43 protein-coding genes are annotated in these 44598 nt (G+C 70.4%); 27 read left to right on the top strand and 16 right to left on the bottom strand.

The window, feature by feature from the left end; all coding sequences use genetic code 11:
* Positions 1–177: 177 nt before the first annotated feature.
* Both VF584_01985 and mprF read right to left on the bottom strand, forming a co-directional pair.
* Positions 178–1373 (bottom strand): IS3 family transposase gene (locus VF584_01985; GenBank protein ID HEX8208929.1). Its coding sequence is split into 2 segments (ribosomal slippage): positions 178–1091 and positions 1091–1373, totalling 1197 coding nucleotides; the frame shifts between segments, so codons are not numbered across the junction.
* Between the two features lie 150 nt (positions 1374–1523).
* Complete coding sequence (mprF, locus tag VF584_01980) at positions 1524–4076, bottom strand: bifunctional lysylphosphatidylglycerol flippase/synthetase MprF (GenBank protein HEX8208928.1); 2553 nt, start codon at positions 4074–4076, stop codon at positions 1524–1526.
* Between the two features lie 366 nt (positions 4077–4442).
* Between mprF and VF584_01975 the strand changes: the two genes are divergently transcribed.
* The 6 genes from VF584_01975 (at position 4443) to VF584_01950 (ending at position 9538) form a co-directional block, all read left to right on the top strand.
* Positions 4443–5564, top strand: a complete 1122-nt coding sequence (locus tag VF584_01975; GenBank protein HEX8208927.1) for a S8 family serine peptidase — start codon at positions 4443–4445, stop codon at positions 5562–5564.
* A 131-nt stretch (positions 5565–5695) separates the two neighbouring features.
* Positions 5696–6280, top strand: coding sequence for a nucleotidyltransferase domain-containing protein (locus VF584_01970; GenBank protein HEX8208926.1), 585 nt, complete (start codon positions 5696–5698; stop codon positions 6278–6280).
* A complete protein-coding gene (locus tag VF584_01965) occupies positions 6261–6773 on the top strand; it encodes a hypothetical protein (protein ID HEX8208925.1) in 513 nt (170 codons plus the stop codon). The genes VF584_01970 and VF584_01965 overlap by 20 nt, the downstream gene beginning before the upstream one ends.
* A gap of 159 nt (positions 6774–6932) precedes the next feature.
* Positions 6933–7493, top strand: coding sequence for a sigma-70 family RNA polymerase sigma factor (locus VF584_01960; GenBank protein HEX8208924.1), 561 nt, complete (start codon positions 6933–6935; stop codon positions 7491–7493).
* Positions 7490–8059 (top strand): hypothetical protein, encoded by a 570-nt coding sequence (locus VF584_01955; protein ID HEX8208923.1) that lies wholly within the window; start codon positions 7490–7492, stop codon positions 8057–8059. Before VF584_01960 ends, VF584_01955 begins: the two co-directional genes overlap by 4 nt.
* A 345-nt stretch (positions 8060–8404) precedes the next feature.
* Positions 8405–9538 (top strand): PDZ domain-containing protein, encoded by a 1134-nt coding sequence (locus tag VF584_01950; GenBank protein HEX8208922.1) that lies wholly within the window; start codon positions 8405–8407, stop codon positions 9536–9538.
* Between the two features lie 257 nt (positions 9539–9795).
* Here the strand turns inward: VF584_01950 and VF584_01945 are convergent, their stop codons facing one another.
* Positions 9796–10176 (bottom strand): hypothetical protein, encoded by a 381-nt coding sequence (locus tag VF584_01945; GenBank protein ID HEX8208921.1) that lies wholly within the window; start codon positions 10174–10176, stop codon positions 9796–9798.
* Positions 10177–10333: 157 nt separating this feature from the next.
* Here VF584_01945 and VF584_01940 point away from each other — a divergent pair, with 157 nt between their 5' ends.
* From VF584_01940 to VF584_01925, 4 genes are all read left to right on the top strand, one after another.
* The gene (locus tag VF584_01940) at positions 10334–11128 is read left to right on the top strand and encodes a hypothetical protein (protein HEX8208920.1); all 795 of its coding nucleotides are present in this window, start codon (positions 10334–10336) and stop codon (positions 11126–11128) included.
* Positions 11125–14043: a glutamate-cysteine ligase family protein gene (locus VF584_01935; protein HEX8208919.1), complete on the top strand. Its 2919-nt coding sequence runs from the start codon at positions 11125–11127 to the stop codon at positions 14041–14043. Before VF584_01940 ends, VF584_01935 begins: the two co-directional genes overlap by 4 nt.
* Positions 14044–14215: 172 nt before the next feature.
* Positions 14216–14833: a Uma2 family endonuclease gene (locus tag VF584_01930; protein HEX8208918.1), complete on the top strand. Its 618-nt coding sequence runs from the start codon at positions 14216–14218 to the stop codon at positions 14831–14833.
* 83 nt (positions 14834–14916) lie between these two features.
* Complete coding sequence (locus tag VF584_01925) at positions 14917–15261, top strand: hypothetical protein (protein ID HEX8208917.1); 345 nt, start codon at positions 14917–14919, stop codon at positions 15259–15261.
* A gap of 90 nt (positions 15262–15351) precedes the next feature.
* On the opposite strand, the gene VF584_01920 is transcribed toward VF584_01925, so the two are convergent.
* The 7 genes from VF584_01920 to VF584_01890 all read right to left on the bottom strand — a co-directional run bounded on the left by VF584_01920 (position 15352) and on the right by VF584_01890 (position 20349).
* Positions 15352–15936, bottom strand: a complete 585-nt coding sequence (locus VF584_01920) for a DUF1003 domain-containing protein (GenBank protein HEX8208916.1) — start codon at positions 15934–15936, stop codon at positions 15352–15354.
* On the bottom strand, positions 15936–16832 hold the full coding sequence (locus VF584_01915; protein ID HEX8208915.1) for a cyanophycinase: 897 nt from the start codon (positions 16830–16832) through the stop codon (positions 15936–15938). The genes VF584_01920 and VF584_01915 overlap by 1 nt, the downstream gene beginning before the upstream one ends.
* 68 nt (positions 16833–16900) lie before the next feature.
* Complete coding sequence (locus VF584_01910; protein HEX8208914.1) at positions 16901–17767, bottom strand: SMP-30/gluconolactonase/LRE family protein; 867 nt, start codon at positions 17765–17767, stop codon at positions 16901–16903.
* A gap of 177 nt (positions 17768–17944) precedes the next feature.
* Positions 17945–18265, bottom strand: a complete 321-nt coding sequence (locus VF584_01905) for a hypothetical protein (GenBank protein HEX8208913.1) — start codon at positions 18263–18265, stop codon at positions 17945–17947.
* 125 nt (positions 18266–18390) lie between these two features.
* A complete protein-coding gene (locus VF584_01900; protein HEX8208912.1) occupies positions 18391–18732 on the bottom strand; it encodes a hypothetical protein in 342 nt (113 codons plus the stop codon).
* A gap of 23 nt (positions 18733–18755) precedes the next feature.
* Positions 18756–19931 (bottom strand): amidohydrolase family protein, encoded by a 1176-nt coding sequence (locus VF584_01895; GenBank protein HEX8208911.1) that lies wholly within the window; start codon positions 19929–19931, stop codon positions 18756–18758.
* Positions 19932–20037: 106 nt separating this feature from the next.
* On the bottom strand, positions 20038–20349 hold the full coding sequence (locus VF584_01890) for a hypothetical protein (GenBank protein HEX8208910.1): 312 nt from the start codon (positions 20347–20349) through the stop codon (positions 20038–20040).
* Positions 20350–20470: 121 nt separating this feature from the next.
* Between VF584_01890 and VF584_01885 the strand changes: the two genes are divergently transcribed.
* Positions 20471–21301: an SDR family NAD(P)-dependent oxidoreductase gene (locus VF584_01885; protein HEX8208909.1), complete on the top strand. Its 831-nt coding sequence runs from the start codon at positions 20471–20473 to the stop codon at positions 21299–21301.
* 393 nt (positions 21302–21694) lie between these two features.
* Here VF584_01885 and VF584_01880 read toward each other — a convergent pair whose 3' ends face one another.
* On the bottom strand, positions 21695–22084 hold the full coding sequence (locus tag VF584_01880) for a hypothetical protein (GenBank protein HEX8208908.1): 390 nt from the start codon (positions 22082–22084) through the stop codon (positions 21695–21697).
* A 321-nt stretch (positions 22085–22405) separates the two neighbouring features.
* On the opposite strand from VF584_01880, the gene VF584_01875 reads away from it, so the two are divergent.
* The 7 genes from VF584_01875 (at position 22406) to VF584_01845 (ending at position 28825) form a co-directional block, all read left to right on the top strand.
* Positions 22406–24016 carry a M14 family metallopeptidase gene (locus tag VF584_01875; protein ID HEX8208907.1) on the top strand — a complete coding sequence of 537 codons (1611 nt, stop codon included), beginning with the start codon at positions 22406–22408 and terminating at the stop codon, positions 24014–24016.
* A gap of 230 nt (positions 24017–24246) precedes the next feature.
* A complete protein-coding gene (locus VF584_01870; GenBank protein ID HEX8208906.1) occupies positions 24247–25482 on the top strand; it encodes an MFS transporter in 1236 nt (411 codons plus the stop codon).
* Between the two features lie 67 nt (positions 25483–25549).
* Positions 25550–26293 carry an aquaporin gene (locus tag VF584_01865; protein ID HEX8208905.1) on the top strand — a complete coding sequence of 248 codons (744 nt, stop codon included), beginning with the start codon at positions 25550–25552 and terminating at the stop codon, positions 26291–26293.
* Positions 26294–26550: 257 nt separating this feature from the next.
* Positions 26551–26805, top strand: a complete 255-nt coding sequence (locus VF584_01860; protein ID HEX8208904.1) for a DUF2007 domain-containing protein — start codon at positions 26551–26553, stop codon at positions 26803–26805.
* A 20-nt stretch (positions 26806–26825) separates the two neighbouring features.
* The gene (locus VF584_01855; GenBank protein ID HEX8208903.1) at positions 26826–27857 is read left to right on the top strand and encodes a PQQ-dependent sugar dehydrogenase; all 1032 of its coding nucleotides are present in this window, start codon (positions 26826–26828) and stop codon (positions 27855–27857) included.
* Between the two features lie 101 nt (positions 27858–27958).
* A complete protein-coding gene (locus VF584_01850) occupies positions 27959–28381 on the top strand; it encodes a VOC family protein (protein ID HEX8208902.1) in 423 nt (140 codons plus the stop codon).
* A gap of 72 nt (positions 28382–28453) precedes the next feature.
* Positions 28454–28825 carry a hypothetical protein gene (locus VF584_01845; protein HEX8208901.1) on the top strand — a complete coding sequence of 124 codons (372 nt, stop codon included), beginning with the start codon at positions 28454–28456 and terminating at the stop codon, positions 28823–28825.
* A gap of 425 nt (positions 28826–29250) precedes the next feature.
* On the opposite strand, the gene VF584_01840 is transcribed toward VF584_01845, so the two are convergent.
* The 4 genes from VF584_01840 to VF584_01825 all read right to left on the bottom strand — a co-directional run bounded on the left by VF584_01840 (position 29251) and on the right by VF584_01825 (position 33765).
* Positions 29251–29949, bottom strand: coding sequence for a haloacid dehalogenase-like hydrolase (locus VF584_01840; GenBank protein ID HEX8208900.1), 699 nt, complete (start codon positions 29947–29949; stop codon positions 29251–29253).
* Between the two features lie 242 nt (positions 29950–30191).
* Positions 30192–30662 (bottom strand): MarR family transcriptional regulator, encoded by a 471-nt coding sequence (locus tag VF584_01835; GenBank protein HEX8208899.1) that lies wholly within the window; start codon positions 30660–30662, stop codon positions 30192–30194.
* A gap of 54 nt (positions 30663–30716) precedes the next feature.
* Positions 30717–32633, bottom strand: coding sequence for an ATP-binding protein (locus VF584_01830; GenBank protein HEX8208898.1), 1917 nt, complete (start codon positions 32631–32633; stop codon positions 30717–30719).
* Between the two features lie 460 nt (positions 32634–33093).
* Complete coding sequence (locus tag VF584_01825; protein HEX8208897.1) at positions 33094–33765, bottom strand: DUF1707 domain-containing protein; 672 nt, start codon at positions 33763–33765, stop codon at positions 33094–33096.
* A 155-nt stretch (positions 33766–33920) separates the two neighbouring features.
* On the opposite strand from VF584_01825, the gene VF584_01820 reads away from it, so the two are divergent.
* The 8 genes from VF584_01820 to VF584_01785 all read left to right on the top strand — a co-directional run bounded on the left by VF584_01820 (position 33921) and on the right by VF584_01785 (position 41691).
* Positions 33921–34148 carry a hypothetical protein gene (locus VF584_01820; protein ID HEX8208896.1) on the top strand — a complete coding sequence of 76 codons (228 nt, stop codon included), beginning with the start codon at positions 33921–33923 and terminating at the stop codon, positions 34146–34148.
* A 93-nt stretch (positions 34149–34241) separates the two neighbouring features.
* The gene (locus VF584_01815) at positions 34242–34484 is read left to right on the top strand and encodes a hypothetical protein (protein ID HEX8208895.1); all 243 of its coding nucleotides are present in this window, start codon (positions 34242–34244) and stop codon (positions 34482–34484) included.
* A gap of 14 nt (positions 34485–34498) precedes the next feature.
* The gene (pxpB, locus tag VF584_01810) at positions 34499–35185 is read left to right on the top strand and encodes a 5-oxoprolinase subunit PxpB (GenBank protein HEX8208894.1); all 687 of its coding nucleotides are present in this window, start codon (positions 34499–34501) and stop codon (positions 35183–35185) included.
* Positions 35182–36183 carry a biotin-dependent carboxyltransferase family protein gene (locus VF584_01805; GenBank protein ID HEX8208893.1) on the top strand — a complete coding sequence of 334 codons (1002 nt, stop codon included), beginning with the start codon at positions 35182–35184 and terminating at the stop codon, positions 36181–36183. Before pxpB ends, VF584_01805 begins: the two co-directional genes overlap by 4 nt.
* A gap of 121 nt (positions 36184–36304) precedes the next feature.
* Positions 36305–37075, top strand: coding sequence for a 5-oxoprolinase subunit PxpA (locus tag VF584_01800; GenBank protein HEX8208892.1), 771 nt, complete (start codon positions 36305–36307; stop codon positions 37073–37075).
* Between the two features lie 2 nt (positions 37076–37077).
* On the top strand, positions 37078–38265 hold the full coding sequence (locus tag VF584_01795; protein ID HEX8208891.1) for an NRAMP family divalent metal transporter: 1188 nt from the start codon (positions 37078–37080) through the stop codon (positions 38263–38265).
* A gap of 1336 nt (positions 38266–39601) precedes the next feature.
* The gene (locus VF584_01790) at positions 39602–40615 is read left to right on the top strand and encodes a hypothetical protein (protein HEX8208890.1); all 1014 of its coding nucleotides are present in this window, start codon (positions 39602–39604) and stop codon (positions 40613–40615) included.
* Positions 40616–40707: 92 nt separating this feature from the next.
* Positions 40708–41691, top strand: coding sequence for a hypothetical protein (locus VF584_01785; protein HEX8208889.1), 984 nt, complete (start codon positions 40708–40710; stop codon positions 41689–41691).
* Between the two features lie 379 nt (positions 41692–42070).
* Here VF584_01785 and VF584_01780 read toward each other — a convergent pair whose 3' ends face one another.
* Positions 42071–43990 carry an ABC-F family ATP-binding cassette domain-containing protein gene (locus tag VF584_01780; GenBank protein HEX8208888.1) on the bottom strand — a complete coding sequence of 640 codons (1920 nt, stop codon included), beginning with the start codon at positions 43988–43990 and terminating at the stop codon, positions 42071–42073.
* A gap of 178 nt (positions 43991–44168) precedes the next feature.
* On the opposite strand from VF584_01780, the gene VF584_01775 reads away from it, so the two are divergent.
* Complete coding sequence (locus VF584_01775; GenBank protein HEX8208887.1) at positions 44169–44456, top strand: hypothetical protein; 288 nt, start codon at positions 44169–44171, stop codon at positions 44454–44456.
* Positions 44457–44598: the final 142 nt, after the last annotated feature.

Here is a 44598-nt window from a genome sequence, read left to right as displayed (position 1 = left end):
GTTGTCCGGACGGCTCGGTGTCTCCCGTCGCCGGTCGCCACCCGCCCGTAGCTACGGAGGTGTACCGTCAACTCCTCCGGCGGGACTTTCACCCGCAAGAACACGCCGCCTTTGCACGGCGCACCACAGAGACACAGAGGGACCCATGGAGTTCCCCCCGTTCGGTAGACAGGGGGTTTAAGCCGCCCTCGAAGTAAGGGCGAGCTGGTCCTCGTACTCGGCGGGGCTCTTGTAGCCGAGGCTCGAGTGCCGTCGCTGGCGATTGTACCAGACCTCGATGAATTCGAAAAGGTCTCTCTTCGCTTGGGTGTGGGTGTCCCAGTGCGGAATCTCGCGGAGTTCCTTCTTCAGCGTCGCGAAGAAGCTCTCAGCCACCGCGTTGTCCCAGCAGTTCCCACGTCGGCTCATGCTGGCGTCGGCCCTGTACTGGGTGAGCAACTCCTGGTACTCGGCCGAGGTGTACTGGACACCCCGGTCCGAGTGGTGGAGCAATCCAGGGGCGGGTCTCCGGCTCCACAAAGCACGCGTGAGCGCCTCGCTCGCCAGGCTCGTCTCCAGCGAATCCTGCGCGCTCCAGCCCACTACACGGCGGCTCTTCAGATCTAGCACGACCGCCAGGTAGAGCCAGCCCTCCCGCGTGGGCAGGTACGTGATGTCGCCCACCCAGACGCGATCCACTGCAGGAACGTCCTCCACGTCGAACTTCCTCTCCAACCGATTCTCGGCCACGGGACGCGTGTGCGAGGAGTCCGTTGTGATCACGAAGCGCCGCCGGGGTTGAGCCTGCAGCCCCTCCTCCCGCATGATCGCTTCGACCTGCCGTCGTCCCGTGCGTACACCCTGCGCCCGCATCTCCTCGTGGAGCCGAGGACTGCCATAGCGCTTGCGGCACTTCGTAAAGGCCGCGCGCACATGCAGGCGGAGTCGCTCCCGGGCAGTCTTCCGCTTGCCCGGCCCACGGCCCTGCGCCGCGTAGTAGCCGGAGCGTGAGACTCCCAGCACCCGGCACATCAGTGCGATCGTGAAGCTGCGCCGATGTGCCCGGATGCATGCGTACTTCACTGCGACTCCCGAGCGAAGTACGTGGCCGCTTTTTTTAGGAAGGCGACCTCCTGGCGCGATACCTCCAGCTCCCGCCTCAGGCGACGGATCTCGGCCTCCTGGCTGGGAAGCTGACCCTCTCCGGGGAACACGTCCCGCGGCGCCAGACCGGCTCGGCTCTCGCTCTGGCGCCGCCAGCTGCGTAGCATCTCCGGCCGGATGCCCAGATCCCGCGCCACCTGCGGAACCGACTTGCCGCCCACCGTAACCAGACGAACTGCCTCTAGCTTGAACTCCGGCGTGAACTGCCGCCGCTTCCGCTCCTCGCTCATGTACACCTCCTCTTTGGCCCCGGCTACTACACCGCGGGCTTAGCTCGGTGTCCACCGGCGAGGGGGAACTCCACCACAAGGAAGGGGAGGGCTTCGCTGAGATCCTCTGTGTCCTCTCTGTTCCTCCGTGTCTCTGTGTGAAACGGCAGTTCAAGGCTCGCCCCGGCGAAAGATGCCGCGATAGCCGCCGGCGATCAAGGCGGAGACGTCGGCCATGATGCGGGCCAGGGCGAGGCCGCCGGGGTACGCCAGGTAGCGCGGCTCCCACACCGGGTGGAACTTCTCCTTGTAGCTGCGCAGCCCCTGGAAGTTGTAGAACGCCTCCCCCTGCTCGAAAAGGAAGTGCCCCACGCGCGTCCACACCGGCGCCACGGCGGAGAGCTCCAGGCCAGAGAGCGGCGCCATCCCCAGGTTGAAGCGCCGGAAACCCTCCTCCTTCCCCCACGCCATCAGCTGCAGGAGGAGCACCTCCATGATGCTGCGCGGCGCATCGTCGCGGAAGCGCATCAGGTCCACGGAGAGCTCCTGGCGGTCCGAGCCCGGCCACACCGTGGCGAAGGCCATCACGCGCCCCTCCTCCTCGATCACGGCCACGGGGAAGCGCCGCACGTAATCGGGGGTGAAGAAGCCGAGCGAGAAACCCTTCTCCGCCGCGCGCTTGCGCACCAGCCACTCGCGCGACACCTCCTCCAGCTGCGGAAGGAGCGCGGGCACCTCGGGGACGGGGACGACGCGAAAGGTCATCCCGCTGCGCGCGAAGCGGTTGAGGGCCAGGCGGAAGGGCTTGCGGTCCGCGCCGTCCAGGTGGAACCCGTCCAGCTCCACGAACGCCTCCTCGCCCAGCTTCACGAAGGTGAGGCCGAAGTCCGCGTACTGGTGGAGGCGCTCCTTTCGCACCTGGTAGAACACGGGTACGCCGCCGAAGTCGTCCGTGCGGCCGAAGAACTGGCGGATCAGCTCCGTCGCCTCGCGGTGCTCGCCCACGGGGTCGCCCATCGCCACCCAGGTGCGCCCCTGCACGCCGTACATCAGGAAGGCCGAGCGGTCCTCGTTGAAGAGGAGCGACTTGTCGCGCAGGTACACCAGGTACGGAACGGTGGACGGCTGCCGCGCGATCGCCGCGGCGGCCGCCACCAGCTCATCCTCGGTGGGCGGGTGGATCTCCGGCGGCGCCGGGCGCAGGAGGCGGAAGACGCCGAAGGCCATGATCGCCACCGTCGCGCCAACGGAGGCGCGGAGGGCGCGCGGGGCGTCCTGGTTGGCCGCGAAGCGCCACCACAGCTCGCTGGAGTACTCCACGTGCGAGAAGGCGAAGAAGGCGAGCCAGACCGAGGCACCCACCACCGCCACCATCGCCAGGATCCACCCCGGATTGAAGCGCGCGTCAAAGAACTCCGCCTTGCGGTCGAAGGCCGGGCGGCTGAGGATGAGCCCCACCAGCACGAACGCCAGCAGCGACGCCTCCTCGTAGTCGCCGCCCTTGAGGATGGAGGCCGCGATCCCCGCCGCCAGCCCCGCCGCGGCCAGGTAGTACGCCAGGTCCAGCCGCCGCGCCACCCCGTTGGAGACGATCAGCAGCCCCACTCCCACCACGCTCCCCAGGAAGTAGCTGGCCTCCACCACCGCCAGCGGCAGCACCCGAGTGAGGGCGTACACGCGCCCCTCCTCCCCAGGCGTGGCGCCGGAAAAGAGGAGCACGCCCCCGCCCACGAAGGTGAACGCCGCCAGCACCTTGGGCGCCAGCTGGAGCGACAGCGCTCCAAAGGTGCTCGTCCAGCGCACGAAGTAGTGCCGCCGCTGGCGCACCTCGTCCGCCACCAGGATCATCAGCGCCACGCCCAGCGGCCCCACGTAGTACACCAGCCGGTACAGCACCAGCGACGAGAGGAGCTGCTCCGGCGTGAGGTAGCCGCCCAGCAGGACGGCCATCGTCCCTTCGAACACACCCGCGCCGCCGGGCACGTGGCTGAGCAACCCGATCATCTGCGCCGTCAGGAAGGCGCTCATGAACTCGGCGAAGGAGAGCTGCGAGTGGGGGATCAGAACGTAAAAGATCCCGGCCGCCAGCGCCCAGTCGATGGTGGAGAGGACGAACTGCAGCGCCACGATCAGCGGCGGCGGAAGCTCGAACCGCCAGCGCATGAACTGGATCGGGCGGCGCCAGACGGCGGAGGCGGTGAAGTACAGGACCGCCGAGGCCAGGAGGCCCCACCCCAGCACCCGCGCCGTGATGTCCCACGCCGCGTTGAGCGTGGGGTGGGGGTCCAGCGCCAGGCTCCACCCGCCCAGCACCAGCAGCCCCAGCCAAAAGGTGCCGAAGTAGAAGAGCACGATGCGCGAGATCTCGCCCGCCGTGAGCCCCCAGCGCGAGTAGAAGCGGTAGCGCACGGAGGTGCCCGAGATCAGGGCGAACCCCACGCTGTTGGAGATGGCGTAGCCGGTGAACGACGCGACCGACACCTTCCACCAGGGCACCCTGCGCCCGATGTAGTAGAAGCCGAGGAGGTCGAAGCCCGTGAGAATGAAGTAGTTGACCGCGCAGATCAGCACCGACGCCAGGAGCGCGGTGCGCGGCAGCGTGGCGAGCGTGGCGCGCACCTCCTGGTAGCTGACCCCGCGAAGCTGGTGGTGCAGCACGTACCCGGCGGCGGCGAACAGGAGCAGCCCCAGTACCGCCGGCCCCCACATTCGAAGGCGGTTCATGCGCGCGGGGAAATGACCAGGTGAAGGAACGGCATCTGTTCAAACGTGAGGAATCGCGAATCGGGGGCGAGAATGTACCGCGCCCGCCGGGGAACGGGAAAGAGCCGCGATGCTTCCGGGCGGGGCCCGGACATTCGGGGCAACCGCTCCGACGACGCACCATCCCGCTCCGCGTGCACCATTCTGGTGCAGCACACGCACCCAGCCCATCTCCGCCAAAACCCGCAAGATGTTGCAGCATAGACGCTTGGAGATGGCGCAAAACGCACCGCGGCGCGGCCCCCACCTTGCCGGGGATCAATGCAGCCACACCCGCGCGGGGCTTCCCTGCCCTCGCATCTCTCGCCCGCCTTCCGGAGGACGTTCATGCGTCGCAGCACCCCCATCGCCGCCCTTGCCGCGGCGCTCGCCGTCGTCGGCTGCCAGGACAACCGCCTGAGCGCCCCCGAGACCCCGGTCTCCGCCCGCTCCGAGAACGCGCCCATCTACCTCGTGACCTTCCACGAGGGCGTCGACGTGAGCGCCGCCGCCGCCGACCTGGCGCGCGGCAACGGCTTCGCCATCCGCCACCTTCGCCAACACGCGGCGCGCGGCTTCTCGGCCGTGATCCCGGAGTCGCGCATCGCGGCGGTGAGCGGCGACCCGCGGGTGCGGCTGGTGGAGCGCGACGGCCCGGTGCAGCTGATCCACCCGGTGGAGGGGCTTGCGCGTCCGGGCGGCGGCGGCGGGACCACGCAGACCACGCCGTGGGGGATCAGCCGCGTGGGCGGCTTCGCCGACGGCACGGGGAAGACGGCGTGGATCATCGACAGCGGCATCGACATGAACCACGCCGACCTGAACACGTCGCGCGCCTGCCACACCTACTTCGCCGGCACCTCGCCCGCGGACGGCAACGGGCACGGCACGCACGTGGCGGGGACCATCGCCGCCAAGAACAACACGATCGACGTGGTGGGCGTGGCGCCGAACGCCTACGTCTGCTCGGTGCGCGTGCTGGGCAACAGCGGGAGCGGGACGTGGGAAGGGGTGGTGAACGGGGTCAACTACGTGGCCGCCAAGGGCGCCAGCGGCGACGTGGCCAACATGAGCCTGGGCGGGAGCGGCTCCAACGCCACGCTGGAGAAGGCGATCGTCGACGCCGCCGCCAAGGGGATCAAGTTCGTCCTGGCCGCCGGCAACGAGGGTGTGGACGCGAGCACCACCACGCCGTCGCGCACCAACGGCAACAACGTATACACCATCTCGGCCACGGACGTAAACGACTGCATGCCCTCGTGGTCCAACTGGGGCAACCCGCCGGTGGACTACGCGGCGCCGGGCGTGAGCATCCTTTCCACCCGCAAGGGCGGCGGCACCACCACCATGAGCGGCACCTCGATGGCCGCCCCGCACGCCGCCGGCGTGCTCCTGCTGGGCGGCGCCCGCACCAGCGGCTACGCCAAGTGCGACCGCGACGGCAACCCGGACCCCATCATCAGCCGGTAACCGCTGGCGATTGGGGAATAGTCGGCGAGTCCCACCTTTCGGACGGAGGGTGGGGCTCGCCTTTTTCGTGCGGGTTGACCGCGGCGTCCTCGCGTACCAACTTTGGGTACACCAGCGAACCCGCGATGAAGATGGCGAATCTCCAAGAGCTGCTCAGTGGGGGAACGGTGCGGCTGCTGACCCACTTCCTCGTGCGCCCGGACCAGCGCCTTCACCTCCGCGCTCTCCAGGAGCGCACGGGGATGGGGACGGGGGCCCTGCAGCGCGAGCTCCGCCGCTTCGAGGCGCTCGGGCTCGTCCGCCGCGCGGAGGAGGGAGGCAAGGTTTACTTCGACCCGGTGCCCGGCCATCCCAGCTGGAACGCGTTCCGCACCCTGCTCCGCGAGCACGGGGACCCGGTGGAGGTCGTGCGCGAGGTACTCCGGGACGTGCCGGGGATCCAGGCGGCGTTCGTGTTTGGCTCGACGGTGCGCGGCGGCGCCCGCCGCGAGAGCGACGTGGACGTGCTGATCGTGGAGGAAGGGATGCCCACCGCAGCTATCGGCCGGGCGATGGTCGAAGCCGAGTCGCTCCTGAACCGCCCGCTCGACGTGCAGCGGCTCACTCCCGCCGCGCTCGCGGAGAAGCTGCGCCGTGGCAGTGCGTTCATCCGCGACGTGGTGAGCGGACCCAAGGCTTGGCTGATCGGATCTGAGGATGTCCTCCTCGCCCGCTGACCCCGTGCCGATTCCGGCCATCGCCCGGCACATCGAGAGCGGGAGGGCCGAGGCGCGCGTTGCCGGCGATGACGAGGTGGCCGCGTTCTGGGGCAAAGCCGTGGTCGCGTACGCGGACGCCCGGCTGGCGAGCGCGAGCCTCGACGCCAGGCTGGTCCGCGCCTACGACGCGGGCCGCATCGCCGCAACCGCGATCGTGCGCGCCGGGGGCTACCGTCCGCGAGGCGGCGAGGGGCACCACTTCGTCACCTTCGACCTGGCCGGAGCGCTCGTGACGGACCCCGCACTGCGGACCGCGCTCGATGCGATGAACGGCTTGCGCACCCATCGGCACGCACTGGAATATGAGCCTGAGGACGACGTAGACCGGGCCGTCGTCGATGAAGCCGTGAATGCGGCGACGATCATCATCAATGCCGGAGCCGATCACCTACGCGCATTGCGCCCCGGCGCGCGAGCCCGCTTCAAAAAGGTGCGGCCGCCGCGGGAGTGACGGCGATCTAAAGAGGGACACGAGGGGCACGGAGATAATCTGATCTGCGTGCCTCTCTGTCTTTGCTGAATCGTCCCCGCCTGTGCCTCCAGATGCGCCCCGCCGTCCTAATCAACGCCCCATACAACCTTTTGCCCCCGCCACGCCACTTATCTGGCGATGACAACCGCGACCGCAGCTCCGCCCGCCTCCCTGGACCGCGAACTCGCCGACGCACTCCTCCTGCGTCGCGACGAGGCCGCCTTCCGAGCGCTCTACCGGCGCCACACGCCGCGTCTCTTCCAGGTGGTGCTGCGCGTGCTGGGCGGCGCCGAGCAGGACGCCGAGGACGTGGTGCAGGAGACCTGGATCCGGGCCACGGAGCGGCTGGCGGAGTTCCGCTGGGAGGCGGCATTCGCCACGTGGCTCACCGGGATCGGGCTGAACGTGGCGCGCGGGCTCCTGCGCCGCCGCGGCCGGTGGGAGGCGGACCCGGAGAACGTGCCGGAGCCGTGGCGCGCTCCCCCGCCGCTGGGGGAGCGGATCGACCTGGAGCGGGCGCTCGCGCTGCTCCCCGCCGGCTACCGCGCCGTGCTGGTGCTGCACGACGTGGAAGGCTTCACGCACGAGGAGATCGCGGCGATGCTGGGCGTGGTGCCCGGCACCTCCAAGAGCCAGCTATCCTGCGCGCGGCGGGCCATGCGCCAGCTGCTCGACCCCGCGCCCACGAGGATCGTATGACGATGCAGGACGCAGGACCCGACGACGAGCTGACCCCGGACGAGCGCCGCCTCTTCGCTGCACTCCCCCGCGAGCGGGAGCCGGGGCGCCTCCTGGAAGAGCGCACCGTGCACGCCCTCCGCCAGCGGGGCGCGGTGGAGGCGCCGGCCCGGCGGCTGCGCTTCCCCGCGGCGTGGGTGGGGAGCGCGGTGGCGGCCTCGCTCGCCCTCTTCGCCAGCGGGGTGGCCGTGGGGCAGTGGGTGGGCGCCCGCTCCACCGAGGAGGTGGTGGCGCGGGTGCAGGCCGAGAACTCGCGCCAGGCCGCCCTCCTGGTGCAGCAGACGGGCTCGGCGTACGTCCACGCGCTGGGGCAGCTCGCCCGCATGGCGGACACGGCCCAGCCCGCGCAGGCGGCCCAGGCCCGCGAGGTCGCGGTGCGGGGCCTCCGCTCCGCCGCGGACGAGCTGGTGCGGATCGCCCCCGACGACCCGGTGGCGAGCGGCATCCTGGCCGGCTACGACCGCGCCCGCGCCTCGGCCCCCGCGCGGCCAGACTCGGCGGCGCAGCGGAAGGTGGTTTGGTTTTGAACGGAAGTGTGTGAGTGCGTGGGAGGGACAGGGAACCATCATCATTTGTCATCCTGAGTGACGCGCTTCTCCGCCCTTGCCCCGTATGCGAACCGTGGCGCGGAGCGAAGGATCTACTGCGCGTGACGAGGGGCCAGGACGTGACGTGCCATTCCCGACCCGGCTCCGGCTAGATCCTTCGGTCGCCGCAGAAGTGCGGCGTGTGACGTCAGGCATCCGCTAGGCGGCTCTCTCAGGATGACATAGGGGTGCGGGGCGCACTTAGGACTTAGGACTTAGGACTTAGCACTCAGGACTTTCACGCACCAACGCACTTAAATCAACGACAGAGTGGAGATCTTCACCATGAACATCCCAATCATCCGCTTGACCATCGCGATGGCGGCGATGGCGGCGGCTCCCCTGGAGGCGCAGCGCTGCCTGATGCGCTACGCGGACCTGGGGCTCCAGGGCTTCGAATGCCGCAACTGCCACATCCAGGTGAACGACGAGAACGGCGTCCGCACCTTTCGCTTCGGCACGGAGCTGACGCTGGGGCGCATCCGGCCCGGCGGCCCCACGGCCGGCGTGCTGCGCGAGGGCGACGTGGTAGTGGCCGTCGACGGCGCGCCGATCACGACGGCGGAGGGGGGGCGGCGCTTCGGCGAGCTCGCACCGGGGCGGGCGGCCACCTTCACCATCCGCCGCGACGGGCGCACCCGCGACGTGCGAGTGGTGCCCGGCGCGCAGTGCAGTTCGTCGCTCTTCCCGCGTCCACCGGCGCCTCCGCGTCCGCCCCGGCCCCCGCACGCGCCTGCGCCGCCCGCGCCGCCGCGCCCGGGCACTCTCCTGGACGACGACGACTTCCCCGCGCCGCCGGCACCGCCCCAGCCGCCTGCTCCACCCCGGGCGCCCGGCGCGGCGAGGGCACCGCGGCCGCCCGCACCCCCGGCTCCGCCCACGCCGCCGACACCGCCCATGCCACCGGTCCCGCCGTCGCCGCCGGAGTTCCTTCCGGACGGGTGGTTCGGGTTCGGGATCGGGTGCCGCCGGTGCGACGTGATCCGCGAGAATGGCCGCACCACGTTCGCCTTCCGCTCCACCCCGCTGGTGGAGAACGTGGAGCCCGGCACCCCGGCCGCCCGCGCCGGCATGCAGCGCGGCGACCAGCTGACCCACATCGACGGGATTCCGCTGACGACGGCCCCCGCCTGGCGCCGGTTCAGCGCGGTGCAGCCGGGGCAGCGGGTGAGCTGGACCTTTACCCGCAACGGTCGCCAGCAGACGGCCGTCATGTCGGCCATGCGGCGCCCGGATGCTCGCAACCCGGTCGCCTCTTCGCGGGCGGGGCAGCGGCTGCGCTACTCGGGCGCGGTGGGCGGCGCGGAGGTGGAGGTGCGCGGCGCCCCCGTCAGCGTCACCCGCGACTCGCGCACCGGCGAAACGGTCATCCGCAGCAGCGACCTCACCGTCCGCATCCGCCCGGACGAGCGGCCGTAAGGCGGATAGCGGCGGGGGCGGCGTCAGCGAGGGGATAAATCCCGCGCTGGAACTACGGGAAGCCCACTGAAGGGGCTCGGATGCCGCGGGTTGGCGCCGAGCCCCGTTCATTCGCTCCTGAAAGCGGGCTGCCGTGAATGTGCGGGTCACGGGCAGCCACGTGGAGCTGCGCCTACGGCATCGGTGCGGAGGGCGAAACGTCGAGGAAGGGCAAGGGTGGGCGCGATGAATCGCGCCCCAACAACGGATGTGGGCCCTCAGCTCCGGCGCAGGCTTTCCTCGATGCCGCTGGCGAGCACCTGGGGGACGGCGCGCTCCCCCTCGCGCCCCACGGACACCTCGTAGTAGTAGCCCTGGCCGGTGAGGGCATCCAGCTCCTCCGCGGTGATCCCCATCTCCCCCGCCCCGCCGAGCACGCGCACCTCGCGCCCCGCCTCGACCTCGCGCGCGGCGAAGAGCTGCGCGAAGTAGAGCGCGCCCGGCGACCCCTGCGTGATCATCTGGTGCGACGTCTCTTCGATGAAGATGCTGAGCGGGTCCATCACCCCGTCGGGCCCCACTGGCTGGCCGTTCTGCGTCCGGCACAGCGTCGCCATGCGCTCTCCCGCTTCCAAAAACTGGATCACCGCATACGCCATCTGTCGATCTCCCTGGTTGTCTGCCCATCGTGGAGCGCGCCCGTGATGCGGATTCCGCGCCAGCGAGGGGGCAGCGAGGAACGATCGGGGTGAGGGCCCTGGTACGCCCGTTGCGCACCACCTCGGTTTTTCCCTTGCCGCCCCTTGCCGAAGCTCGATGGCCACCGCGCTGCCGGAAGTCGTAATCCCCGAAGACCGCCACGAGGAGCACGGGCGCGTCGCGCACGAGCTGCGCGTGCAGAGGTTCCTGCAGCCGGACGACTCCACCTGCGGGCCCACCTGCCTGCGCAAAGTCTACGACTTCTACGGGGTGGAGGCCGACGAGGCGTCGGTGCTCGGCGAGATCGACCGCAACGAGGACGGCGGCACCCTCGCCGTCTTCCTGGGGATCGCGGGGATGCGGCGCGGGTTCAACGCCCGCATCTACTCGTACGACCTGCAGATCTTCGACCCCAGCTGGGCATCGCTGCCGCGCGAAGCGCTGATGGAAAAGATCCACGCGCGCTTCCCCTACCTGCGCGACTCCAAGCGGCTGCGCGCCGCCCGCGCGTACCTGGACTTCCTGGGGATGGGCGGCGAGATCGCCATCTTCGAAGAGCTCACGCCGGCGCTAATCAAGGAGATCCTGGACCGCGAGCACCCGGTGCTGGCCGGCCTCTCGGCCACGTACCTGTACCGCTTCCGCCGCGAGCGCTGGATCCCCGAGACGGACACGCTGGTGGACGACGACGAGGCCGGCGACTCCACGGGGCACTTCATCGTCATCGTGGGCTACCAGCACTGGGGGCGGCACTTCTCCATCCGCGACCCCTCCGTGCACGTCCCCGCCTCGGCGGACGGGCGGGTGGTGGTGGATGCGCAGCGGCTGATCAACTCCATCCTCCTGGGCGACGCCACGTACGACGCGGTGCTCCTGGAGCTCTGGCCTAACGACCAGGAGCACGAACGGTGAAGCGCAGGCGCGTGATCGTGGTGGTGTCCGACCCGTCGGATGCGGCGGGGCTCCCCGAAGGACTGGTGACATCGGCCGGGCGGTACCTGGAAGGCGGGGCGGAGGTGGCGGAGCCCGGCGCGGTGGTGGTGAACCTGTGCCGCTCCTTTCGATACGGATCCACGGGCTACTACGTCTCCCTGCTGGCGGATGCGCGCGGGCAGCAGGTGCTCCCGCGGGTGGAGACGAGCGAGGGGATGGGCGAGCCGTACGGCCTCTTCCGTGCGCTGCAGGAGGCCGGCATCCCCACCGTGGACGCGGCGGAGATGAGCGTGCGGCGGCGGATGGCGGACGTGCCGCAACCCGCCGCGCCGCCCCCCGCCGCCGGCGACGACGCCCCGCCCGCCGCCTTCCACCCGCCGCTGGTGCGCTGCCCTGAGACGTCGCTCCGTCCAGCCGCGGAGGGTGAGGTGGCGGAGACGCTGGCGGTGCTGGGGCGCACCGAGGACCCGCGCTTCCGCGTGGCGGCGCGCACCGTCTTTCGTGAGTGGCCGGTGCCGCTGCTGCGCATCCAGCTCGTCTTCGAGGAAGAGGAGTGGAAGGTGTGCGGCGTCGCGCCCGAGTCGCCGCACCACCTGGACGACGAGGGGCGCCGCCTCCTTTCCCACGCCCTGGCCGACACGCGCCGCGTCTTCCGGCGGGGGACTGCCGAGCCGCGCGAGACCCGGCGTGCCTCCATCGCCGTGCTGGTGGACCCGGACGACATCTTCTCACCGTCGTCCCCCGAGACGATCGACCGGCTGGAGCGGGTGGCGGCGCGGATGAACGTGCACGTGCACCGCATCACCCTCGGCGAGCTGCGGCGGCTGCCGGAGTATGACGCGCTCTTCATCCGCGTACTCACCGGGGTCAGCGAGCCGGCCTTCCAGTTCGCCCTCCGCGCCGAGGCGCTGGACATGCCGGTGGTGGACGACTCGCAGTCCATCATCCGCTGCGGCAACAAGGTCTTCCTGGAGGAGCTGCTGCGGCGCGAGGGGATCGCCACGCCCCGCTCGCGCATCATCACCCCGCACACGCCGTGGGAGGCGGTGGCGGAGCTGGGCTTCCCCTTCGTGGTGAAGCTCCCCGATGGCTCCTTTTCCAACGCGGTGCACAAAGTCGTCTCGCGCGAGGACTACGCGGAGCGCAGCGCGGAGATGTTCCGCCGCTCGCCGCTGATCCTGGCGCAGGAGTGGCTCCCCACCGAGTTCGATTGGCGCGTGACGGTGCTGGACGGGAAGCTCCTTTTCGCCGCGCGCTACTTCATGGCGCGCGGCCACTGGCAGATCCGGTCCGAGCAGAAGGGGACGGAGCGGTACGGCCGCGTGGAGGCGGTGCCGCGCGCCCAGGCACCACGTGAGGTGGCCGATGCCGCCATCCGCGCCGCCGCCCTGATCGGCGACGGGCTGTACGGGGTCGATCTCAAGGAGACGCCGAACGGGCCCGTGGTGATCGAGGTCAACGACAACCCCAACCTGGACGTCGGCTACGAGGACGCGGCGGACGGGAACGCCGTCTACGAAGACCTGGTGGAGTTCTTCGTCCGCAGGATCGAAGCGGCGGCCCCTCCTCCGCGCACCGCGCCCGCCCCGGACGCGCTGGAGCGCCTGCGCGCGCCCATCCGCATCCGCGGCGCGGCGCGGGCGGAGCGCGCGTATCGTGCGTTCGAGGTGGCGGGGATCGAGCTGGAGTACCCCACCGTGGACCGCGACCTCAACGTGGTGCCGCTGGTGGAGGAAGCCTTTCGCGTTCTCGCCGGCCGCGGGACGAGCGACGTGGACCTGGGCGCCGTCGGCTTCAGCAACGAGATCGCCGATCACGTCTTCGAGGTGAAGACGGGCGCACCCCTGCGCTCCCTTGCGGACGCGGAGGCGGCGCTGGTGGAGGGAATCGGGCGCTTCAGCGCGGTGCTGCGCGACGAATGGGGCGCGCGGCTCCTTCCCACGGGGATGCACCCCTGGTTCAACCCGGCCAAGGGGCGGCTCTGGACGCGCTCCAACGGGCGCATCTACGGCACCTACGCGCGCCTCTTCGACGTGCGCACGCACGGGTGGATGAACGTGCACGCCGCCCACCTGAACCTCCCCCTCGGCGGCGAAGCCGACGCGGTGGCGATGCACACAGCCGCCTCGCTCCTGATCCCCTACCTCCCCGCCCTGGCCGCTTCGTCGCCGATGCACGATGGCGAGCTGCAGGGGTCAGCGGACGCACGTCTGGCGTGGATCCTGGAGCACCAGGCCCGCATCCCGGAGAGCTGCGGCGAGCTGGTGCCGGAGTACGTGGAGAGCTTCGGCGACTACCGGCGCAGCATCCTGCAGCCGATGTACGCCGCGCTGGACGGCTTGCCGGATTCGGCGGCCATCCGCCACGACTTCTTCAACGCGCGCGGGGCGGTGTTCAAGTTCAGCCGCCGCGCCATGGAGGTGCGCGTGCTGGACACGCAGGAGTGCGTGAAGATGGACATCGCGGTGGCCGTCTTCGTCCGCTCGGCGCTCAAGTTCCTGGCGGCGCGCGTGAAGGCGGGGCGCATCGTGCTGCCGCCGCACCCGTTGCTGGTGGAGGACTTCCGCGCCTGCATCCACGACGGGAGCCGCGCGCTCGTGACCGCCCCGCACCTCCCCGGGGACCGCGACGCGGAGGGCCGCACCCACGCACGCGACGTCCTGCGCACCCTGCTGGACGGTGCGCGCCGGGCCGTCCGCCGCGACGAAGCGGAGTACCTGGACCTCGCCGCGCGCATGATCGAGTCGGGGAGCCTCTCCGAGCGCATCCGCGCCGAGCTGGAGCCCTACACTGAAGCCGACGACGAGCAGTTCACCGAGGCTGCGCGCCGCATCTACATCGAGCTGGCGGACTCGCTCGACGCAAACGTGCCCTGGCACGGGCGCGAGCTGTAGGCGCAGCCTGCCCAATGCCTTGGTAAATCGCGCACAAATCGGTGCGCTCCTCTAGCGGCAGCACGCGCCCAGAGCGTTCGATTTGTGGCGGTACATCCTTCTGGTGCGGTGGTTGGGCCGGGACTATCCTCCGGGTGAAGTCCTGACCCAGCCGCACGCACCTCGAGGATCAATGGCAACCGCTTTCGAAGGACGATTCACCCCGCAGGAATACCTCGCTCGCGAGCGCGCCTCAGCCGGCTCGAAGTGCGAGTATGTTAACGGCCACATCTACGCGATGGGCGGCGCAAGCCTCGCGCACAACCGCATCGTTTGGAACCTCGCACGGGAGTTGGGCATTCAGATTCGCGGCGGCCCGTGCAGCGCCAGCGTCAACGATATGCGGGTGAAGGTGCCACGGACGGAGATGTACACGTACCCGGACGTGGTCATCGTATGCGGCGAGCCCAGGCTGGAGGACGACCATTTCGACACGCTGCTGAACCCCACCGTTATCATCGAGGTGCTCTCTCCATCCACGGAGCGGTACGACCGGGGCGACAAGTGGGCGCACTTCCGCCAGCTGGAGACTCTCCAGACGTACGTTCTGGTGGCGCAGGATGAAATGCGCGTAGAGACGTTCACGCGCCGAGGCGATGAGTGGATCTACGCGGAGGCGAGCGGGGCGGAGGGGGTGCTGGACCTTCCGGCGGCGGGCTGCTCGGTGCCGTTGGATGCGATTTACGAGCACGTGCTGACGGGCGGCGCCCCCACGGAAACCGGCGGCGCCGCGGGGGAACGGATGGCGTAAGCACGGGTGCTACAAGCTGTTACGGGGTTGTTCCGGCACGGGTCGTGCGTCCCCGCGCGGCGAACCCTTTATCGTCCAAGGTGATGCCGCTACGTAATTTCGAAGACTCGCGAGGACAGCCCTGCACGGTGTGGAACGTCACGCCCTTTGCGGTGCAGGGGACGGAGAGGCGGACAGTCGAGCGCCGCGTATCTGGGGGCGTGGTGTACAGCGGCCCAGAGCGGCGGGGGAGCAGGGACCGGCGCATGCGCTCGCCGGGGCTGATGATGCCCGGGCTGGGTTCCGGGTGGCTCTGCTTCGAACGGGGAGAGGAGAAACGCCGCCTCACTCCCATCCCGGCCGGCTGGGAGGCCGCGCCGGATAGGGAGCTGGAGGTGCTCTTCGATCAGGCCCGCCCGGTCACCCGTCGTTCGCTCGCGCTCTCGTAGGGAACCGCGGGTCTCGTGGAAACGAACAGAGGCGCGGGAACTCTCCCGCGCCTCGCGCTCAGCGTGCGTACGATCCCCTGAAGCCCCGCCCTAACGCCTCTCGCCCGCGCCGTTCAGCTGGCGCTCGTGGCGCTCGATGTGGTCCAGCACCCTCTCGGGAGCCACGTCCTGCGCCAGCTCGCGCAACTCGGGGTGCTTGGCCGCGTCCACGTCCATCCGCCGGGCGATCTCGGTCACCAGGTTGATGAGCTGGGTGATCTCGTGCTCGGCCAGGAGAGAGACCTGGAGGTCCAGGTCGGCGCGCTTGTCCGCCTGTGCCTGCATGCGGTTCTGCGAAATGAGGACGAAGGTGGAGAGGAAGATCGCCTCCACCGACGCGATCATCGCCAGCACCACGAACGAGGGATCGAAGCGCGGGACCGGCGTCCACCCCAGGTTGACGACGATCCACGAGCCGAAGAGCGCCAGGTGGATGTACACGAAGAGCATGCTCCCCGTGAAGCGCGTCACCCGGTCGGCGATGCGGTCCTGCGTGCTCTTGCGCAGCTCGTCGTCGCGCCGGCGCTCGAGGAGGGCGACGATGTTGCGGTCCACCACGCCGGCCATCTCCGGCGTCTGGTCCCGGTCCGGGATCACCCGCTGGTGGTTGATCGGCGCCTCGCGAGCCCCGTCCATCAGTCGCCGGTACCCAGCTCCGCCGTGCGGCTCCCACCGCTGGTGGGCGAGATGGGAGTGGGCACGCGGTCGCCGTCCGGGAGGATGGGGCGATGCGTCTGCAGGTCGAAGCCGTACCCTTTGGGGAGCACGTGGACCAGCGCGTCAGTCAGCGCCAGCACGTCCTCGTCGCTCGCCTTGGGGGCGCTGGAGTGGGTGACGTGGCCGTCGAAGACCATCACGGCGTTCTCCCCCAGCACGGTAAGGCGCTCCCCGAGCTGCACCTCGACCGCGGTGTTCTCGTCGATCCCGATGCCCAGCACCTGAGGGTTGTGCGCGAAGACCGTCATGAGGCGGCTCACCCTGCCGCGCTGGCTGAAGTGGGTGTCCACCACCGTGTCGCGCCACAGCCCCAGGCCGGGGGCGAGCGAGATGTCCGCGCGCCGCACGGAGCCCTCACTGGTGCCGCCGATCAGCATCACGCCGCTCATGGCCGCGGCGCCCGCGCTGGTGCCGGCCACGATCAGGCCGTCGTGGAAGAGGCGGTCGCGAATCCCCTCCGCGAAGTGCGTCCCCGCGATCAGCGCCACGAGCTTGAGCTGGTCTCCCCCGGTGATGAAGACGGCGGTCGCGCGCTGCACCGCCTCCAGCAGCTCGGGGGTGTCCGCCTCGTTGCGCTCTTCGATCACCGCCGGGATGACTTCCGCCACGCCCAGCTCCTCGAACACCTTGCGGTAGGTCTCGAACGCCTCCTCCGCCTCGCCCGACGGCGACGAGCAGACGATGATGCGCGCCTGGTCACCCCCCGCCAGCTCCACCACGCGGCTGAGGATGTCCATGTCGCCGCCCTCCTTCTCCTCGGCGCCGCCGATCACCACCAGCCGCCCGACCTTCCCCGATCCGTCCTCTTTCGACATTGCTCCCCTCTCGGTTCCGTCCCGTCCATGCTGCCCCACGCGGAGCAGAGTCAAGGATCACGCCACGCTCAACCCACGAACCTCGCCACCGGCACTCCGGGCACGTCCACCGGGATGCGGAAGAGGTCGCCGGACTCCCACGCGCCCTCGATCTGCTCGTCGCCCAGGCCTATCTGCGCGGTGGTCACGTACAGCTCGCGCCGCTCCGCCCCGCCGAACGCGCAGCTCGTGGGGATGGGCACGGGGAGGTCGATGCGCCCCGCCCGCCGCCCGTCCGGCGCGAAGCGGATGACGCACCCGCCCTCCCACTGCGCCGACCAGAGGCACCCCTCGGCATCGGTGGAGGCGCCGTCCGGGAAGCTGTCCTCGTCCGACAGCTCCGCGAAGAGGCGGCGCTCACCCAGCGTGCCCGCGTCCGCGTCGAAGGGGCAGGCGTAGATCCGCTTCGCGGGAGAGTCGGCGAGGTACATCGTGCGCTCGTCCGGGCTCCACGCGAAGCCGTTGGCGATGGTGAGCCCGCCGCCCATCCGCCGCAGCCCGGCGCCGTCCAGCCGCCAGATCGAGGCCTTGCCGTCCTCTTTCGCCTGGGTGCCGAACCAGAGGCGGCCCCGGGGGTCGCACTTGCCGTCGTTGATGCGCTCGCGCGGGTCGAGCCCCGGAACCCCGGCGAGCGTCTCCACCCGCCCCGTCGCCGCGTCCAGCCGCACGACGCGCTGGCGCAGCCCCACCACGGCGCCGCCCCGTGCGGGAACGGCAAAGGCGGTGGCCTCGCCCATGTCGAAGGCGCGGTCCTCGCCGGTGCGGGGGTCCCAGCGGTGCACGCGGTAGTCCCACACGTCCACCCACCAGAGCACCCCCTCCGCGGCGTCCCACGAGGGTCCCTCGCCCAGGCGGGCGCGGGCGCGGAGGACGGCGGCGGGTCGGGGCTCGGGCATGGCTGGTGTGTGTGGCGGGCGGCGGCGGGGGCCCTCACCCCCGTCTCGTTACACTCGACTGCCCCCTCTCCCGATAACAGGAGAGGGCTGCGCCCTCGTTATCGAGAGAGGGGGCCTGGATGCACGACGGGGTCCGTTGCCGGACCCCGTCGTGGTTTGCGATCCATCGGGGCGTGCTTACGGGGTGGTGCCGGTGCCCGTGGTGCCGCCGGTGGTGCCCGCGCCGGCGCCCATGCCGGTCGTGTCCGCGGTCATGCCGGTGCCGGTCGTGCCGGTCGTGCCGGTGGTGCCCGTCGTGCCGGCGGCGCCGCCAGCGGCCGCGGGGTCGGTGGTGCCGCTCATCGCCGGGTCCGTGGTCGCGCCCGCCGTGCCCGCATCCGTCGTCGCCGCACCGCCGGCCTCGCCCGCGGCTCCGCCCTCTCCACCCTCGCCACCGCCGCCGCACGCCGCGGCGCCAAACATCGCGGCCAGGGCCAGGGTCGAAAGAAGTTTCTTCATCGCGTCCTCCAGAAATCGGATAGGTGAATCGCGCGGCTCCTCGGCCGCCAGTGCAGGGCGCGCCACGCAACATCCACACCCGGCACCCCGTACAGTTCCGCGCCCCGATGGTGCCGTGTTACGGGTCAGGGCGTGGGGGGCGGGGGCGTGCCCGCGGGGGGCGTCGATGCGCCGCTGTTGGTCCCGGCCGGCCCGCCGGCCGTGGACGCGTCGAACGCGGGGCTCTGCCCGGCCGTGTCCGTGGTCGCGCCGGTGGTGGCCCCGCCCGTGGTGCCGCCGGTCACGGTGGGATCGGTGGTCCCCGTGGTGCCGTTGGTCATCGCCGGGTCCGCCGTGGTGGTGCCCGCCGCGCCCGCGTCGGTGGTGGCCGCCTCCCCGCCCTCGCCACCCTCTCCGCCGCCGCCGCACGCCGTCGTCCCCAGCATCGCCGCCAGCGCCAGGATCGGGATCATCCGGTTGGTCTTCATCGCTCCTCCAGTCGGTTGAACGTTCACTGCCGCGACCCTTCGGAGCCGCGATCGGGGCACTTCCCCCCTACCAGGTGGATCGCCCGCATGCTGTCATCTAGGAACCGCTCTTCCACCACCGTGCTCCCGTCGCGCACCATGAAGACGCCCTTGGAAAGGACGTGGACGATCTCCAGCGAGCCCTTTTCCAGGAGGAGGATGTCGCCCCACTTCCCCTTCTCCAGCGTCCCCTTCATCTCCAGCTTCAGGATGCGCGCGGTGTTGCGCGTGACCAGCGAGAGCACCTGCTCCAGCGGAAAGCCGTGCTCCGTCACGCACGAGCGCACCTGCTCCGAGAGCACGCGCGGGCTGCTGATGGAGGCGTCGGACGATGCCGTGAGGCGCGCCGGGTCGCCCCCCGCGTCCAGGTAGAAGCGGAGCCACTTCGGCAGGTCTTCCGCGATGGTGTCCACGTCCACGCTGCACCCGCGCCTGGTGAGCTCCACGGCCTCGGCCATCAGCTTCTCGTTCCGCTGCACGTGCGTGGGGTAGACGCAGCGCGGGTCGATGTCGTGCTCGTCCAGGATCAGGCGCAGCGGCTCCAGCCGGCGGTCCATCTCGCCCACGTGGAAGTGCGTCACCCCTGACTTCCTCGCCAGCATCCCGCCGATGTAGGTGTCGCTGACGACGCGGGCCAGCTCCACGGCGCTCGTGTTCATCCCCCGCCGGTCGGAGATGGCGACCTCGCCGGTGCCGATCACCTCCTCCAGGAACATGATGTCGTCGCGCACCGAGTTCATGATGGAGGAGGGCGGGATGTTGTAGCCGCCCGTCCAGAGGTACGCGTTGAGCCCCTGCTCGTTGAGCCCCTTCACCTTGGCCAGGAGCCCCGCCATCGTCTTCATGGTGGTGTCCACCCCCAGCGCGCCCACCGCGGTGGTGATGCCGTACGGCACGATCTCGCCGATGAAGAACTCGGGCGTCTGCGTGGCGAACCCTTCCTCGCCGCTCCCGCCCAGGAGGTGCATGTGGGGATCGATGAAGCCGGGGACCACCAGGCATCCCGTGGCGTCGATCACCTCGCACTCCACGCCGACGGACTCGACGGCCTTGCGGTCCACCTCGCCCACCTTGCCGATCTTGCCATCGGTGAGGAGCACCTGCTGCTTCCCCACCGGCGCCGGCGTGTAGACTTCCCCGTTCTCGATCAGCTTGAGCACGCGTCCCCTCCTCCGCTCCGTTGGTCCGCCCGCACGTGGCGCAGGGGGCGCGGAGTGCGCGCCCCGTTCCCCCCTGGCCTCACGGCGTTCGAGGCGGGGGTGCGTGTCACGGCGTGGTGGCCGTGCCGCCGGTGGTTCCCGCGCCGCCCGCGGGGGTGCCGGAAGCGCCGGTGGTATCGGTGGCGCCTGTCGCCGGCATCGCGCCGGCGGTGGTGTCGCCCGGCATGGGACCGGCCGGCATGGTGCTGGCCGCGCCGGTGCCCGCGCCGGTGGTGTCCAGCGCCGGGGCCGCGGAGCCGTCCGGTGCGCCCGCCGTGGTGTCCGCCGTGGCGCCGTTGGATGCGTCGCCGCCGCCGCCGCCGCACGCGGCCAGCAGCGCCGTGATGGCGAGTGTCGAGATGATTCCGCTTCTCCGCATGCGTCCTCCGTCTGGTGTGGGTGCGTTATGGGCGGCGCGCGCCGTCGCAACCGGCGTGCCGGGCGTGGCTCAGCATGAGTGTTGCGCACGCCGCGCTCAACGCCGAACCGAGGAGGCCGGGATGGAGGGAAAGGTATGCGTGGTGACGGGTGCCACCGGGGGGATCGGCGGGGCGACGGCGCGGGGGCTGGCGGCGCGGGGCGCGACGGTGCTCCTGGTGGCGCGCGATGCCGTCCGCGGCAAGGCGCTGCGCGAGTCGATCGCGCGGGAGACGGGGAACGAGCGCGTGCGCCTGGTGCGCGCGGACCTGTCGTCGCAGGCGGAGGTGCGTGCGGCCGCGGCGTTGATCGCGGCGGAGCACCCGCGCGTGGACGTGCTGGTGAACAACGCGGCCGTCTACACCCGCAAGCGCGCCGAGTCGGTGGACGGCGTCGAGCTCCAGTGGGCGGTCAACCACCTCGCGCCCTTTCTGCTGACCCACCTCCTCCTCGACCGCCTGCGTGCGGCGGGCGGTGCGCGGGTGATCACCGTCTCCTCCGGCGCGCACAAGGGGCGATCCATCCCGTGGAACGACGTGGAGATGAGGCGGCGCTACTTCGGCTGGCGGACGTACGGGGCCACGAAGCTGGCGAACCTCCTCTTCACCCGCGAGCTGGCGCGCCGCGAGAGCGGGATCATCGCGCACGCCATGCATCCCGGCGTCGTCGCCACGGAGCTGCTGATGCGCGGACTGCCGCCTATCCGCCTGTTTCGCAGGTTCCTCAAGACTCCGGAGGGAGGCGCCGCGACGGTGCTCTTTCTCGCCACCTCACCGGATGCGGCGCATTCGACCGGGAAGTACTGGATCGACGAGCGCCCCGCCGAACCGGACCCCGCGGCGCTGGACGATGAGGCCGCGCGGCGGCTGTGGCGGTGGAGCGAGGAGAGGGTTGGGGCCTCACCCGATAGGTAACCGGTGCCACCCTCGCCTACAAGCGGCCGTAGGAGAGGGGATTTGGGGAGGGCGTGGTAGGCGGGGGGCGGTGCGGGGGATGGCACGGGCAGCCACGTGGGGCGGCCCCTACGAGGTTCGTCCGGTGGGCGGGGGTCGAGGTGGGGCGGAGGGCGGGCGCGATGAATCGCGCCCCTACGGTGATCGTGCGGGAGGCAGGGGGCGAGGCGGGGGCAAGGGCGGGCAGACACGCAGGTCTGCCCCTACCAGGATCGGTGTGGAGGGGGTGGGGGCGGAGCGGGGGCCGGCACGGGCGCGGTGAATCGCGCCCCTACGAGATGCCGACCCGGGGCGAAGTGCACCCTTTCCCCCGCTTGCGGGGGAGAGGGCCGGGGAGAGGGGGAGCCTGCCTCTCTACGATTCCAGGTCGGAGGTCCACTGGGGGGCGGTGTGGCCCAGCGATTGGAAGAGGCCGCGCAGGAGGGCGGCGGCGCGGTGGATGGCGGCCGCGCGGTCTTCCTCGGGGATGCCCAGGAGGAGCAGCTCCAGGGCGATCCGCGCGTCCTCGGCGGCCAGGGCATCGTCGGCGGCGCCGGCCAGGCCCTCGCGCAGCTCGCGGGCGTACCACTTCCTCCACAGGCGCGCGTTGCGCTCGTACGGCTCGGATCCGTCCACGAACTTCTTGGTGGCGCCCACCTTGACCCCGGCGCGCACGGCGACCTTGCGCAGCGACGTCCGCGCGACCTGCTCGCGGGCGTGTGCGCGGATGCGCTCCATGGACGCGTCGCGATCGCGGTCAGCCACGAGCCCCTCCGTGAAGGGGTGGCCGAACGGTGCGCTTCAGCGGGCGCTGTGCACTGTGTTTACTTGAATTTAGGTTACACTCTTACATTACAGGCACCTTTCCGAACCGGCAAGAACTGGCCCCGAACTTCTGCACCGTGGACAGTGCCGCCCGCCCTCGCCCGTCATCGCCGGACGGTTGAAATACCAGGCGCGCAGCTTGGGCCAGATCTGCCGTGGATACCAGGCTGGCGCGGCACGCGCGCAGGCGGTTGCGTGTGCGCCATCGCCCGCTACGTTTCGTCCGCACGAAGGCACATCTCGCCCCACAACGGACCCGTGATGCCCGCATCCATCCGCCGGACCGCGCTGGCCTCGCTCCTCCTGGCCGCCGCGCCCCTCGGCGCCCAGACGGAGCCGCGCACCCGTCCCGAACGGTCCGGCTTCCGCGAGACGTCGCGCTACGACGAGGTGGTCGCCTTCATGGAGGCGGTCGACGCCCGCTCGCCGCGCGTCCACCTCACCACCTTTGGCTACACGCTGGAGGGTCGCCGCCTTCCGCTCGCGGTAGTGGGCAACGTGCGCGATGCGTCGCCCGAAGCGGTGCGCGCCTCGGGGAAGACGATCGTCTACCTGCAGGGGAACATCCATGCGGGCGAGGTGGAGGGGAAGGAGGCGCTCCAGCTGCTTCTGCGCCAGCTTGCGGGCGGGGCGCACGCGGCGTGGGCCGACTCGCTCGTCCTTCTCATCGCGCCCATCTACAACGCGGACGGAAACGAGCGGGTGAACCTGACGAACCGGCCGCACCAGCTGGGGCCGGTCGGCGGGATGGGGCAGCGGCCCAACGCGCAGGGGCTGGACCTGAACCGCGACCACGTCAAGCTGGACTCGCCGGAGGCGCGCTCGCTGCTGGAGATGGCGCGCGCGTACGACCCGCACGTGTGGGTGGACCTGCACACGACCAACGGCACCTTCCACGCGTACCACCTGACCTACGCGCCCCCGCTGCACCCCAACACCGACGCGCTGGTGGCGGGGCCGCTGACCGGGGATTGGCTCCCGGCGGTGGTGCGCGCGATGAAGCGGAAGCACGGGCGCGAGCTGCACGACTACGGCAACGTCCCCAACCCGGAGAGCACCTGGGCGGCGGCGCGCGGGGCGGAGCGCGGGTGGTACACCTTTGACCACCGCCCGCGCTTCAGCAACAACTACGCGGGGCTGCGCAACCGCTTCGGCATCCTGAGCGAGGCGTACGCGTACCTCTCCTTCGAGGACCGGATCGCGGTGACGGGCGAGTTCGTGGAGGAGGTGCTGGCCTGGGCGCACGCGAACGCCACCCGCATCCGCCGCGCGACCGAGGCCGCGGACCGCCGCACGCTGGCGGGCGGGCGCCTGGCCGTCACCGCGCGGCTGCATCGCGGCGCGCAGCCCATCGAGATCCTGATGGGTGCCGTCGACACCCTGCGCCACCCCTACACCGGCGAGATCATGATGCGCCGGCGCGACGTGGCGCGCCCGGAGCGGATGGCCGACTTCTCCACCTTTGAGGCCGCGGAGACGGAGGTGGTGCCCGCCGCCTGGCTCGTCCCCGCGGAGCTGGCGGAGGTGGCCGACCGCCTGGCCGCGCACGGCGTGCGCTTCGAGCGCCTCGCCGCTCCGCAGCGGATGATGGTGGAGGAGTTCCGCATCGACTCCACGCGCGCCGCGGAGCAGCCCTTCCAGAACCACCGCGAGCGACGCGTGTGGGGCCGCTACGTCCGCACGGAGCGTGTCGTGCCCGCGGGGACGCTGCGGGTGACCTCATCGCAGCCGCTCGGCCGGCTGGCGTTCACCCTGCTGGAGCCGCGCTCGGATGACGGGTTCCTCAACTGGAACCTGATGGACGCCGCGCTGGAGAAGGCGCCGGGGGTGTACCCGGTGGTGCGGGTTATGGCCGGGGCCACCGGGGGATGAACGCGCCGGGCCCCACGCCACCGGGGGCTGAAGCCCCCGGCTGGAACGACGGGAAGACGGCTGAAGCCGTCTCGCGAGCCGCGGGTCTGCGTCGTACACCCAGTCCCAACGCACTCACGCACTAACAGCACTCACGCACTTTCCTTCACCCGTTCGCGCGGGTACGTTGTGCCCCGTAGCCCGCCCCAATCCCCATCCAAGGAGCGCGTCTGGGCAAGCTGGCCGTCCTGATGATCACGGCGTTCGTGGACATGGTGGGTCTCCTGATGGTGATCCCCCTGCTCCCGTTCTATGCCACGGACCTCGGCGGCGGCGGGCTGATGGTGGGCGTGCTCGTGTCCGCCTTCTCGGCGGCGCAGCTCCTCTCGGCGCCGCTGTGGGGGCGCGTCTCGGACCGCTACGGGCGCAGGCCGGCGCTCCTGGTGGGGCTCTTTGCGTCGGCCATCGCGTACGTGGTGTTCGCGTACGCGCAGTCGCTGACGGTGCTCCTCCTCTCGCGGCTGGTGCAGGGCGCGGGCGGTGGGACGGTGGGCGTGGTGCAGGCGTACGTCGCCGATGCCACCGAGCCCCAGAACCGCGCGCGCAGCCTGGGATGGCTCTCCGCCGCGACCAACGTGGGGGTCACGATCGGGCCGTTGCTGGGGTCCGCGTCGCTGGGGTGGGGCGGACGCTCCGCGCCGGGGCTGATGGCGGCCGGGCTGTGCCTGGCGAACATGCTCTTCGCCTGGAAGTTCCTGCCGGAGTCGCGCGTGGTGTCGCGCGACGAGACGGGCGCCCCGCCGCCCCGCCGCCCGCGCGAGGCCGTCATGCGCGTCATCACCAATCCCGGCGAGGCGGCGCCGCGCCTCATCTGGATCTACGCCATCGGGATGGGGGCGTTCTCGGGGTTCACGGCGGTGCTGGCGCTCTTCCTGGCGGCGCGCTTCGGCTTCACGGAACGCAACATCGGCTACGTCTTCGCCTGGAACGGCGCCATCTCGGTGCTGATGCGCGCCGTGGTGCTGGGGCCGGTGGTGGACCGCTTTGGCGAGGCCCGGCTGTCGCGCTACGGGCAGGGGCTGCTGGGGATCGGGCTGCTGGCGCTTCCCCTCACCTGGCGCGTCCCCGGAGTGTTGAGCGTCGGGGGGATGCAGGTCGAGTGGCGCTGGGTGCTCCTGGGGCTCGCCATCTCGCTGGTGCCGGTGGGGACGGCGTTCACCTTCCCCTGCGTGACCTCGCTCCTGTCGCAGGTGATCCTGCCGCGCGAGCGGGGGGTGATGATGGGCGTCCAGCAGACCTTTGGCGGCGCAACGCGCGTGCTGGGGCCGCTGTGGGCCGGGTGGTCGTTCGATCACCTGGGGACGCCGTACCCCTTCGTGACCAGCGCCATCCTGGTGCTGGGGACGATCTTCCTGGGGCTGGGGATCGAGGCCCGCGCCCGCCCCGGCCCCGAGTCCGCACCCGCCGCCGCCCCTTCGAGCGCTTGACGGCGCGCCCCTCCGCGCGGACATTGCCGCCGGCCGCATCACCGTCCCCCTCCAACCCGACCCCCCCATGCCCGACCGTCTGATCCGCGCCCTCGTTTCCGAGGCCATCGGCACCTTTGCGCTCTGCTTCGCCGGCATCCTGGCGATCAGCGCCGGCAACCTGAGCGGCAACGAGGGCGCTACGTCGCTCACCACCGTCGCCTTCGCCCACGGGCTCGCCATTTTCGTGATGGTGGCGGCGCTCGGCGCCAACTCCGGCGCGCACTTCAATCCCGCGGTCACGGCCGGGTTCGTGGCCACGGGCAGGATGCCGCTCCCGCGCGGCGCCATGTACGTGGGCGCGCAGCTCGCGGGCGCGCTGCTGGCTTCGGGGCTGCTCGCCGGCGCCTTCGGGGCGGAGGTGGCGGCCGACGGCACCCCAGCCGTGGCCGACGGGATCACCGTGTGGGGAGCGCTGGTGCTGGAGGCGATCGCGACCTTTTTCCTGGTGCTCGTAGTCTTCGGCACGGCGGTGGACGAGCGGGCGCCGCGCGCGGTGTTTCCCCTCGCCATCGGCCTCACCGTGGCGTTGGACATCATGGCGATCGGGCCGCTGACGGGCGCGGCGATGAACCCGGCGCGCGCCTTTGGGCCGGCGCTGGTGAGCGGCGTGTGGGATGCGCACTGGGTGTACTGGCTGGCCCCCCTCCTGGGCGGCGTCGCGGGCGCCTACGTGCAGCACGCCTTCCTGATGGAGCGCGGCGCCCCCACTGCCAAGACCGCAGAGCGCGGCGGCCCCGCCCCCGCGGAGCAGCGTTTCGACGACGCCTGATTTTGGCCGGATGGGTGGTCGCACGCGGAGGCGCGGAGGAGGTTTTCTCCGCGTCTCCGCGTGAGATGCCGTTCCGCGGGAATATGGCGCGCGGGAGAGGTAGGGCAGACACGCAGGTCTGCCCCTACGGGATCGGTGCGTACGGCGGCGGTCGAGCCGAGGCGAGGGTGGGCGTGATAAATCACGCCCCTACCGGATCGCACCCGCTCCGGTTAACATGACGGACGCACCCTGACGCACCCCCGAACTCCACGCGCATGTTCCTGGACGGCCCTCCCTGGGAGGTGGCAGGCAGCTTCGGCACGGTGCTGGAGGCCGAGTTCGCGGCCGCCACGCTGCAGGAGGCCGGCATCCCGGCGCGCGTGCACGGCGCGCACGTGGGGATCTGGGGCGCCGGCTACCAGGGGCCTTCGATGTACGGGGTAAGCGTCGTCGTCCCCCGCCTGCGGCTGGAGGAGGCGAAGACGCTGCTGGGTGACTTCTTCGGGGACGGCGACGAGGCGCAGGCGTAGACCCCATTCGGCAAGGACCCATGCTGCGCGCATCCGCACTCCTGCTCCTGGCGCTCGCCGCGTGCAGCGGCGACGACCCCATCGATCCGCCCCCCGCCGTCGAAGCGCTTCGCCTCCAGGAAGTCGCTTCCGGCCTTGCATCGCCCGTCTTCCTCACCTCGCCGGCGGACGACGCGCGGCTCTTCGTGGTGGAGCAGGCGGGGCGCATCCGCATCGTCGAGAACGGAGCGGTCCTCGCGAACCCGTTCCTGGACATCGCCGACCGCGTGGGGTCCGGAGGGGAGCGGGGGATGCTGAGCATGGCGTTCCATCCCCGCTACGGGCAGAACGGCTTCTTCTACGTCTACTACACGGATCGCAGCGGCGACATCCGCGTGGAGCGCTTCCGCGTCTCGGCGGACCGGGCGCGGGCCGACGTGGCGACGGCGCGCAACATCATCACCATCCCGCACCGCGACGCATCCAACCACAACGGAGGGCTGGTGGCGTTCGGGCCGGATGGGCGGCTGTACCTGGCCACCGGCGACGGCGGGGGCGGCGGCGATCCGCAGCGCAACGGCCAGAACCCCGTGTCGCTGCTCGGCAAGATGCTGCGGCTGGACGTGGATGCCGCCGAGCCCTACGCAATCCCCGCCGGCAACCCCTTCGCGAGCGGCGGCGGGCGCCCCGAGATCTGGGCGATCGGCCTGCGCAACCCGTGGCGCTTCGCCTGGGATCGCGAGGCGGGGACGCTCTTCGTGGCCGACGTGGGGCAGAGCGCGTGGGAGGAGGTCAACGCCGTCCCCGCCTCCGCGGCCGGGCTCAACTACGGGTGGAACGCGATGGAGGGTGCGCACTGCTACCCCTCCAGCTCCACCTGCGACACCGCCGGCAAGACGCTCCCGGCGCTGGAGTACGGGCACGGCGACGGGTGCTCGGTCACCGGCGGATACGTGTACCGCGGGAGCGCGCTGGCGGGGATGCGGGGTACCTACTTCTACTCGGACTTCTGCGGCGGCTGGCTGCGCAGCTTCCGCATGGCGAACGGCGCGTTGACCGAACGCCGCCAGTGAGACGTGGGAAGCATCGGCAACGTCACCTCCTTTGGCGAGGACGCGCAGGGCGAGCTGTACCTGCTGGCGGGCGGCCGCGTGCTGCGCATCGTCCCGGCGTCGTGAGCGTGCGCGTCCGCGAGATCCTGGAGACCAGCCTCTACGCCGACGACCTGGAGGCGGCGGAGCGCTTCTACGCGGACGTGCTGGGGCTGGAGAGGATCACCCACGTCCCGGGCCGTCACGTCTTCTTCCGCTGCGGAGACCGCGTCTTCCTGGTCTTCAACGCCGCGCGAACGGTTGAGGGCGGCATGCTCCCGCCGCACGGCGCCACGGGGCCGGGGCACGTCGCCTTCGCCGTGGCGGAGGGCGAGCTCGCGGAGTGGCGCGCACGCCTGAAGGCGCACGGCGTGAAGGTGGAGACGGAGTTCGCCTGGCCGGAAGGCGGACACTCGCTCTACTTTCGCGATCCGGCGGGGAACAGCATCGAGCTGGGCACGCCCGCCATCTGGCGCATCCCGGAGGAGCGCATCTTCCGCGATTGAATCCACCCTGCCGCGCGCGCCGTTCCGTGCACTCGGCTTTTCACGACACCCACTGAAACTGGAGCACCTGCAATGCGGCAGCACATCGACACCGTCGCCTGGATCCACATCGCATTCGGCGGCCTGGGGGTGCTGTTGGCGCTCGCGGTGGGAGGGCTGCTGGGCGGACTGGGGCTCTTTGCGGACGACGCGCAGACGACCGGATTCGTGGTGCTTCTGGCCGGGTTCGTGGCGGTGGTGATGGGGCTCCTCTCGGTGCCGTCGCTGGTGGGCGGGTGGGGCCTGCTCAAGCGCCGCCCGTGGGCGCGCATGCTGGTGCTGATCGTGTCCTTCTTCGACCTCCTGAACTTCCCGATCGGCACGCTCCTGGGCGGGTACAGCATCTGGGTTCTGATGAACGACGAGAGCCGCCACATCCTCTCCGGCGCCGACTCGGCGCTGTAGCTGGGCGAGTGAACTCGCGGCAACAAAAGCACAAAGTCCGCCTGCGCGGACTCCGGGTCCAATGCCGGGCTGCACGAGCCGGCTTCAGCCGGCTTCCCGTGGTTCCAGCCGGGGGATTCATTTCATCCCCCGGTGCTGGCGGCCACGCCAATATTGACCCATCCACACCGATCCCCGCCCTCGTAGCCTGCGCAGGCAGGCTTCCAGCGGTTGTTGCAGCGGTTTGAACCGCCGGAGACCTCTGCACTGTTGCTAGCGTAGCGTCCGCGCACAAAAAGCGCGGCGGCCGACTACCCATGTTTGCACATGGCAGAGCCCTGGGGCTCTTGTCATCGGCCGCTCGCGCAATTGTCCTGGGCCCAAAGCTAAACCGCAGCTCTGCCCGGGTCAATTCGCGCCTTCATCTTCCTGCCACCCGATCCTGATCACTCACTCCCCACGATTGCGGCCCAGGCGGCGGCAGTGTCGCGGAAGTCGGGGAAGAGGTGGTCGGGGGCGTGGGAGGCGAGGTCCTCGGCGGTGTGGCGGCCGGTGGCGACGGCGATGGTGCGGACCCCCAGGTGCGCGCCGCAGGTGATGTCGAAGGGAGTGTCGCCCAGGATGACGATCTCCTTGCCCGCGTACTCGACGCCGGTTTGCTCGCGCGCGCGGCGCACGGCGACCGCGGGGAGCTCCGGGCGGTCCGCGTGATCGGAGCCGAATGCGCCCACGCGGAAACGCTCCCACGCCAGCCCCGCGGCGTCCACCTTGATCCGCGCGCCCGCCTCGATGTTCCCCGTCAGCAGCCCCATCACCACCTCGCCACCCGCATCCTCCACGCACCGCAGCAGCGCGTGGATACCCGGGAGCGCCTCCACATCCGTGTGCTCCATCTCCCGGCGCAGGTTGGCGATGTAGTGTGCCCAGAGGTCCGCGAGGCCGCGGTCGATCTCGTCGCGCGGGAGCCCGGCGGCGCTCATGAGGGCGTGGACGATCTGTGGATCGGTGCGCCCGGCGAAGGAGTAGCTGTCGATGGGGCCGGTGGTGCCGAACACGTCTACCAGCGCGGCGTGCAGCGCCCGCTTCCCGGCGCCGTCCGCGGTGAGAAGGGTTCCGTCGATGTCGAAGAGGACCAGCCGCCGCATGCCGCGCTCGCGGTTCGGGAGGAGCGGGGCAGCGCAGGGCGTGCCCGTCGAGCGGAGGAAGCTATGCGGGCGGGGGTGGAAAACGAAAGGAACGGCAGGACTCACGCGAAGGCGCGGAGAAGGTCAACGGCGAAAAGCATCACACGGAGAACACAGAAGGAACAGAAAGCCACAGAGAAAATGTTGTGCGGTTCTCCCTGTGGCTCTGTGTGAGGCCCGCGGTTGCAGTTCTCCGCGTGAGGCTACTGGCAGCAGGATGCTTCGGTGGCGCCCGCGTGCAGGGCGGCGGTGCGGGCGAGGTCGCGGATGAAGTTGAGCGTGGTGTGGCGGACCGCCGCGTCCGTTCCCGCCAGCACCGCCTGCATCTCCCAGACGGCGTCGGAGCGGAGCTGGTCTTGGAGCGCGAACCCCTCGTCCGTCAGGTGCAGCTGGAGGGCGCGGCGGTCGGCGGGGTCGGCGGTGCGCGTCACCCAGCCGCGGTACTCCAGCGCCGCCACGATGCGGCTGGCCGTGCTCTTGTCCACGAACAGCTCGGCGGCCAGGCGGTTCAGCGAGATCGGCCCGAGCCGCTCCAGCGCCTCCAGCGCGTGCGCGCCGGACACGGTGATCCCGTAGAAGGCCACGCGGTCGCGCGAGCGGTGCTGCTGGAGGCGCACCACGTCGCCCAGGGCGCGGTGGAACGCTTCGGCTTCTTCGTGGAGGGGTGATTCCATGCGGAGGACCCGGTTGGTGGATGCAACCGATGGTACCGCGCGGGGCCTCGCGAGTCAACGGGCAGGCGCGGCGGGAAGGGTGAATGAGAAGGTGCTCCCCGCCCCCGGCGTGCTCGCCACCTCCACGTGGCCGCCGTGCGCCTCCACGATCCCCTTTACGATGGGGAGCCCCAGCCCCAGCCCGCGCCGGTCGGTGCGGCGCGCCTGCCAAAAGCGGTCGAAGAGGCGCGGGAGGTGCTCGGCCGGGATCCCCGCGCCGGTGTCCGCCACCTGGAAGCACACGGCTCCCTCCATCCCCTCCGCGCGCAGTGTGACGGTGCCCCCTTCCGGGGTGAACTTGATGGCGTTGCCCACCAGGTTGCTGAACACCTGCACCAGGCGGTCGCGGTCGGCGTAGAGCGTGGGGAGGCGGTCGCCCGCGTGGCACTTCAGCCGCAGCCCGGCGCCTTCGGCGAGGGGGCGCATCATCGTCTCCACCTCGTCGAGCAGGGTGGGGACCTCCACCACGGAGCAATCCACCGCCAGCCGCCCCGTCTCGATGCGCGTGATGTCGAGCAGGTCCTCGATCATCCGGTTCATGCTGTCGATGGAGCGCTTGATGATCGCCAGCTGCTTGCGCACCATCTCGTCGTCGTCGGGAAGGACGTCGAGGAGGAAGGACGAGCTCATCCCCACCGTATGGAGCGGGTTGCGCAGGTCGTGCGAGACGATGGAGAGCATCTCGTCGCGCGTGCGCACCGCCGTCTCCGCCTCCCCGCGGGCGCGGCGCTCCTCCTCCATCACCAGCGCGCGGCGGAAGGCGACCGAGAGGAGGTCGCCCATGGCGCGGGCGTGGGCCGCCTCCTCGCCGCCAAAGGTGCCCTGGCCGGGGGAGCGGAGGAGGATCAGCGCGCCGAGCACCCCCTCCTCGTCGGCCAGCGGCACCACCAGCCCGGTGCACCGCTCGCACGACTTCTCCAGGTAGGGCGCCATCGACTCGCCGATCTTCGCCACCTCGGCCAGGGCGCGGGGCTCGCGCGCCTCGATGATCTCTGCGGTGAGCGACCCCGGGTACGGCGCCCGGGTGCCGAGCGGGGGGACGCCCTCTCCCGAGCCGGCGACCACCACCACCTCGTGCGCCTGGGCGCGCTCCACGTACGCCCCGAACGCGCGGGTGGAGTGCACCGCCTCCTCGGCCACCTTCTCCACCATCTCCCGCACCGAGAGCGCGCCGCTGAGCGTACGGGCGAGGGCGCGCAGCGACGCCTCCTTCTCCACCCGCACCGCCACCTGCGACGCGAGCCGCCGCTCCCGCACCGTCAGCGCGGTGACGGCGCCGACCGCGGCCAGCGCGAGCGCGGTGAGGAAGACGGAGCTGGCCAGCTCCATCCGCTCGTAGCCGCGGATGCGGTCGCGCCGGTCGGCGGCGATCCACTCCAGCTCCTTCTGCACCTGCGCGGCCGACCTGAGCGCCGCTTCGTAGTGGTGCTGCTGCACGCCTACCAGCGCGGCGAAGCGGTCCGGGGGCACCTCGCCGCGTGTGAGGGCCACGCCGGGCTCGCGCCAGGCGCGCACGTGCCGGCGCAGGTCGGCGACGCGCGCCACCGCCTCGGGGCCCAGGCGGCGCGCGTAGCCCTCCAGGCGGTCCATCTCGCGTTCGGCTTTGGCGGCGGCGCGGGCGCTGCGGTCCAGGAAGGCGGGGTCGCGGTTGATGATGTAGCCGCGCCCGGCGGAGACCTCCACGGCCAGCGCCTCGTCCACCTCGCCCTCGGCTCGGCGGGCGGGCTCCACCACGTCGATGATCTCGCGGCGCAGCAGCTCGCTCCGGCGCTGGAGGAGCGCCGGCACGAGCACCAGCCCCAGGAGCGAGAAGACCACCAGCGAGAGCGGAAGCCAGGTGTTCCGTCCCGGGACGTGCGGGCGGCGGGCGGGCGCGCTTGGTGGCGTGTGCTCGCGCCTGGAGGGCGTGCGTGGTTCGTCGTCCGGGGTCATGGCGGCGCTTTGGGCAAAGGGCGGGCCGCGTGGGGGCACATCGGGGCCGGCGGTTGAAACCGCTGCAACAACCGCGGGAAGCCTGCCTGCGCAGGGTCCGGGGGCGGGGATTGGTGGAGGGCGGCAGAGGCGGTCCGGCGGCTGGTCGCCGGGGGATGATTCCCCCGGCGGAACGACGGGAAGGCGGCTGAAGCCGGCTCGAGAAGCGCGGCATCGGACCCGGAGTCCGCGGAGGCGGGCCAGCGGCGGATTCATTCGCACGTGGGGCGGGCCGCGGAGCATCTTCAGGGCACGGGCTGCCCCTACGAGGTTCGGGTGCGGGATACGGGGTCGAGACGGGAGAGAGGGCGGGCGCGATGAATCGCGCCCCTACACGGATGTCCTCGCCGAGTCCGCGCAGGCGGACTTTGTGCTGTTGTTGCCGCGAGTTTACTCGCCACAGACTTGCCGCTGCCCTCGATCAGCTCCCCAGCCGGCGCTGCTCCTTGGCGGCGCGGCGGAGCTCGCGGTGGCGCTGGCGGGCCTCGCGGGCGGTCTCGCCGGGGTGGCGGACGCTCACTTCCACGCCGGCCATAAGGACGAAGCCGCCGATGCGCAGGACCGGGGCGTCCGGCGGGGGAGGGTCCACCGTGCGGCTGTGCTCCTCGAAGCCGCCCATCAGCGCGATTCCGCTCATCTCCACGCGCACCCCCGGCGGCACCACCACCTCCACGCCGCCCATCCAGGCGAAGACGTTCAGCTCCGTGATGCCGGGGGGCATGCGCGCTTCGCGGAAGTCCAGCTCGGCGCCGCCCATCACCGCGATCACGTTGAGCTGGCGTGAGGGGGTCCAGGCTCCCTTGCGGGTGGCGCCCGCCATCACCGCCACGATCGTCTGCTGCGGCGAGACCTGCGATGGGTGCGCGAGCTGCGTTCCCGCGCTCACCACCGGCTCGGGAGCGTGGACGGCGGGGAGGTCCGCCACCAGGGCGCGGAGCTGGTCCACCGTGGAGGCGCGCTGGGCCTCGTCCAGGCGCGATTGGAGCTGGTCGGCGTCGATGTGCTCCTGCGCGAACCCGCGGCAGAGCTCGGCGATCGTGCGCTCGCGCGTCTGCTCCAGCGGCACGGGATGGAGCGGCTCGGGACGGGACATGGCGCTTCGCGGGGCTGGGGCGGTTCGTGTGCTGACGCTTGCTGGCGACGCAACGTAGAGGCCGCTCCGGGGCGCAACAAGCCCGCCGGGCATGGTCGTTGCGCGATGTGGCCTCACGTGATTTATCCGATACTACTCCAGAGAGGGAAATGCCAATGCGAATCCGCAGATCGCTGGCCACGCTGGCGCTGGTGATGGGAGCGCTGTCGGCAGGGTGCACGGCGAAGGTGGAGGACGAAGGCAAGCTCCCTGACGTGGAGGTAAAGGGCGGCGAGGCGCCGAACGTGGACATCGATCCCGCACAGGTCAACGTCGGCTCGGACACCAACACGGTGGTCACTCCCACGGTGGACGTGAACTCCACAGAGGGGAACAAGCAGTAACGATGGGTCGGGCGCGGGCGGGCACCTTCGGGTGCCCCGCCTGCGTCTTCTTGCGGACATACACCCCTGTCTCTGGGGATGAGGAGCGGATCGATGCAAAAGTGGATGGCGGCCGCGCTGATCGTGGCCGTGCTGATGGGTGCGGGGTGCAGGGGAAAGGCGCAGGGCGCGAACCGTGGCGGGGCTGCGGGCTCCGACGCCGGTGGCGGCACCGCGTCCGCGGCGGGCGGCGGCGCCCCGGCGGACGAGGAGACCGTCCCCGGCGGCTTCACCGTGGACACGCAAAAGGTGGAGAACCTCAAGGGCGCCGGGGTGTCGGTCAACGAGCCCGACTGATCGCCGCCCCCGTGATGAGGATCGAGCCGCTCGGGGACAGCGCCGTCCAGATCGTCCTGGGAGATGCCCCCGACGAGCCGACCCGCCGTCGCGTCGCGGCGGCTGCGCGGCGACTGGATGAGTCCCGCCTTCCCGGCCTCATCGAATGCGTCCCCGGCTTCACCTCGCTCACCATCCACTACGATCCGGTCCGGCTTCCCCCGTCGGATGCGGGCTGGCTGGACTCTTCGCTCGCCCATCTCCTCGACGAGCTGGATGAGTCCGCGGGCGACGATGGGCGGCTCGTGGAGATCCCCGTCTGCTACGGTGGCGAATTCGGGCCGGACCTGGAATCGCTCGCATCGCTGCACGGGCTCACCGCGGACGAGGCCGTCGCGCTCCATGCGGCGGGCGGCTACCGGGTGCACCTGGTTGGCTTCGTCCCCGGCTTCCCCTACCTGGGCGGCCTGGACGCGAAGCTCGCCACGCCGCGCCGGGAATCGCCGCGCACGGTCGTGCCCGCGGGGAGCGTGGGGATCGGCGGCGCGCAGACGGGGATCTATCCCGTGGAGTCGCCCGGTGGCTGGCAGCTGATCGGGCGCACGCCGCTGCGTCTCTTCGATGCGCACCGCGACCCGCCGGCCCTGCTGCGCGCGGGCGACCGCGTCCGGTTCGTCCCGGTGGATGCCGAGGCGTTTCGGCGGATGGAGCAAGGCGCGTGATCGAGGTGCTCCGTCCGGGCCTGCTGACGACGGTCCAGGACCTGGGCCGCACCGGCTTCCAGGACCAGGGCGTGCCCATGGGCGGCGCCGCGGACCCGGTGGCGCTGCGCATCGCCAACCTGCTGGTGGGGAATCCGCAGGGCGCGGCGGGGCTGGAGATGACGCTCGCCGGGCCGCGGCTCCGCTTCGCGCGCACCGCGCTGATCGCGCTCGGCGGCGCCGGGATGACGGCCGATCTGGACGGCGTCCCGATCCCCTTCTGGCGGCCGGTGCGGGTCCGCGCGGGGGAGACGCTCGACGTCCGCGGGGCGCGCACCGGGTGCCGGGCCTACCTGGCGTGCGCGGGCGGGATCGCGGTGCCGCCCGTGCTCGGCAGCCGCGGCACGTACCTGCCGTCGGCGTTCGGGGGGTTCGAGGGGCGCGCGCTGCGAACCGGCGATCGTCTGCCAGTGGGGAAGGCGGAGGCGAGGTCGGCCGCCGTGCGTACCGCCATCGAGCGGGAGGGTCGTAGGAACGGGGTCGCGTCGTGGCGGGTGGCCCCCAGCGCGCTCCCCGCCTACCACGCCGAGCCCGAGCTGCTGCTGATGCCGGGGAGCCACACGGATGCGCTCACCGAGGCGTCGCGCGCGCGGCTCTTCACCGAGCGATTTCGGGTGAGCCAGCACACGGACCGCATGGGGTGCAGGCTGGAAGGGCCGGCGCTTGCCCTCTCCGCTCCAATCGAGCTGACCAGCGAGGGGGTGGCGCCCGGGACGGTGCAGCTTCCGCCCGGCGGCTCGCCCATCGTGCTCATGGCGGATGGCGGCACCACGGGGGGCTATCCGCGCATCGGCCACGTGGCCGCGGTGCACCTCCCGCTCCTGGCGCAGCTTCGCCCCGGCGACCACCTTCGCTTCCGGCAGACGACGCTGGAGGAGGCGCACCGGCTCCTGCGTGCGCGCGAGCTCGCCCTCACCCTGCTCGCGGACGCCCTTCGTCTGCGCAGCGCCGGCATCTGAACGGCAGTTTCACACAGAGACACGGAGGAACAGGAGAGGGCACGGAGGAACTCCGCCGAAACCCTCCTCCTCTTGCTGTTCCCTCTGTGTCTCTGTGTGAGGCTGTTCGACACCTGGGGCTATGAACCGAACGATCGATCTCAACTGCGATCTGGGAGAGAGCTTCGGCGCCTACCGGATGGGCGACGATGCGGGGGTGCTCCCGTTCGTGACCTCGGCAAACGTGGCGTGCGGCGCGCATGCGGGCGATCCGTCCGTGATGCGCCGCACCGTGGCGGCCGCACTGGAGCACGGGGTCGCGATCGGGGCGCATCCCGGATTCCCGGACCTGGCTGGCTTCGGGCGGCGCGAGATGAGGATCTCGCCGCAGGAGGCGTACGACCTGGTGCTCTACCAGGTGGGCGCGCTCGCCGCCTTTGCGACGGCCGCCGGCACCTCGCTGCGCCACGTGAAGCCGCACGGGGCGCTGTACAACATGGCCTGCGCCGATGCCGCCCTCGCCGAGCCGATCGCCCGCGCCGTCCGCGACCTGGATGCGGGGCTGATCCTCTTCGGCCTCCCAGGAAGCGAGCTGCAGCGCGCCGCCGAGGGTGCGGGGCTCCGCTTCGCGCGCGAAGCCTTTGCGGACCGGGGATACGCGGAGGATGGCTCCCTCGTCCGCCGAGGCGCGCCGGGGGCGATGATCGACAATCCCGACGATGCGGTGCGGCGCGCGGTGGAGATCGCCGCCGAGGGGCGCACCCGGACGGCGGACGGCGCCGAGCTACGGCTGGAGGCGGACACGATCTGCATCCACGGCGACCGGCCCGATGCCGCTCTTTTCGCGCGCACCCTGCGTGAAGGGCTGGAAAGGAGCGGCGTGCGGGTGGCGGCACCCCTGAGCGGAGGCTGAGCGTGGAGCAGCGAGAACGGAGGAGCGCGCTGATCGGCGCGGCGTTCCTGATGGCGACGTCCGCCATCGGGCCCGGGTTCCTGACCCAGACGGCCGTGTTCACCGGCAAGCTGGGGGCGAGCTTCGGCTTCGCCATCCTGGCGTCGGTCATCCTCGACATCGGCGCGCAGCTCAACATCTGGCGCGTGATCGCGGTGGCGGAGCGGCGCGCGCAGGACATCGCCAACATGGTGGCGCCGGGGCTGGGGACGCTCCTCGCTGTGCTGGTGGTGCTCGGCGGGCTGATCTTCAACATCGGCAACGTGGCGGGCGCCGCGCTGGGTCTGCAGGCGCTGCTGGGGATGCCGCTCGCCACCGGGGCGCTGGTCAGCGCGGGGGCGGCGGTGGGGCTCTTCCTCTTCCGCGACGCCGGGCGGGCGATGGACCGCTTCGCGCAGGTGCTTGGCTTCGTGATGATCGCCCTCACCCTGTACGTGGTGGCGACTTCGCGGCCTCCGTTCGGGGAGGCGGTCCTTCGCTCCGTGGCGCCGCTGAAGCTGGACTGGATCGCGGTGGTGACGCTGGTGGGCGGCACGGTCGGCGGCTACATCACCTTTGCGGGCGGGCACCGGCTGCTGGACGCGGGGATCTCCGGGCGGGCCGCGCTCCCCGAGGTGTCGCGCAGCGCCGTGACCGGGATCATCGTCACCAGCATCATGCGCGTGGGGCTCTTCCTGGCGGCGCTAGGCGTGGTCTCCGCCGGCTTCAAGCTGGACCCCGCGAACCCGCCCGGCTCCGTCTTCCAGCACGCGGCGGGGGAGGTGGGGCTGCGGCTCTTCGGGCTGGTGATCTGGTGCGCGGCGGTGACCTCGATCGTGGGCGCGAGCTACACCTCGGTTTCCTTTCTGCGCACCCTGAGCACGCGCGTGGAGACGCGGCAGCGCACCGTAATCATCCTCTTCGTCGTCCTCTCCACCGCGGTGTTCCTGGCCGTGGGACGCCCCGTGCAGCTCCTGGTGGCCGCCGGCGCCGCCAACGCGCTCGTCCTGCCGCTCGCTCTCGGCGCGATGCTCCTGGCCGCGCGCCGCGTCGCCATCATCGGCGACTACCGGCATCCGGTCTGGATGTCCGTTTTCGGCTGGGCGGTGGCGGTCGCGATGGCGGTGATGGCCGTGTATACCATCGTGACGACGGTGGCGGGGATGTGGTGACACCGTCTGGTGGCAATGAATAGGTAGTCACCGCCCCCCGCTCTGTGTGTGACAGTAGCCACGCGGGCGATCCAGCCTGCAGAGGTAAGGCCGCGTGCTTGACCAGGTGCGACAACGCCTTCTCCATTGACGGAAAGTTCGCGAGCCGTTTACGTTTCGGGACGGAGATGCCAGAATTGGCGCCCGCGGGCCGGAAGAGCGAACTGCATATGTTGGCGGTGAGTTGAGTGTAGCTTTGAAGGGCTACCGCGCTCCGCAGCACGGGCGCGCGACCCCATCTTTCCCGGGTAGCCAAATCCGCACCCCGACGGTTTGTTCGCCCGCCCCCACCTTTTCAAATAATGGGGACTATGAACAAGCGAAACTCCAAGTTACGGCTATGCTCGTTCTGGAGGGTCATTTCTACGGCGGGAATAGTCGGTATCATGATGGTCGGTGGATGCGAGCAAGCAGACGCACCCATTGCCGGACCGGTGTCGGCACCCTCACCTGCCGCGTTGCGGCGCTATGTAACTGGGGATGCGGCCGCCGCACTCAATAGCCAGGGCCTCTTCTCGTTCGCCGCTCCGAGTTCACCGAGTGCACGCCCGATCATCACGGCGCAAAGAGCCGGGGAACTGGCCCTTGCGTCAGTGCGGACCTGGGGTCCATCGCTCCACGAAGCATGGGTAGGGGAGCGCGGCAGACCTTTCGATATCCAAGCGCTGCGCGTGGATTCGCGTATTCTCTTCGTGAAGACTCCTTACGGTCGCTTCCCAGACGGGTACCACCCCGCGTACGCACGGCTATACGGCCCCTACTATATCGTCCAGTTGAATTCCGGATCCGAACCCACCTTGCTGGTCTCCGTATCCGCATACGCAACAGACGTTACGGTCGACGGGCGCGGAATCGTGCACAGGCCGGTAGAACGTGGGAACGAGTTTGTTCACCAGGTGCTGCCCGCGACACAGCAAGACTGGTTTGTGTCGCCCGAGGGCGCGGTGGAACGGGTCGGGCGTGAGAGGGGCGCTCGGGTGACCCGAACCCCCGAGCTCATCCGCATCAACAAGAAACACGTCCCATCTTCCGCGGTCTGGAAGCTGTCACTTGACCGGGACATTGACGTAATGCACGACGGCCGTGCAACCCCCCTGCGCACCCGCGAGTTATATGTACCGACCGCTCGTGGCGCGCCGATGATGGTACGGGTAGCGAATGCTGGAAGAGTGGAATCCGCGCACGTTCTCGTCCGGACGGGACGCGAACTGCGCAGCGTGCCTCTAGAAGTTCCAATCGTTGAGGGCGAGACTACGGCCTTCAGTGCTCTGGGTGCGCACGAGGGAGGGCTCTGAGCATGAACAGAACAATTGCCACGATTTTCGGGGCCGGCGCGCTATCCGGATTGCTCACGGGATGCGATTTTGAAGCCGCCAAGGGCTGCGAGCGGCTCGGATACTTCCCGAGCAGCAACGCCTTCGATCTCGAGTACGACATGAAACTACCGGACACTTGTCCGGTTGCACTCGCCACTCCCGGTACGGATACGAAATACGCCGGAGCCAATCTCTTCGATTTTGGGCAGGAAGACTTCGACGAGGGAGTTGCGATCGTGTACAATTCGAAGGGCGAGGTGGTCGCGGACGAGAGGGAGGAGTTCCGGTTCTTTTACAATCCGGAGCCCACCGCGCAGCACTGGCAGGCGCGACCGAAAGCCGAGTACGTCGCAGCCACGGGCACAAAACAGGTAAGCGACCATGATATCGCAGAGTTCAGTGGCTGGGAGGACGGGGTAAAGCGGGCCTGGGCCAAGGTCAAGATCAACTACCGGCAATCGTCGGTTTCCACGAAGCTGACGGGAGAACAAATTCCGACGCCGGGTTCGACACATATCTGGAACGCCCCGACAACCGGCGGATCTCCTGGATACATGTACCAGTGGTATCGGAATGGAACACCGGTGGGGAACGGGCCCTCGTACACTGCTAACGCGGGATCATCTGCGTTCGACCTCCGCGTCGAAGTCACCGACCAGACGTGGAGCACCGTGGCGGCTGTGCTGATGGTGAAAGTAGGCGGTGTCGAAGCCTCCGTGGCGGGCCCTATACTCGTGTACTCAAGCTCCGGAGGCGGCACCTGGAATGCGACCGGACGCGGCGGGACCGGGGCATACACCTTCGAGTGGTACCTGGACGATACATACGTGGGGAGCGGCCCCTCGTTCAGTGGGTACCCCGGCGAAAACACACACACCATACGCGTTGACATGAGGGACTCAGCAGGAGCTTTCGATTCGCACTCGTTTTTCGTGAGAGGGATCGGAAGTGGTGACGGCACCTGCGAGCCCGTATTTCCCGCTGTTGCCTGCTGAGACGCTGGGGAATGGCTTGATCTACGAGCCATTTTCCCGTGCAGGTATAGGCGACGATCACGCTTCGTGCACTACCGCCACGGCAACTAACGATGGCCTCGAAGAGCATCTGGTACGCGATGAGAAACGAACGCTTTCGACCCTCGAAACTGGCGCTGTTCGTTGCGCTAGCGTTCGCTTCTGCTTGTGGCGACGCTGGCATCACGGAACCAGGAAGCACTGAAGACGTGCGGCCGTTCGTTACGGGCGCTGCGTCGGCGAGCGTGGATGCCCAGGGGCTGTTCGTGTTTCCCACACCGGTTTCACCGAGCGCGCTTCAGATCCTCACGCCCGAACGCGCGCGGGAACTGGCCGAGGCCCATGTCCGGACCGATGGTCCAAACTTCGAGAAAGATTGGGAGAAAGAGCGGGGTGCAGGGATTGACCTCGCTACCCTTCGTGCAGATCCGCGCGTGCTGTATGTGCCGACTCCCTTTAGCCTTATGCCGGAGGGGTACCACCGCTCGTATACCCGCGAGCTAGGACCGTATTATCTCGTGCGGATGACATCCGGGCGAGAGGTCGTTCTTTACATCGCGGTCGCCGCGTACGCGACCGAAGTAGCGATTGACGCGGATGGGAAAACCCAGCGTCCCGCTCTCGGTCGGGGCGGCGAGTTCGTTGTGCACCCGATTGCGCGGGACACCGCTCAGTACCGGATGTTCACACCTGAGCAAGCGGCGATCCTGGCGGGACGCATGACCGGGGTGCGGGTGAGCGAGATTCCGGTGCTGGTGCAGCAGCAGAAGCCCTACAGTCCTACGATCTCGCTCTGGAGGCTGACGCTGGAGCGGCCGGTGCGGGTGCGTGCCGCGCAAAGCGCACGAAGCCTGGACGTGAGCGAGATATACATAGATGCTCTCCGGTCGTCCCGACTGCAGATCCCGGTGCTGAACCAGCCTACGAGCGATACCATATTCGCCCTTCGTGCGAGGCCGGACGGTAGCCTGATAAACTCGGACCCGGAGAGGCTCCTTATCCCGATCCTGGCGGGAGCGCCTACCCACTTCGAGCCGGTGATCGTCGAGTCGCGCTGATCCCTCTTCAGTAGATATAGGCGAGCCCCCACCCGCTCATCACCTCGCGGCCCCTCCCCCAATGACCACCCGGGGGAGGGGCGTTTGCATGCATGGGTGCGCGTGGGTGCGCCACGGCGCGGGGGCGGGCACGGGCAGCCACGTGGGGCGGCCCCTACGAGGATCGGTGCGAACCACCGGGGTTCGCGGTGGGGGAAAGGGTGGGCAGACACGCAGGTCTGCCCCTATGGAATTGGTGCGTGGGGCAGCGGTCGAGGCGGGGCGAGGGTGGGCGCGATAAATCGCGCCCCACCGGATCTGCGCGCCGCAAACGGTGTTCTCCCCCTCGCCCGCCCTGCGCCCCCGCAGGCGGGGGAGGGGGCCGGGGGGAGGGGGCCCTCTACCGCACCGCCCCCGCCACCTCCTCCAGCTCCGCCCAGCGGGCGTACAGAGCATCCACCTGCTCGCTGGCCTCGCGGAACTGCGCGGTCACGCGCTGCACCTCGTCGTTGCCGGCCGCGTAGAGGGCGGGGTCGGCGAGGCGGGCTTCGAGCTCTTCCTTTCGGGCTTCGGCCTTCATGATCGCTTCCTCCATCCCCTCCAGCTCGCGCTTCTCCTTGTAGCTCAGCTTGCGCTCGGTGGAGGGGCGGGCAGGGGCGCCGGGGGCGGGCTTGCGCGCGGCGGGGGCGGCGGCCGCGGCGGCTTCGGCTTCGCGCTGCTCCTTGAGGCGGCGATACAGGTCGTAGCCGCCCGCGTGGCGGCGCAGCTCGCCGTTCCCCTCGAAGGCGATGAGGCCCGTGGCCACCTTGTCCAGAAAGAAGCGGTCGTGCGTCACCAGGAGCACGCAGCCGGGATAGTCGGAGAGGACGTCCTCCAGCACCTGGAGCGTGACCAGGTCCAGGTCGTTGGTGGGCTCGTCCAGGATCAGCAGGTTCGCCTCGCGCAGGAAGAGGCGGGCGAGGAGAAGCCGGTTCTTTTCGCCGCCGGAGAGCGACTTGACCTTCTGGCGCTGCTGTGGGACGGGGAACAGGAACGTCTCCAGGTGCGAGCGCAGGTGGATGCGCTCGCCGCCCACCACCACCCAGTCCTGCTCGGCGGCGGCCTCGTAGACGGTCTTCTCGGGATCCAGCTCTTCGCGGCGCTGGTCGAAGTAGGCGATGTGCGTGTTCTTGCCGAGCTCCACCTCGCCGGCGTCGGGATGCTCGGTGCCCATGATGATGCGCAGGAGCGTCGTCTTCCCCGCCCCGTTGGGGCCGATGATGCCGATTCGCTCCCCCGCCTGCAGGATGGTGCTGAAGTCGCGGACCAGCGTGTGGCTCCCGAACGCCTTGCTGATGCCGTGGAGGTTCAGCACCGTGCGCCCCAGCCGCGGCGCGTCCGCCATCGCGATCTCCACCGTGGTGCGGTTGGGGAGGCGCTTGTCGCGGTGCTCGGACTGCAGGTCGTCCAGGCGGTTGATGCGCGCCTGCTGCTTCCCCGTGCGGGCGCTGGGGGAGCGGCGCACCCAGGCGAGCTCCTTCTCCAGCAGGCGGCTGCGCTTGTCCGCCTCGACGGCCAGGCGCGCGGTGCGCTCGGCCTTGGCTTCCAGGTACTCGGTGTAGCCGCCGGGGAAGGCGGTCAGCTCGCCGGGGGTGACCTCGATCATCCGGGTGACCACGCGGTCCAGGAAGTAGCGGTCGTGGGTGATGAGCATCACCGCGCCGGGGTACTCGCGCAGATGCCCTTCCAGCCAGAGCGTGGTGTCGGCGTCCAGGTGGTTGGTGGGTTCGTCCATCAGGAGGAGCTCGGGCTGCTGCAGGAGGACGCGCGCCAGCGCCACCCGCTTCCGCTCGCCCCCGCTCAATCCTTCCACCGGGCGCTCCCAGCGGTCCACCTGCAGGCGCGTGAGGATCGCCTCCATGCGGTGCTCGTAGTCCCATCCGCCCAGCGCGTCGATGCGCGCGGCCAGCTCTCCCTGGCGCGCGAGCAGGCGGTCCGTGTCGCCCTCGCCGCGGGTGAGGCGGCCGCCGACTTCATGGTAGGCGGCGATGACCTCGTTCAGCTCGGGGGTGCCGCCGGCCGCGGCGGTGAGGATGGTGGCGCCCGCCTCGAACTCCGGCTCCTGCTCCAGGTAGCCCACGCGCATCCCGCGCTGATAGGCGAGCGTCCCCTCGTCGGGCGGCTCCATGCCGCCGATGATCCGGAAGAGGGTGCTCTTCCCCGACCCGTTGACGCCGATGAAGCCCACCTTCTCGCCCTCGTCGATGGCGAAGGAGACGCCGTCGAAGAGGACGCGGGGGCCGAAGCTCTTGTGCAGGTTCTGGACGTTGACGACGTTCATGCTCGCTCGATGGATGGGATCGCCGGGATGGCGCAGCCCAAGAGTACACGCCCGCCCCCTCCCGGTTCAACCCGCCGGGAACTCGCGGGGCTCCGGGCGGTATCGTGAGTGGGCCGTCGTCTGTTTCTTGCACGGGAAGACGCCAGGACCGGAAACCCTGCGAAGCGCTGGATTCGCCATGCTGATGATGTGGTTGCTGTTCTTCTTTCTGGCGTTCGGCGCGAAGGCGCTCCTCGCCCTGGTCATGATCTTCCTGGTGCTGGATTCGGAGCGGGACTGCGCGAGCTGCGCGACCGAGACGCTCCCCCTCCAGATGACCGGGTGGGACCGCGTCATGTCCGTGCTCAGCCTGGGCTACGTGCAGCGCCGCTGGTGCCCGCGGTGCGGCTGGGAAGGGCTCACGCGCACCGGGAGGATGAACCGCGCCGGCGCCCCCTCGTCGTCGGGAGCGCCCTCGCTGCGCTGACCTCCGATCCCCAGGCTGAAACTTTCGACGCCCCGCCCACACCGGCGGGGCGTCGTGTCGTTGGCGAGCGGCGGAGTGTCCCCGCGCACGGACAGCGGCGGTATCGCGCGGATTCGCGGCGGATGAGGGAAGCCGTTGCGGT

Source organism: Longimicrobium sp. (genome assembly GCA_036389135.1).
Taxonomy (GTDB): domain Bacteria; phylum Gemmatimonadota; class Gemmatimonadetes; order Longimicrobiales; family Longimicrobiaceae; genus Longimicrobium.
Note: the sequence above shows the minus strand (reverse complement) of the source record. Positions and strands in the feature narration are given on the sequence as shown.

Excerpts from the sequence above, each read along its gene's own strand:
- VF584_01830 (HEX8208898.1), bottom strand. The coding sequence starts at position 32,633 with ATGACCCCGGACGACGAACCACGCACGCCCTCCAGGCGCGAGCACACG.
- VF584_01875 (HEX8208907.1), top strand. The coding sequence starts at position 22,406 with ATGCCCGCATCCATCCGCCGGACCGCGCTGGCCTCGCTCCTCCTGGCC.
- VF584_01930 (HEX8208918.1), top strand. The coding sequence starts at position 14,216 with ATGGCAACCGCTTTCGAAGGACGATTCACCCCGCAGGAATACCTCGCT.
- VF584_01910 (HEX8208914.1), bottom strand. The coding sequence starts at position 17,767 with ATGCCCGAGCCCCGACCCGCCGCCGTCCTCCGCGCCCGCGCCCGCCTG.
- VF584_01900 (HEX8208912.1), bottom strand. The coding sequence starts at position 18,732 with ATGAAGACCAACCGGATGATCCCGATCCTGGCGCTGGCGGCGATGCTG.
- VF584_01815 (HEX8208895.1), top strand. The coding sequence starts at position 34,242 with ATGCAAAAGTGGATGGCGGCCGCGCTGATCGTGGCCGTGCTGATGGGT.
- VF584_01780 (HEX8208888.1), bottom strand. The coding sequence starts at position 43,990 with ATGAACGTCGTCAACGTCCAGAACCTGCACAAGAGCTTCGGCCCCCGC.
- VF584_01915 (HEX8208915.1), bottom strand. The coding sequence starts at position 16,832 with ATGTCGAAAGAGGACGGATCGGGGAAGGTCGGGCGGCTGGTGGTGATC.
- VF584_01775 (HEX8208887.1), top strand. The coding sequence starts at position 44,169 with ATGCTGATGATGTGGTTGCTGTTCTTCTTTCTGGCGTTCGGCGCGAAG.
- VF584_01920 (HEX8208916.1), bottom strand. The coding sequence starts at position 15,936 with ATGGACGGGGCTCGCGAGGCGCCGATCAACCACCAGCGGGTGATCCCG.
- VF584_01890 (HEX8208910.1), bottom strand. The coding sequence starts at position 20,349 with ATGCGGAGAAGCGGAATCATCTCGACACTCGCCATCACGGCGCTGCTG.
- pxpB (HEX8208894.1), top strand. The coding sequence starts at position 34,499 with ATGAGGATCGAGCCGCTCGGGGACAGCGCCGTCCAGATCGTCCTGGGA.
- VF584_01785 (HEX8208889.1), top strand. The coding sequence starts at position 40,708 with ATGGCCTCGAAGAGCATCTGGTACGCGATGAGAAACGAACGCTTTCGA.
- VF584_01790 (HEX8208890.1), top strand. The coding sequence starts at position 39,602 with ATGAACAGAACAATTGCCACGATTTTCGGGGCCGGCGCGCTATCCGGA.
- VF584_01955 (HEX8208923.1), top strand. The coding sequence starts at position 7,490 with ATGACGATGCAGGACGCAGGACCCGACGACGAGCTGACCCCGGACGAG.
- VF584_01940 (HEX8208920.1), top strand. The coding sequence starts at position 10,334 with ATGGCCACCGCGCTGCCGGAAGTCGTAATCCCCGAAGACCGCCACGAG.
- VF584_01970 (HEX8208926.1), top strand. The coding sequence starts at position 5,696 with ATGGCGAATCTCCAAGAGCTGCTCAGTGGGGGAACGGTGCGGCTGCTG.
- VF584_01945 (HEX8208921.1), bottom strand. The coding sequence starts at position 10,176 with ATGGCGTATGCGGTGATCCAGTTTTTGGAAGCGGGAGAGCGCATGGCG.
- VF584_01975 (HEX8208927.1), top strand. The coding sequence starts at position 4,443 with ATGCGTCGCAGCACCCCCATCGCCGCCCTTGCCGCGGCGCTCGCCGTC.
- VF584_01885 (HEX8208909.1), top strand. The coding sequence starts at position 20,471 with ATGGAGGGAAAGGTATGCGTGGTGACGGGTGCCACCGGGGGGATCGGC.
- VF584_01820 (HEX8208896.1), top strand. The coding sequence starts at position 33,921 with ATGCGAATCCGCAGATCGCTGGCCACGCTGGCGCTGGTGATGGGAGCG.
- VF584_01905 (HEX8208913.1), bottom strand. The coding sequence starts at position 18,265 with ATGAAGAAACTTCTTTCGACCCTGGCCCTGGCCGCGATGTTTGGCGCC.
- VF584_01860 (HEX8208904.1), top strand. The coding sequence starts at position 26,551 with ATGTTCCTGGACGGCCCTCCCTGGGAGGTGGCAGGCAGCTTCGGCACG.
- VF584_01870 (HEX8208906.1), top strand. The coding sequence starts at position 24,247 with ATGATCACGGCGTTCGTGGACATGGTGGGTCTCCTGATGGTGATCCCC.
- VF584_01840 (HEX8208900.1), bottom strand. The coding sequence starts at position 29,949 with ATGCGGCGGCTGGTCCTCTTCGACATCGACGGAACCCTTCTCACCGCG.
- VF584_01835 (HEX8208899.1), bottom strand. The coding sequence starts at position 30,662 with ATGGAATCACCCCTCCACGAAGAAGCCGAAGCGTTCCACCGCGCCCTG.
- VF584_01800 (HEX8208892.1), top strand. The coding sequence starts at position 36,305 with ATGAACCGAACGATCGATCTCAACTGCGATCTGGGAGAGAGCTTCGGC.
- VF584_01925 (HEX8208917.1), top strand. The coding sequence starts at position 14,917 with ATGCCGCTACGTAATTTCGAAGACTCGCGAGGACAGCCCTGCACGGTG.
- VF584_01865 (HEX8208905.1), top strand. The coding sequence starts at position 25,550 with ATGCCCGACCGTCTGATCCGCGCCCTCGTTTCCGAGGCCATCGGCACC.
- VF584_01950 (HEX8208922.1), top strand. The coding sequence starts at position 8,405 with ATGAACATCCCAATCATCCGCTTGACCATCGCGATGGCGGCGATGGCG.
- VF584_01855 (HEX8208903.1), top strand. The coding sequence starts at position 26,826 with ATGCTGCGCGCATCCGCACTCCTGCTCCTGGCGCTCGCCGCGTGCAGC.
- mprF (HEX8208928.1), bottom strand. The coding sequence starts at position 4,076 with ATGAACCGCCTTCGAATGTGGGGGCCGGCGGTACTGGGGCTGCTCCTG.
- VF584_01960 (HEX8208924.1), top strand. The coding sequence starts at position 6,933 with ATGACAACCGCGACCGCAGCTCCGCCCGCCTCCCTGGACCGCGAACTC.
- VF584_01845 (HEX8208901.1), top strand. The coding sequence starts at position 28,454 with ATGCGGCAGCACATCGACACCGTCGCCTGGATCCACATCGCATTCGGC.
- VF584_01825 (HEX8208897.1), bottom strand. The coding sequence starts at position 33,765 with ATGTCCCGTCCCGAGCCGCTCCATCCCGTGCCGCTGGAGCAGACGCGC.
- VF584_01965 (HEX8208925.1), top strand. The coding sequence starts at position 6,261 with ATGTCCTCCTCGCCCGCTGACCCCGTGCCGATTCCGGCCATCGCCCGG.